Here is a 57,366-nt window from a genome sequence, read left to right as displayed (position 1 = left end):
CCTCGATCAACAGACCGTCGTGACCATTGACGAACACCGGCAAACGGAATTGCCGGGTCAGTACGACGGTTTTCTTCTCGCGGTTGAACAGCAGAATCGCCGCACCATTGCCACGGTCGTAGACCTCGCGAGTCTGGCGTTGCCATTCGCCGTTGTTGCGCTGGTAATCGAAGGTGATTTTCTTCAGCAGATACCAGTCGTGGGACAACACCTGGGACTCGACGATGTTGACCCGCTCGGCTGTGTTCGGCATGGCAACGCATCCTTATTTCGTCAGAAAACGCCCATCTTAGACGAAGGCCCTCACGAAAGTTGAGCCTTGTATTCCTTCTCGTATTGCCTGGCGAGCGTTTCTTTCTGCTGGTCGTCAAGCAGCTTGCCGGCCATCTGGAAGAACTTCTGCTCTTCTTCCTTCAGATGGTGATGGACCTTCTCGGAGAGCTTCTTCGCGGTCGCCAGCCAGGCCGGGCTGGACATCTCGGTCTCGTCGAGTTCCTCCATCATTTCGTCCATCTCGTGATGCTCGGAAATCGCGTGGCGACTGAGGTCGACACCGTTGTCGAACTCCATCAGCGGGATATAAAAATGCCGCTCTTCTGCGGTTTCGTGTGCCTGGAGTTCGGACTTGAGCTGCTTGTAGGCTTCAACGCGCTCCGGGGTGTCGCCACTGGTCTTGACCAATGCGACGGCGTAGGTGCGTTGGCGGTCATGGCTTTCGCGCAAGGCTTCGAAAATGTTCATTGGCAATCCTCATCGGCCGCGTTCTGGAATGACGCTGTAAAGGCTAGACATCTGCGCGCTGGCGACGGTTCCTCTGAATAACGAGGGATAGAACAATCGTCGCGACCCGGATACGCTCGTGCATCACTGCCATAAGGATGTAGCCGATGACACTCAGCATCGAACAGTCGCACAACCCGACACCGGAAGATCGCGAGGCGATCCTTGCACCGTTGCGGGCCTACAACGTCGCCCAAGCGGGGGACGGCAAAGCGCAACCGCTGGCCCTGCTGGTGCGCAATGACCAGGGCGAGATTCTCGGCGGGCTGTACGGCCGGTTTTTCTATCAATGGTTGTTTATCGAATTGCTGTCGGTGCCGGAACAGGGCCGGGGACAAGGCATCGGCTCCAGACTGATGCAGATGGCCGAAGACCTGGCGCGGGAGAAGGAATGCATCGGGATCTGGCTGGACACCTTCGACTTTCAGGCGCCGGAGTTCTACAAGAAGCTTGGGTTCAGCGAGTTGGGGCAGATCGTTGACTACCCGCCGGGGCACAAGCGCTTCTTTTTCCAGAAGCGCCTGATCAATAAAGCCGAACTCTCCCTGTAGGAGCATGGCTTGCCAGCGAAGGCGTCCGTGAAATCGCCTTCGCCGGCAAGCCGTGCTCCTACAAAGGTATTGCGGTGTTCAAAAGATCAGAGGCAGGTAGCCAGCGCCGCCAAACGGCGCTTGGCGACAAAGTCGTCATGCTGCGCGTAGTAACTCAACGCCGTCCCTGACGCATCGGTGGTCACGTCCACAAAGGACTCCGCCGAACGCGTGTAAACGGTAGACCCGCCCTTCTTGCCCGGCTGCAAATAAGCGCCCGCATCGACGCCGAATACCGCCTCGTCCTGCCAGGCGAACTGCACGCACTGGGCGACGACTTTTTCCGGTTTGTCCGAAGTCAGGGTTTTGTACGGGGTGCCCGTGCGGGCATCGTTCATCACCGAACCGGCGCATCCCGCCAGCAACGTTGCGGCCAGCGCCACCATCAGAATTCGCATTGCGTGTGCTCATCAAGAAAAAGCGGACTGTATCACCGTGGGCCGGCGTATCGTTCTGCTTTACTTCATTTATACCGCGACACCGCGCAACGATTCGCGCACCCTGTCGCGCCAACCGCTGCATCGCCCCTGTTTTCGGGCTCATTTTTTCTGGAACGTCCATGACACCCAACGCCGAATTCTACAAACCGACCGCTGAATATGCCGACAAGCTGATCAGCCAGATCGGCCAGACGCCTTCCTGGATCGCCAAGCGAATCGGCGTCACCGACAAGCGGATCCGTTACATCCTCGACGGCGAACGCACCGTCAAGGGCGAAACCACGCCGATCCAGATGACCTACTGCGAGCAATTTGCCCTCGAATGCCTGGCCGCAGCGGCCAAGGCCAGCAAGAAGCAGTCCGTGTAACCCATTCTCAAGGAGCGACCATGGCGGCAAGCGAACAGCAACACGAACAGGCGCTGCAGAAGTTTCTCGATGAGCGACCTGAACTGCGCCACGAACTCGACAACCTCAACCCGCTGCTGGCTCAGGCCAAGGGCGAAACCGCAGCGCAGTTTCGCGACGAGCGCTTGCATGAAGCGTTCGAAGCCGAGGCCGAACGCCTGGGGTTGTTTGCCTGGGAGCTGACCCTGCAACTGACCGCCGCGACACCGGAGGACTACGAAGCTCAACGCCTGAACGTACACCGGGAAGTGGCCGAGATGGCGGGGATGGACTGGCTGGAGTATTGCGAGTTATATGGTCTGATCCCATAAACGTCGCCGCACAAGGATCCCGCCACCGATGCTGCCTTCGTCCTCCACGACCCGCGCCAGTCCGGGGCATCTGCACACTCAGAAATGGCGCGGCCGCATCGGCCTGTCGCTGGTGGCCGCACTCTCGGTGCTTGCCGGCATGACCGATGCTATCGGCTTCATGGCCAGCGGCGATTTCGTTTCCTTCATGAGCGGCAACACCACCCGCCTCGCCGTGGCGATCAGCGACGGCGACATGGGCCTGACCCTGCGCCTGCTGTTGCTCGTGGCCACGTTCATCCTCGGCAACGCCTTGGGCATTGTCGTCAGCCGTGTCGGTGGACGCCGCGCGCTGCCCTTGCTGTTGTGCATCGCCATGTTGCTGTGTGCGGCAGCGGCCTGGCCTTATGACGAACAATTGCCGGCGCTGCTGGCGGCGATCATCGCGATGGGCATGCTCAATGCCGCCGTCGAAGAAGTGAATGGCCTGCCGGTGGGCCTGACTTACGTGACGGGCGCCCTGTCGCGCTTCGGTCGCGGCCTGGGACGCTGGATGCTCGGCGAGCGGCGCAATGGCTGGCGGGTGCAGCTGATCCCCTGGACCGGAATGTTTGCCGGCGCGGTGCTGGGGGCGGTGCTGGAGCATCATCTTGGACTCAGGGCGTTGTTTGTCAGCGGGTTGCTGGCGGGGGCGCTTGGCGTGCTGTCGTTGAAGATTCCACGGCGTTGGCAGTTGGGGTATATGCCGCGTTGAACCTGCATTGACTGTTCGGGCCTCATCGCGAGCAGGCTCGCTCCCACAAGGGATTTGCGTCGAGCACAATATTGGAGCGGACCACCGAACCCTGTGGGAGCGAGACCGGCTTGCCGGCGATGGGGTCGACTCGGTCTCAAGGAAAACGCCCTTCGCCGCCCCGCCGATAAAGCTTTATCATGGCCGCAGTTTCGCTGATCGAGTCCGACATGAAGTTCGCCATCGCGCTGTTTTCCGCCGCCCATGCGCCCTCCTCGCGCCGTGCCTTGTTGTTCGCCCAGGCTGCGCTGGCCGGCGGGCATGAGATTGTCCGGCTGTTTTTCTATCAGGATGGCGTCTACAACGCGTCCGCCAGCGTGGTCACGCCGCAGGATGAACAGGACCTGCCCAAGCAATGGCGCGCCTTTGTGGCCGAACATCAACTGGACGGCGTCGTCTGCATCGCCGCCGCCCTGCGTCGTGGCGTATTGAACGACGAAGAAGCCCAGCGTTATCAGCGCGAAGCGGTCGCCGTCGGCGCGCCGTGGGAGTTGTCCGGTCTCGGTCAGTTGCATGACGCGGTGCAGGACGCCGACCGACTGATCTGTTTCGGAGGTGCGTGACATGCCTAAATCCTTGCTGATTATCAGCCGTCAGGCGCCGTGGTCCGGGCCGAGCGCACGCGAAGCACTGGACATCGTGCTGGCCGGTGGTGCCTTCGACCTGCCGATCGGCCTGCTGTTTCTTGATGACGGTGTGTTCCAGCTCGCGCCGAAACAGGACGCCAAGGCCCTGCAACAGAAAGACTTGAGCGCCAACCTGCAAGCGTTGCCGATGTTCGGCGTCGAAGACCTGTTCGTCTGTGGCGACAGCACCGCCGAGCGCGGCCTGACCCCGAACAGCTTGTCGCTGGAGGACGCCCAGGTATTGGCCGCCCGCGAAATCACCGCCCTTATTGACCGTTACGACCAGGTGATCACTCTCTGATGTCGACTTTGCATGTGTTGTCTCATTCCCCGTTCGGCGACGACCGCCTGAGCAGTTGCCTGCGCCTGATCGGCGCGAACGATGCGCTGCTGCTGACCGGTGACGCGGTGTATGCGTTGCAACCGGGCACCGCGCCCTTCAACGCACTGATCACCGGCAACCCGACGCTGTTCGTGTTGGCCGAAGACGCCCAGGCGCGTGCGGTGGAGGTTCCGGATACGGCCAAGGCGATCGATTATCCCGCCTTCGTCGAACTGTCGATTCACTACGACAAGGTCAACAGCTGGTTATGAATGCACTGACGGTCGGCGCCCGCGCCATCGAGTTGGACAAGGACGGTTTCCTGGTTGAACTGAGCGACTGGTCCGCCGACGTGGCCAGCGCCCTCGCCGCTGCCGAAGACATCGAGTTGAGCCCCGAACACTGGGAAATCCTCGAATTGCTGCGCAGCTTCTACGCCGAATTCCAGCTGTCCCCGGCGACGCGTCCGCTGATCAAGTACACAGCGTTGAAGCTCGGCCCGGAAAAAGGCAACAGCCTGCACCTGAACCGACTGTTCAAAGGCACCCCTGCCAAACTCGCCGCGAAACTGGCGGGCCTGCCCAAACCGACGAATTGCTTATGACCGATTATCCAGTGCTGACTCTAGAAACGCCCGCCGAACACCCCTTCGCCCAATTCGTGCGGATCCTCGGCAAAGGCAAGCGCGGCGCCCGCGACCTGACCCGCGAGGAAGCCCGCGAAGCCATGGGCATGGTGCTCGACGACAAGGTCGAAGACACTCAGCTCGGTGCGTTTCTGATGCTGCTGCGGCACAAGGAAGAAAGCGCCGAGGAAATGGCCGGCTTCACCGAAGCCCTGCGTGAGCGCTTGCAACCACCGGCCTTGAATGTCGATCTGGATTGGCCAACCTACGCCGGCAAGAAACGCCATCTGCCGTGGTATCTGCTGGCAGCCAAGTGCCTGGCGCAAAACGGCGTGCGGATTTTCATGCACGGCGGCGGCGCACACACGGCCGGGCGGCTGTACAGCGAGCAACTGCTGGATGAGCTGAAGATCCCGTTGTGCCGCAACTGGCAACAGGTCGGCTTGGCGCTCGATAACGGCGGCCTGGCATTCATGCCGCTGGTGGATTGGGCACCGCAACTGCAACGCATGATCGACCTGCGCAACACCCTGGGCCTGCGCTCGCCGATCCACTCCCTGACGCGCATTCTCAACCCGTTGAACGCTCGCTGCGGCCTGCAAAGCATTTTCCACCCCGGCTACCAGGCGGTGCATCGCGATGCCAGCGGCTTGCTCGGCGACACCGCGATTGTGGTCAAGGGCGATGGCGGCGAGATCGAGATCAACCCCGACACCGACAGCCACCTGTACGGCACCACCGGTGGCGAGAGCTGGGATGAGGAATGGCCGCAGCTGTCGGCGCAACGCCATGTCAAACCCGCCTCTCTCGATCCCGAACATTTGAAAGCCGTATGGCGTGGCGACGTGGTCGACAGTTATCCGCAAATGGCGCTGATTGCGACAATGGCCCTCGCACTACGCGGCCTCGGCCAACCTCGCGAAATCGCCTTCGAAACAGCCCAGAAATATTGGGACGCACGGGACAGATCGATTTAACCGATCATAAGCGCCCAACCTTTGCGCTTTTTTATCGAACCTATCGGAATAGACTCCTCTCCAACGCTTATCGGTTGAGGAGTCTTGAACATGGGTTTGTTAGTCGAAGGTCGCTGGCATGACCAGTGGTACGAAAGCAGCAAGGACGGCGCGTTCCAGCGCGAACAGGCGCAGCGTCGAAACTGGCTGACGGCCGACGGCACGCCCGGCCCGACCGGTGTGGGTGGCTTTGCCGCCGAAGCGGGTCGTTATCACCTCTACGTATCGCTCGCCTGTCCGTGGGCGCATCGCACACTGATCCTGCGCAAACTCAAAGGCCTTGAAAGCCTGATCGACGTGTCGGTGGTCAGTTGGCTGATGCTGGAAAACGGCTGGACCTTCGACAAGCACTTCGGCTCGACCGGCGACAAGCTCGATCACTTCAACTTCATGCACCAGCGCTATACCGCCGACACTGCCGACTACACTGGCCGCGTCACCGTGCCGGTGCTCTGGGACAAGCAGCAGAATCGCATCGTCAACAATGAATCGGCGGAGATCATCCGCATGTTCAACGGCACATTCGATGACTTGACCGGCAATGACCTGGATTTCTATCCGGCGCCGTTGCGCGGCGAGATCGATGCGTTGAATGAGCGGATTTATCCGGCGGTGAACAACGGTGTGTACCGCGCCGGGTTCGCGACATCGCAGACGGCTTATGAAGAGGCGTTTGACGGGTTGTTTGCGGAACTGGATCGACTGGAACAGCTGTTAGACGCCAATCGTTATCTGGTGGGCGAATACCTGACTGAAGCGGACATTCGCCTGTTTACCACGCTGATCCGCTTTGACGCGGTGTATCACGGGCACTTCAAATGCAACCTGCGGCGGATTGCCGATTATCCGAACCTGTCGAACTGGCTGCGCGAGATTTATCAGTGGCCGGGTATTGCCGAGACGGTGGATTTTCAGCACATCAAGAACCACTACTATGGCAGCCACAAGACCATTAACCCGACCGGGGTTGTGCCGAAGGGGCCGGAGCAGGACTTTACCGTGGCGCATGATCGGGCGCGGTTGAGTGGGAAAGGGGTTTGGCGCAAGAACAGCGCCTGATCCGGGTTCTATTTCGATTTTGAGGCCCCCTTCGCGGGCAAGCCTCGCTCCTACAGGTTTTGTGTCCACCCGCAATCGTGCGAACAACATAAAATCTGTAGGAGCGAGGCTTGCCCGCGAAGGAAGCGACGCGGTCTTCAGACTTGCGCCTGAGCCCCCTCAAACCACGCCAGTTTCTCGCGCAACTGCACCACTTCCCCAACAATCACCAGCGTCGGTGCATGCACTTCATGCTCCGCCACCAATCGTGGAAGATCGGCCAAGGTGCCGGTAAACACCCGCTGATTCACCGTGGTGCCCTGCTGAATCAACGCCGCCGGCGTATCCGCTGCGCGACCATGCTTGATCAACTGCTCGCAGATGATCGGCAAGCCCACCAGCCCCATGTAGAACACCAGGGTTTGCGCCGGGGCGACCAGGTCACCCCACGGCAAATCGGTGGAACCGTCCTTCAGGTGCCCGGTGACAAATCGCACCGACTGCGCGTAATCGCGGTGGGTCAGCGGAATCCCGGCGTACGCCGCGCAACCGCTGGCCGCCGTGATGCCCGGCACCACCTGGAACGGGATGCCATGGGCCGCCAGTTCTTCGATCTCTTCACCGCCACGGCCGAAGATGAACGGATCACCGCCCTTCAACCGCACCACGCGCTTGCCCTGTTTGGCCAGGTCCACCAGTTGCTGGTTGATCTGATCCTGCGGCACGGCGTGATCGGCACGACGCTTGCCGACGTAGACCCGCTCGGCATCGCGACGGCACAAATCGAGAATCGCCGGCGCCACCAACCGGTCATACAGCACCACATCGGCTTGCTGCATCAGGCGCAAGGCGCGGAAGGTCAACAGGTCGGGATCACCCGGCCCGGCACCGACCAGGTACACCTCACCCGTGGCAACCGGCGCTTCACCGCTGATTTTCGCCTGCATCATGCGCTCGGCTTCAGCGCCCTGCCCGGCCAGTTGCCGGTCGGCAATCGGGCCCTGGAACACATCTTCCCAGAACGCCCGACGCTGCTGTACATCCGGAAACAGGCCTTTGACCTGACTGCGAAAACGCGCAGCCAAACCGGCCAGTTGACCGTAGGTGGAAGGAATCCAGGTTTCGATCTTGGCGCGGATCAACCGCGCCAGCACCGGCGCATCGCCGCCACTGGAAACCGCGATGATCAATGGCGAACGGTCGACGATCGCCGGGAAGATCACGCTACACAAGGCTGGCGCATCCACCACGTTGACCGGCACGCAACGCCGATGAGCATCGGCGGAGACTTGTGCATTCAGCGGTTCATCATCGGTGGCGGCAATGATCAGCCCGCAGCCGTCCAGATCCGCTTCGACGTAGCCACGCAACAGGCACTCGCCACCGCTGCCGGCAACGAGTTCGCGCAGTTGCGGTTCGATTTCAGGCGCAACCACCCGCAGCAGCGCACCGGCTTCGGCCAGCAGGCGGGATTTGCGCAAGGCAATTTCCCCCCCACCGACGACCAACACACGACTGCCGCGAAGGTTGTGAAACAGCGGCAGATAGTCCATTTAGCCGATGACCTCGAGGCCACCCATGTACGGTTTCAGCACGTCCGGCACACGGATCGAACCGTCGGCCTGCTGGTAGTTTTCCAGCACGGCAACGAGGGTACGACCGACCGCCAGACCGGAACCGTTCAGGGTGTGAACCAGTTCAGGCTTGCCGGTTTCCGGGTTGCGGAAACGCGCTTGCATGCGACGGGCCTGGAAATCGCCGCAGTTGGAGCACGACGAAATCTCGCGGTATTTGTCCTGGCTCGGGATCCACACTTCCAGGTCGTAGGTCTTGACGGCGCTGAAGCCCATGTCGCCGGTGCACAGCGCAAGGGTGCGATAAGGCAGTTCCAGCAATTGCAGGACTTTCTCGGCGTTGGCGGTCAGGCCTTCCAGCGCTTCCATCGAGGTCGATGGCTCAACGATCTGGACCATCTCGACCTTGTCGAACTGGTGCTGGCGAATCATGCCGCGGGTATCGCGACCCGACGCACCGGCTTCACTGCGGAAGCACGGCGTATGGGCGACGAACTTGATCGGCAGCAGTTTCGAATCGACGATTTCGCCGGCGACGATGTTGGTCAGCGACACTTCAGCGGTCGGGATCAGGTACAGATCGGCCTCGCCTTCGCGCGCGATCTTGAACAGGTCCTCTTCGAATTTCGGCAATTGACCGGTGCCTTGCAGCGCCGGCGCCTGGACCAGATAAGGCGTGTAGGCCTCTTCGTAACCGTGTTCGCTGGTGTGCAGGTTGATCATGAACTGCGCCAGGGCGCGGTGCAGACGGGCGATCGGGCCGCGCAACAGGGCGAAACGCGCGCCGGACAGCTTGGCGGCGGTTTCGAAGTCCAGCCAGCCGAATTTCTCGCCCAGGGCGACATGGTCCTGGACCGGGAAATCGAACGCGGTCGGGGTGCCCCAGCGGCGCACTTCAACGTTGCCGTCTTCGTCATCGCCGATTGGCACGGATTCGTGCGGCAGGTTCGGGATGCCGAGCAGGATCGAATCCAGATCGGTCTGGATCGCGTCCAGTTCCACTTTGCCGGCGCTCAATTCGTTGGCCATGCGCTCGACGTCCGCCATCAACGGCGCGATGTCTTCGCCGCGCTGCTTGGCCTGACCGATGGATTTGGAGCGCGCATTACGTTCAGCCTGCAGTGCTTCGGTGCGGGTCTGGACGGTCTTGCGCTGTTCTTCCAGCGCTTCGATGCGCGCAACATCCAGCGTGTAGCCACGGGATGCCAGGCGGTCCGCTACGTCCTGAAGGTTGCTACGTAACAGTTTGGAATCGAGCATGTCGGTCTCTCGTTATCAAAGTTTGGTCAAGGACAGGCCGGCCCAGGTGGCGAGCAGCCCGCCGAATACGCTGATGGCAGCATAGCCCAGGGCTAGTGGCACCTGCCCGCTTTCCAGCAGGCGCACCGTATCCAGTGAAAAGGATGAAAAAGTCGTCAGCCCCCCGAGGAAGCCGACAATCAGCCCGGCGCGCACTTCGAAAGGCACCTCCGGGCGAATCAAAAACAGACCGTATAGAACGCCGATCAGCAAACAGCCGACGATATTAACGGCCAGCGTCGCGGTATAGAAGTGCCGTGGCCAATTAGCGTTGACCCAGTTGCCAGTGGCGAAACGCAACAGCGTGCCAGCGACCCCGCCGACGGAAACCGCAACAATCAATGGAAGCACTATTTTCTCCGCTGCCGGGGGCTTAAACGGTCAAGTTGCGCGAGGTGATTGAGCTTCTCGCCGATCTTCAGCTCCAGGCCTCGCGGCACTGGCTGATAGAACGGTTGCGGCTCAAGCTCTTCGGGGAAGTAGTCTTCGCCGGCGGCGTAGGCATCCGGTTCATCGTGGGCATAACGGTACTCGTCGCCGTAACCGAGTTGCTTCATCAGCTTGGTCGGGGCGTTGCGCAGGTGCAACGGCACCTCCAGCGAACCGTGTTCGGTGGCGCTGCGCATCGCGGCTTTGAAACCCATGTACACCGCGTTGCTTTTCGGCGCGCAGGCCAGATAGGTGATGGCCTGGGCCACCGCCAACTCGCCTTCCGGGCTGCCGAGGCGTTCCTGCACTTCCCACGCGGCCAGGCACAGGCTCAAGGCGCGGGGGTCGGCGTTGCCGATGTCTTCGCTGGCCATGCGCACCACGCGCCGGGCGAGGTACAGCGGATCGCAACCGCCATCGATCATCCGTGCAAACCAGTACAACGCGCCGTCCGGATTGGAGCCGCGCACCGATTTATGCAGCGCGGAAATCTGGTCGTAAAACGCTTCGCCGCCCTTGTCGAATCGGCGACGGGTATCGCCCAAAAGACTTTGCAGCAGATCGACGCCGATTTCGCTGTTGTCTTCGGCAAGGTCCGAGGCGTTTTCCAGCAGGTTGAGCAGGCGTCGACCATCGCCATCGGCGGCGGACAGCAGCATCTGAAAGCCTTCATCGCTGAGGGTCAGTTGCCGTTTGCCCAGGCCACGCTCTTCGGTGAGCGCACGATGCACCAGTTTGCGCAGCGCCGCTTCGTCGAGGCTTTTGAGCACGTAGACGCGCGCCCGGGAGAGCAAGGCGTTATTGAGTTCGAACGAGGGGTTTTCCGTGGTCGCGCCGATGAAAATCAGCGTGCCATCTTCGACGTAGGGCAGGAAGGCGTCCTGCTGCGACTTGTTGAAGCGGTGCACTTCGTCGACGAACAGGATGGTGCGTTTGCCGTATTGACCGGCCTGTTGCTTGGCGATTTCCACCGCCTGGCGGATTTCCTTCACGCCGGCCAATACAGCCGAAACCGTTTCGAAGTGCGCATCCGAGACTTCCGCCAGCAACCGCGCCAGGGTGGTTTTGCCCACGCCCGGCGGGCCCCAGAAAATCATCGAATGCAGCGCACCCTGCTCCAGCGCTTCGCGCAAAGGCTTGCCGCGAGCGAGCACGTGTTCCTGACCGACGTACTCGTCCAGATTGGCCGCACGCAAACGGGCGGCCAAGGGCTGAGCTATCGGGGCGCTGCGAAACAGGTCCATCACTGCCTATAAAACCTCACTATGAACACCGCAATACCTGTAGGAGCCAGCTTGCTGGCGATGGCTGTTTATCATTCAACATTGATGTTGACTGACCCACCATCGCCAGCAAGCTGGCTCCTACAAGGGACTGCGGTTTATTCCTGGATGATGTCCGCGCCTTTAGGGATGTCGAACTTGAACTTCGACGCCGGGATCGGCTCGTTGGCCTTCACGCCGGTAAACAGGATGTTGGTGCGTTGACCGACGCTGTCGATCAGTTGCATGTCATTGACCAGGCCATTGCGGAACGACAGGCGCAGGCTGTCGAACAGGGTGTCCTTGGTCTTTGGCTTCAGCGTGAAATCGATTACACCGCCGGCTTCCTTGGCGCTGATGGCGAAGCTCTGGCTGATCTTGGACACGTCACCGGACAACAGCAACGCCGGCGTCTGGCTCAGACGCAGATCGAGGGTCTTGATGGTGGCCTGTTCCAGGTCCGGGTCCCACAGGGTCACTTTCTTGCCGTCGGAAACCACGACTTGCTCGGCCGGCGCATCGGTGTGCCAGTAGAACAGGCCCGGGCGCTGCAGCGACATTTCACCGGCCGTTTCCTGCAACTGGGTGCCGCTGCCATCGAGGGTCAGCTGCGAGAAGCGTGCAGTCAGGGTCTGGGATTTTTCCAGGAGTTGGGTCAGACGTGCCACGTCCTTGTCATCGGCGTGGGCCGAGAGCGTGGTCAAAGCCAGAACCGGCAGCAACAGCATGCGGATAAGACGCATGGGAGTCCTCATAACATTCGTGGGAGTTCGGACGGTGCGTCACCGCACCATCCTTGCAAATCAAATCAGTCGCGCACCGGGCCAGGCGCCAGGACTTCACGCGAACCGTTGGTGTTCATGGACGTCACGACCCCGGCCATTTCCATGGCTTCGATCATGCGTGCGGCGCGGTTGTAGCCGATTTTCAGCTTGCGCTGAACCGCAGAGATGGACGCGCGACGGCTTTCCAGTACGAACTGCACCGCTTCGTCGTACAGCGCATCGGTTTCAGCATCGTCATCACCGCCGCCACCGCCATTCTCAAAGCCGCTACCGGCCTCTTCAACACCGGCGAGGATGTCATCGTTGTATTCAGGCGCACCGCGCAGTTTCCAGGCTTCCACCACCCGATGAACCTCGTCATCGGACACGAACGCGCCATGCACACGAATCGGCAGGCTGGTGCCCGGAGGCATGTAGAGCATGTCACCGTGGCCCAGTAGCTGCTCGGCGCCACCCTGGTCGATGATGGTCCGCGAGTCGATCTTGCTCGACACCTGGAACGCCATGCGTGTCGGGATGTTCGCCTTGATCAGACCGGTGATCACGTCAACCGACGGACGCTGGGTCGCAAGGATCAAGTGGATACCGGCGGCACGGGCCTTCTGGGCGATACGGGCGATCAGCTCTTCAACCTTCTTGCCGACGATCATCATCATGTCGGCGAATTCGTCGACCACCACGACAATGGTCGGCAGCTTGGTCAGCAGCGGCGCTTCGTCGTGAATGCTTTCGCGCTTGTACAGTGGATCGCTCAGCGGCGTGCCGGCGTCCTGGGCTTCCTTGACCTTGGCGTTGAAGCCGGACAGGTTTCGCACGCCCATCTTCGCCATCAGTTTGTAGCGACGCTCCATCTCCGCCACGCTCCAGCGCAGGGCGTTGGCCGCGTCTTTCATGTCGGTCACAACCGGGCACAGCAGGTGCGGAATGCCTTCGTAGATCGACAACTCAAGCATTTTCGGGTCGATCATGATCAGCTTGGCGTCTTCCGGGCCGGACTTGAACAGGATCGACAGAATCATCGCGTTCACACCCACCGACTTACCGGAACCGGTAGTACCGGCCACCAGCAAGTGCGGCATTTTCGCGAGGTCGGTGATGACCGGCTTGCCGCCGATGTCATGACCGAGGGCCAGGGTGACCGGGGATTTGAAGTTGTCGTACTCAGGCGTCGACAGCACTTCGGAGAAGCGCACGATCTGCCGGTCTTCGTTGGGAATCTCGATACCGACGGTGGTCTTGCCCGGAATCACTTCCACCACCCGCACGCTGGTCACGGCCAGGGAACGCGCCAGGTCTTTCGCCAGGTTGGCGATGCGGCTGACCTTGACCCCGGCGGCGGGCTGGATTTCGTAACGGGTAATCACCGGGCCCGGGTGGATCGAATCCACCGAGACTTCGACGCCGAATTCCTTGAGCTTGATTTCCAGCAGGTGGCCGACAGCCGCCAGAGATTCAGGCGAATAGTTGAGTTGTTTCTTTTCCGCAGGATCGAGAATCGAGATCGGCGGCAAGGTGCCTTCGACGGCGCTGTCGACGAACAGCGGCGCCTGTTTCTCTTTTTCCACGCGCTGGCTTGGCGCGGCGGGTTTCGGCGGCGCGGGGGCAATCACCGGCGGGACCTGCTTCTCGCGGTCCGACATGTGTTTGCTCAGGGCTTGCTCACGCTCGATCAGGCGTTCCTTGACCTTGGCTTGCTCGCGCTTGTCGGTAACGGTCGGCGCGACCACGTCATGCACGCGATCATCGACTTCACGCAACTGCGCAACCAGCTGCTTGCGCTCGACACGGGCGGCCCACCAGCGGTTGGCCGCGCCCTGGAACACTTCGAACAGGTCGAGGGTGATCTTGCCGGTAACGTCCATCACCTTGAACCACGACAGGTCGGTGAACACCGTCAGGCCGAACAGGAACAACGCGATGAACAGCAAGGTGCTGCCCTGGATATTCAGCGCATTGCGGGCCAGATCGCCAAGGCTTTCGCCCAACGCGCCGCCCGCGCCGGCCGGCAGACCGGTCGGTGCATGGAAATGGATGTGGGCCAGGGCCGCGCCCGACAGCACCAGGAACACCAGGCCGATCAGGCGCCAGGAAAACAGCCAGCCGCTCCACTGCCACGGCTCGTGGCGTTGACGGAAGATCTGGTAGGTCTTGACCGCCAGCAACAGCGGGAAAATGTAGGCGAAGTAACCCAGCACCATGAACAGGATGTCGGCACTGTAGGAGCCGACCGGTCCGCCAAAGTTCTGAACATCGTCGATCTTGCTGTTATGGCTCCAGCCCGGATCGTCCTTGCCGTAAGTCAACAAGGCCATCATCAGGAACAGGCACAGGCCGCCGATGGCGATCAATGCACCTTCCTTGAGCCGGTAGTGCAAATGCTGGCGCCAGAGCGGAACAACGGCTGGTTTAGGTGCTGCGGTGGATTTCTTCAAAACGCTTCTTTTCCTGCGCCTATGGCGCGTCCATCTGTTGAATGACTATAAAAAACTGCCCAATCCAGGCAGGTAAAAAAGTTAACCGGCGCAACTGGGACTACTTTTAACACTGCACTCCGGTTTTTATAAACACGGGGCGCACTGAATATTCAAGTGACCGGCACGCATTGTACGGGTTTGTTCGTACGATGCCATGCTGGCAGGCCATGGATCAGCATAGCTAACGGCGCACCGATTGCGATTCAATTTGAGCACGCATTCTCTTTCGTGACAAAGGCTTATGAGGTGTTTTATGAGCGAATCCAAGCATTGCCGCCTGATCATTCTGGGTTCCGGCCCTGCCGGTTACAGCGCAGCGGTTTATGCCGCCCGCGCCAACCTCAAACCTGTGGTCATTACCGGCATACAGGCAGGTGGCCAGCTCACCACCACCGTCGAAGTCGACAACTGGCCCGGTGACGTCGAAGGCCTGACCGGCCCGGTACTGATGGAACGCATGCAAAAACACGCCGAGCGCTTTGACACAGAGATCGTTTACGACCACATCCACACAGCCAAGTTGCAACAGCGCCCGTTCGAACTTATCGGCGACGGCGGCACTTATACGTGCGACGCACTGATTATCGCCACCGGCGCTTCGGCGCAGTACTTGGGCCTGCCCTCGGAAGAGACCTTCGCCGGCAGAGGGGTTTCGGCCTGCGCAACGTGCGACGGCTTCTTCTACCGCAATCAGGTGGTCGCCGTAGTCGGTGGCGGCAATACCGCTGTTGAAGAAGCGTTGTATTTGTCCAACATCGCCAAGGAAGTCCACTTGATCCACCGACGCGACAAGTTGCGCTCGGAGAAAATCCTTCAGGACAAACTCTTCGAAAAGGCCGCCAACGGTAATATCCGTTTGCACTGGAACCAGAATCTCGATGAAGTGCTGGGCGATGCCAGCGGCGTAACCGGCGCCCGCCTGCGCGAAAGCCACAGCGGCGAAACCAGCGAGCTGTCGGTGGCCGGCGTGTTCATCGCCATTGGCCACAAGCCCAATACCGGGCTGTTCGAAGGCCAGCTGAAAATGCGTGACGGTTATCTGCTGATCAGAGGCGGCAGCGAAGGCGATGCCACCGCCACCGAGATCCCCGGCGTGTTCGCCGCCGGTGATGTAGCCGACCACGTTTATCGCCAGGCCGTCACCTCCGCCGGCGCCGGCTGCATGGCCGCACTCGACGCCGAGAAATACCTCGACGACATTCCGGCCGTTTGACGGCAAACTTCACGGTGGGCCCAACCGCCCACCACTGCCCTCCCCTTCTGTAAGCCCGGATGCCATGCTGACTTGGTTACAACGCAACACTCTGACCTTCCCGCCGCTGGAAAAAGCCATGCGCGATCCCAACGGATTGCTGGCTGCGGGCGGCGATCTGTCCGCCGATCGTCTGATTCAGGCCTATCGCCATGGCTGCTTTCCGTGGTTTTCGGAAGGCCAGCCGATTCTCTGGTGGTCGCCGGATCCGCGTACCGTGCTGTTTCCCGACGAACTGCACGTCTCGCGCAGCCTCAGCAAGCTGCTGCGTCAGCAACGCTATCAAGTGACCTTTGATCAGGATTTTGCCGCGGTCATTCACGCGTGCGCTGCACCGCGCGATTATGCCGACGGGACCTGGATCACCGAAGCGATGCAGAACGCCTACCTCGCGCTGCACCAGCGGGGCTACGCGCATTCGGTGGAGGTCTGGGATCAGGGGGAACTGGTCGGCGGGCTCTATGGCCTGGCGATGGGGCAGTTGTTTTTCGGCGAATCCATGTTCAGCCGCGCCGACAACGCCTCCAAATTCGGCTTTGCCACCCTGGTCAAACATCTGAAAGACTCGGGTTTCGTGCTGATCGACTGCCAGATGCCCACCGATCATTTGCACAGCCTGGGCGCCCGCGCCATTCCTCGTCGCGAGTTTGCCCGCTATCTTGCGCAGCATCTGGACCAACCCAGCCGTGCCACCTGGGTTTGCTGAGCGACTTTCGCGCGCGTGGCTTACACTTAATTCAAAGCTTATACCGAGGGTTGATCATGACCGAGTTGGCGCGTTTGAAGTTTTATGCCACTCAGCCCCACTCTTGCAGTTATCTGCCCGAGGAGCAGGCCACAACGCTGTTCCTCGACCCTAGCCAGCCCATGGATGTGCATGTCTATGCAGACCTGTCTGAAATGGGTTTTCGTCGCAGCGGCGATCATCTTTATCGGCCACATTGCCAGAATTGCAATGCGTGCGTGCCTGCGCGCATTCCGGTAGCGCAATTTTCGCCGAATCGTCAGCAGAAACGCATTTTCAAGCGCAATGCCGACGTGCAGGTGCGCCCGACCAAGCCGAAGTTCAGCGAAGAGTACTTCGACCTGTATCAGCGCTACATCGAACAGCGCCATGCCGATGGCGACATGTACCCGCCGAGTCGTGACCAGTTCTCGACCTTCCTGGTGCGTGACCTGCCATTTTCGCGTTTCTACGAATTTCGCCTGGAGGGCCAGCTGTTGGCGGTGGCGGTCACTGACTTGCTGCCGAACGGTCTGTCGGCGGTCTACACCTTCTACGAACCCTCTGAAGAACGCCGCAGCCTGGGGCGCTATGCGATTCTCTGGCAAATCGCCGAGGCCCAGCGCCTGGGGCTTGAAGCGGTCTACCTCGGATACTGGATCAAGAACTGCAAAAAAATGAGCTACAAGACCCAATATCGCCCAATCGAACTGTTGATTAATCAGCGCTGGGTCATCCTGAACTAGAACCCCTTGGCTTAAACCCCATTTTTCGGGCACAATGCACGCCGCTTTTGCCTGGCGCAGTTGCACCGGGCCATTCATTGGACACCGAGGGCTTTACTGCATGTCGAAAGAAGACAGCTTCGAAATGGAAGGCACTGTCGTCGACACCCTGCCCAACACCATGTTTCGCGTGGAGTTGGAAAATGGGCACGTCGTAACCGCGCATATCTCCGGCAAGATGCGCAAGAACTACATTCGTATTCTTACCGGTGACAAAGTGCGCGTCGAGCTGACGCCCTATGACTTGAGCAAAGGGCGCATCACTTACCGCGCTCGCTAATCAAGTCAATACAAGACGCCCGGCTTTTGCCGGGCGTTTTTGTTTGTCTGCGATTTGGTGTGGTGTGGTGTGGTGTGTATATCCATTTTTTTGGTGATGGCTGATATTGGTTCCGCTTTTACAGCGGGTCACTTGGAGAAGCGCCAAGTAACCAAGCGCTCTTGCCCCTTTCGTTCGGTGGCTCGCTAAGGCTCGCCATACCCTCGCTCCGGTCCTGCTCCGTGGGCACGCCGCCATCGGCCATCCATGGCCGGGGGCGGCTAACCCGGCATCCATGCCGGGTTGCCCACTGCGCAGAACCTCCACTCGGCCTCTCGAGGGGGCGACTACCGCCACAGCCGCCGAGGCGGCCTGAAAGCCGACCTGGCTCTGCAGTTGTCCGCGTTGTCCTTCACTGCTGCGCTCACTCATTCCGAACATGTACACCAATCCCCTGTAGGAGCCGGCTTGCTGGCGATGGCGTCCTTTCAGGCGATAAATGCGCGACTGACCCACCGCTATCGCCAGCAAGCCGGCTCCTACAAGGGATTGGGTTCACACGACTCAAAATTGTAGGAGCCAGCTTGCTGGCGATGGACGCCAACGATAACGCGGGCTGTCTGAATGAACGCGTCGCCCAAACGCTTTTCGCCGGCAAGCCGGCTCCTACAAGGGATTGGGTTCACACGATTCAAAATTGTAGGAGCCAGCTTGCTGGCGATGGACGCCAACGATAACGCAGGCTGTCTGAATGAACGCGTTGTCCAAACGCTTTTCGCCGGCAAGCCGGCTCCTACAGGGAATCGAGTTTGCTTTTGATTTTCACCACTCATCAGGCCGAGCGTTAGCTCGCCTTCCGCTTTTGATCTGAGCGCCCCCTCGAGAGGCCGAGCGCAGGTTCTGCGCAGTGGGCAACCCGGCATGGAGGCCGGGTTAGCCGCCCCCGGCCATGGATGGCCGATGGCGGCGGGCCCACGGAGCAGGACCGGAGCGAGGGCATGCCGAGCCACAGCGAGGCACCGAACGAAAGGGGCAAGAGCCCTTGGTTACTTGGGGCTCTTCCAAGTGACTCGCCGTAAGGGCGAAACCAATAGCCGCCGTTACCGAAAAAACGGATCTGCACCCAAACCAAGCAGACAACAAAAAAGGCGCCCGAAGGCGCCTTTCGCTTTACAACAGATCAACAACCGTCAGGCCATTTCAGCCGTGGTTTCAAACTCGAAGGTTAGCTCGCCGTCCTTCAGATCGATATGCACCACGCCACCATGGTCAGCCAGCTCGCCAAAGAGAATCTCTTCCGCCAGCGGACGCTTGATCTTGTCCTGGATCAAACGCGCCATCGGCCGAGCGCCCATTGCCGAGTCGTAGCCACCTGCCGCCAGCCAGCTGCGCGCCGCGTCGGTCACTTCCAGCTGCACGCGCTTGTCTTCCAGCTGCGCCTGAAGCTCGGTAAGGAACTTGTCCACCACGCTTTTGATGACCTCATGACTGAGGCGACCAAACTGGATAATGGTGTCCAGACGGTTGCGGAACTCCGGCGTGAAGCTCTTCTTGATCACTTCCATCGCATCGGACGAGTGGTCCTGATGGGTGAAACCGATCGAAGCACGCGCGGCGGTTTCGGCACCGGCGTTGGTCGTCATGATGACGATCACGTTACGGAAGTCCGCCTTGCGCCCGTTGTTATCGGTCAGCGTACCGTGGTCCATGACTTGCAACAGCAAGTTGAAGACTTCCGGATGCGCCTTCTCGATTTCATCGAGCAACAGCACGCAGTGAGGCTGCTTGGTGATGGCTTCGGTCAGCAGACCGCCCTGATCAAACCCGACGTAGCCAGGAGGTGCACCGATCAGACGCGATACGGTGTGGCGCTCCATGTACTCGGACATGTCGAAACGAACCAGCTCGATACCCAACGCCTTGGCCAACTGACGCGCCGCTTCGGTTTTACCGACACCGGTCGGGCCTGCGAACAGGAACGAACCGACAGGCTTGTCAGGCGACTTGAGGCCGGCACGGGACAGTTTGATCGCAGTCGACAGCGAGTCGATTGCGGCATCCTGACCAAACACCGTCAGCTTCAGGTCACGCTCAAGGTTACGCAGCAGCTCTTTGTCGGAGCTGGTGACGTGTTTTGGCGGAATCCGCGCGATTTTCGCGACGATGTCCTCGACCTGAGGCACTTCGATGCGTTTCACGCGTTTCTCGATCGGCTGCAGACGCTGGTAGGCGCCCGCCTCGTCGATCACGTCGATGGCCTTGTCCGGCATGTGCCGGTCATTGATGTAACGCGAGGCCAGTTCGGCAGCGGCGCGCAGGGCTTCATCACTGTATTCGATATTGTGATGGAGCTCGAAACGCCCTTTCAGGCCACGCAGGATGCCGATGGTGTCTTCCACCGACGGTTCCGATACATCGACTTTCTGGAAGCGTCGCGCCAGGGCACGGTCCTTCTCGAAGATGCCGCGAAATTCCTGGAAGGTGGTCGAACCGATGCAACGGATGTCACCGGACGACAGCAGCGGCTTGAGCAGGTTCGAGGCATCCATGACGCCACCGGACGCGGCACCCGCACCGATGATGGTGTGAATTTCGTCGATGAACAGGATCGCCTGCGGACGTTTTTTCAGCTCATTGAGCAACGCCTTGAAGCGTTTCTCGAAATCGCCGCGGTATTTGGTCCCGGCCAGCAAGGCGCCCAAGTCGAGGGAATACACCACGCTGTTGGCCAGCAGGTCCGGCACCTGATTGTCGACAATACGCTTGGCCAGGCCTTCTGCAATCGCGGTTTTACCCACGCCCGCCTCGCCCACCAGCAGCGGGTTGTTTTTGCGTCGACGCGCGAGGATCTGCGCGACACGCTCGACTTCGAGCTCACGACCTACCAACGGATCGATTCGACCCTGGCGCGCGAGTTCGTTGAGGTTACTGGCATAAGCATCCAGAGGATTGCCTGAAGAAGAAGACTCACCGCCCTCGTCGTCCTGCATATCTTGCTCACCTTCAGAGTGATCGCCATGCCCCGGCACTTTGGAAATGCCGTGTGCGATGTAGTTGACGACATCAATGCGTGCAACGCTCTGCTGTTTCAGCAGGAACACTGCCTGACTTTCTTGCTCACTGAAGATCGCAACCAGCACGTTGGCGCCAGTCACTTCGCGTTTGCCCGAGCTCTGTACGTGGAAAACAGCACGCTGCAGAACACGCTGGAAGCCCAGGGTAGGTTGGGTCTCGCGATCCTCATCATGAATAGGGATCAACGGCGTGGTGGAGTCGATGAACTCCTGCAGATCATGCTTGAGTTTGTCGAGGTTGGCGCCGCAGGCACGCAAAACGGTGGCGGCAGCCTCATTGTCCAATAAGGCCAGCAGAAGATGTTCGACGGTCATGAACTCATGACGCTTCGAACGGGCCTCCTTGAAGGCAAGATTGAGGGTGACTTCGAGCTCGCGGTTTAACATAGCTTCACCTCATACCCAAGTGGTCGGCGATTAACCGTCCTTCTCGATTTCACAGAGTAGCGGATGCTGGCTTTCCCTGGCGTACTGGTTGACCTGCATGGCCTTGGTCTCGGCAATGTCGCGGGTAAACACTCCACATACTGCCCGTCCTTCTGTGTGGACGGCCAGCATGACCTTGGTCGCCAGCTCGCGATTCAGGTTAAAAAACACCTCGAGCACTTCGACGACGAAATCCATCGGTGTGTAGTCATCATTAAACAAAACCACCTTGTACATCGGCGGCGCCTGTAAAGCAGGCTTGGCCTCCTGAACAGCAATGCCTGCGGAATCGTCGTCGTGTAAATCAGGGCGATCCTGATTGAATGTTAGTCGAATCTGGCTGATTGCATGCATGGAAAGAAAGGTTCGTCAGTTGTGCGAATACAGTAGTGGGGACGGTTATGAACGATTTCAATACCGACTGCCGGGTCACCTTGACTATCGGCAAAACGGTGTTACAACCAATAGAGCCCACAGTGGGTAAAAAAGGTCCGCGGAGTCAATCTTATTTACAGGATTCGACTGCGGATGTACTGGATGATACTCCAGTGATGGAGTCTGTTGCAGAGGGATATGAGCATGGCTGTCGGTAAGGTGAAATGGTTCAACAATGCCAAAGGGTTCGGTTTCATCAATACCGACACCAGTGAAGGTCGCCACGAGGATGGTTGCTTTATTGATTTCTTCGCCCACTATTCATCCATTGAAATGGACGGGTACAAAACTCTCAAGGCCGGGCAGCTCGTGAAATTCGAGATCGTCCAAGGCCCTAAAGGCCTGCACGCCGTGAAGATTACGGCGGCGCCAGCCTCTAACGAACTGCCCACACCCGCCCCCCACAAAGAAACAGTGTCGAACTGACGCAAGCCATCCCCCAGTCATAAAAAAACCGCCCGAAGGCGGTTTTTTTGTTCCGATTCGCTTACATGTGCGAAATCAGTGCATCGCCAAACCCGGAAGACGACACCAGCTTCGCGCCGTCCATCAGACGTTCGAAGTCATAGGTCACGGTCTTCGCGGAAATCGCGCCGTTAGTGCCCTTGATGATCAGGTCGGCCGCTTCGGTCCAGCCCAGGTGACGCAGCATCATCTCGGCGGAAAGAATCAGCGAACCCGGGTTGACCTGGTCCTTGCCGGCGTACTTCGGCGCAGTACCGTGGGTCGCTTCGAACATGGCGATGGTGTCGGACAGGTTGGCACCCGGTGCGATACCGATACCGCCCACTTCCGCCGCCAGGGCGTCGGAGAGGTAGTCGCCGTTCAGGTTCAGGGTCGCGATCACATCGTATTCGGCCGGGCGCAGCAGGATCTGCTGGAGCATGGCGTCGGCGATGGCATCCTTGACGATGACGTTCTTGCCGGTTTTCGGGTTCTTGAACTGCATCCACGGACCGCCATCGAGCAGGGTCGCGCCGAACTCTTCAGCCGCCACTTCGTAGGCCCATTCCTTGAAGGCACCTTCGGTGAACTTCATGATGTTGCCTTTGTGCACGATGGTCAGCGAGTCGCGGTCGTTGTCGACCACGTACTGCAGGGCCTTGCGCGCCAGACGCTTGGTGCCTTGCAGGGACACCGGCTTGACGCCGATACCGCAGTTTTCGTCGAAACGGATCTTGGTGACGCCCATTTCTTCTTTGAGGAACTTGATGACCTTGGTCGCTTCCGGCGAACCGGCCTTCCACTCGATACCGGCATAAATGTCTTCCGAGTTTTCACGGAAGATGGTCATGTCGACGTCGCCTGGCTTCTTGACCGGGCTAGGCACGCCTTCGAACCAGCGCACCGGGCGCAGGCAAACGTACAGGTCGAGTTGCTGACGCAGGGCCACGTTCAGGGAACGAATGCCGCCGCCGACCGGCGTGGTCAGAGGGCCCTTGATGGAAACCACGTAATCCTTGACTGCGTCCAGGGTTTCCTGAGGCAGCCAGGTGTCCTGATCGTAAACCTGAGTCGCTTTCTCCCCGGCGTAGACTTCCATCCAGGAAATTTTGCGCTCGCCGCCGTAAGCCTTCTTAACAGCAGCATCGACAACCTTGATCATGACCGGGCTGATATCAACGCCAATACCATCGCCTTCGATGAAGGGGATGATCGGGTTGTTAGGAACATTGAGAGAATGGTCCGCGTTGACGGTGATTTTGTCGCCGACTGCTGGAACCTGAATCTTCTTGTATCCCATGCTGAACTCCATTGTTTGGATTGAACATCTGGCTTCGTCCGAGCGTACCCCAGTTAAATCGGCGCGCAAACCCTATGTTCTGCCCATCGACTGCAAAGCTGCGCAGTTCGTGTTCTACAAGCCTGAAAGCAAAGGGAAAAGCGCCAAACTCAAGCACGGCCAACGACTCTACGCCCTGCACTCCCCTGCGACCTTTAGACCAATGGACGACAATCGTTACGTATGAACCATCGGCAGATTGCCAGCTACCTATGTATAATGCCGCCCGCTGACCACAGAGTCACGACGGCCGACCTCTCTAGCACGAGACTTTGGACCCGAAAAAGCAGGACTGTTACCGCAGTCCACCCGCTTGACGCTCGACTGATGCACCCAACATCACCGCGCACAAATCTCGACATTCGGCTCATGGATGACTTTGAACGAACGCGCTTACCCGGCGCCCCTCGAGTTTCTGCGCACGCTTTAGCAAAGAAGAGAGAGTTAATCCGAATATGCCCACCCGCTCGAAGATCATCTATACCTTCACCGACGAAGCCCCAGCCCTCGCCACCTATTCACTGTTGCCTATCGTAGAAGCGTTCACCGCTTCGGCTGATATCGCCGTTGAAACCCGCGATATCTCTCTTGCAGGGCGCATCCTGGCCAGCTTCCCCGAGCAATTGGGTGACAAAGCCGTAGCCGACCACCTCGCCGAACTGGGCGACCTGGCCGTTACGCCAGAAGCCAACATCATCAAGCTGCCGAACATCAGTGCTTCGGTTCCGCAACTGCAGGCCGCGATCAAAGAGCTGCAAGCCCAGGGCTTCGCACTGCCGGACTACCCGGAAACCGTGACCAGCGACGCCGACAAAGAAGCCAAGTCGCGTTACGACAAGATCAAGGGCAGCGCCGTGAACCCGGTTCTGCGCGAAGGCAACTCCGATCGTCGTGCCCCGCTGTCGGTCAAGAACTACGCTCGCAAGCACCCGCACAAAATGGGCGCCTGGGCTGCGGACTCCAAGTCCCACGTCGCGCACATGAGCACCGGCGATTTCTACGGCAGCGAAAAAGCTGCCCTGATCGACGCCGCTGACGCCGTCAAAATCGAACTGATCGCTCAAGACGGCACCACCACCGTCCTGAAAGAAAAGACCACCGTGCAAGCCGGTGAGATCCTCGATTGCGCGGTCATGAGCAAAAACGCTCTGCGCAGCTTCATCGCTGCCGAGATCGAAGACGCCAAAGCCAAGGGCGTGCTGCTGTCGGTTCACCTGAAAGCCACCATGATGAAGGTCTCCGACCCGATCATGTTCGGCCAGATCGTTGCCGAGTTCTATAAAGACGCACTGGCCAAGCACGCTGACGTGCTGGCACAGATCGGCTTCAACCTGAACAACGGCATCGGCGACCTGTACGCTCGCATCAAGGCTTTGCCTGCCGAGCAACAAGCGCAGATCGAAGCGGACATCCAGGCGGTCTACGCCGTTCGTCCTTCGCTGGCCATGGTCAACTCCGACAAAGGCATCACCAACCTGCACGTGCCGAGCGACGTCATCGTCGACGCCTCGATGCCGGCGATGATCCGTGACTCCGGCAAAATGTGGGGCACTGACGGTCAGCTGCACGACACCAAGGCTGTGATCCCGGATCGCTGCTACGCCACCATCTACCAGGCCGTTATCGAAGACTGCAAGCTGCATGGCGCTTTCGATCCGACCACCATGGGCAGCGTGCCAAACGTTGGCCTGATGGCGAAAAAAGCCGAAGAGTACGGCTCGCACGACAAGACTTTCCAGATCAAGACCAACGGCGTTGTCCGCGTGACGGACAGCAAAGGCGCCTTGCTGCTGGAGCAGTCGGTTGAAGCCGGCGACATCTTCCGCATGTGCCAGACCAAAGACGCGCCGATCCAGGACTGGGTCAAACTGGCCGTCAACCGTGCTCGCGCAAGCAGCACCCCGGCGATCTTCTGGCTGGACCCAATGCGCGCTCACGATGGCGTAGTGATCGAGAAAGTTCAGGCTTACCTGAAGGATCACGACACCTCCGGCCTGGACATCCGCATCATGTCGCCAGTCGACGCGATGGCCTTCACCCTGGGCCGCACCCGCGAAGGCAAGGACACCATCTCGGTGACCGGCAACGTACTGCGCGACTACCTGACCGACCTGTTCCCGATCATGGAACTGGGCACCAGCGCCAAGATGCTGTCGATCGTTCCGCTGATGAACGGCGGCGGTCTGTTCGAAACCGGCGCCGGCGGTTCGGCACCGAAGCACGTTCAGCAGCTGCTGGAAGAGAACTTCCTGCGCTGGGATTCCCTGGGCGAGTTCCTCGCACTGGCCGCTTCCCTTGAGCACCTGGGCGTTACTTACAACAACCCTAAGGCGCTGGTTCTGGCCAAGACCCTGGACCAGGCCACCGGCCAGTTCCTGGACAACAACAAGTCGCCATCGCGTAAAGTCGGCAACATCGACAACCGCGGCAGCCACTTCTACCTGGCGCTGTACTGGGCTCAGGCCCTGGCCGCCCAGACTGAAGACGCTGCTCTGCAAGCGCAGTTCGGCGAACTGGCAAAAACCCTGACCGAGAACGAGGCGACCATCGTTGCCGAGCTCAACGCCGTTCAGGGCAAGCCAGTGGACATCGGCGGTTACTACCACGCCAATGCCGAGCTGATCAGCAAGGCCATGCGCCCGAGCGCAACCTTCAACGCGGCTATCGCTGCACTGGTTTAAGGTTGTAAGGGAACATCACAAACCCCGGCCATGTGCCGGGGTTTGTGCTTTCGGCACCTGCACAATTCTACCTGCCGAATCTAAAACCCTGTGGGAGCGAGCCTGCTCGCGATAGCGGTATATCATCAACATTGATGCCGACTGACCCACCGTAATCGCGAGCAGGCTCGCTCCCACACTGTTCTTTATTCCAATATTAGAAACCGAGGAAGCTTCATGGACTGGAAACCCCACATCACCGTCGCCACCATCGTCGAAGACAATGGTCGCTTCCTGATGGTCGAAGAAACCAAGCACGGACGGACGGTGCTCAACCAGCCCGCCGGCCACCTCGACCCGAACGAAACCCTGACCGAAGCCGCCGTACGCGAAACCCTTGAAGAAACCGGCTGGGACGTCGAGGCGACCGGCGTGGTGGGCATTTACCTCTACACCGCGCCCAGCAACGGCGTGACGTATCAGCGAGTCTGCTTCATTGCAAAAGCGCTCAAGCATCACCCCGACTATCAACTGGATGACGGCATCGTCGGCGCAAAATGGCTGACGCGTGACGAACTGCTGGCACAACGCGCAAACTGGCGCAGTGAGCTGATCATCCGTTGTATCGATGATTATCTGGACGGTAAACACTTCGGCCTCGAACTGATCCGCCCTTCTCTTTAGCCTTGTGGGCTGCGGCCTGCTAGAATCGCGTCCTTTTTCAAGACACTCATTGAATCCCTATGCGTGATCCAGCCCCTTCTGACACACAAAAGAAGCGCGTCATTGTCGGCATGTCCGGCGGCGTGGACTCTTCCGTTTCCGCCCTCCTGCTGATCGAGCAGGGTTATGAGGTGGAAGGCCTGTTCATGAAGAACTGGGAAGAAGACGATGGAACGGAATACTGCACCGCCATGGACGACCTGGCGGACGCCCAGGCCGTGTGCGACAAAATTGGCATCAAGCTGCACACCGCCAACTTCGCCGCCGAGTACTGGGACAACGTCTTCGAGCACTTCCTGGCCGAATACAAGGCCGGTCGCACGCCGAACCCGGACATCCTGTGCAACCGCGAAATCAAGTTCAAGGCGTTCCTCGACTACGCCATGGTGCTCGGCGCCGACCTGATCGCAACCGGCCACTACGTGCGCCGCCGCGACATCGACGGCCGCACCGAACTGCTCAAGGGCCTGGACCCGAACAAGGACCAGAGCTACTTCCTGCACGCCGTCGGCGGCGAACAGATCGCCAAGACCCTGTTCCCGGTCGGCGAGCTGGAAAAACCGCAGGTGCGGGCGATTGCCGAGAAATACGAACTCGCCACCGCTAAGAAAAAGGATTCCACCGGGATCTGCTTTATCGGCGAACGCCGCTTCAGCGACTTCCTCAAGCAGTACCTGCCGGCGCAGCCAGGCGAAATCAAAACCACCGAAGGTGAAGTCATTGGCCGCCACCACGGCTTGATGTACCACACCATCGGCCAGCGCCAGGGCCTGGGCATCGGCGGCTTGAAAGACGCCAGCGACGAACCGTGGTACGTGCTGATCAAAGACCTGGAGCACAACGAACTGATCGTGGGCCAGGGCAATGACCACCCTTACCTGTTCTCCCGCGCCCTGCTCGCCTCCGACATCTATTGGGTCAACCCGATCGACCTGAGCGAGCCGCGCAAGCTGACCGCCAAAGTGCGTTATCGCCAGAGCGACCAGTCGTGCACGCTGGAGAAAACCGCCACCGGCTACCGCGCGACCTTCGATGAGCCGCAACGCGCGGTCACTCCAGGTCAGTCCGTGGTGTTCTACGACGGCGAAATCTGCCTCGGCGGCGGCGTGATTGAAGTGGCGGAACCGTGGACCAGCAAAGGCACCCTTCAAGGCGAGCAGCAATGAGCCCCACTCAGGAGCAACTGACGGCGCTGGGCGGCGTGTTTCTCGCCGCCGTCCTTGTCGACAAGATCGCCAAGACCGGCCAGACCAGCGAAGCCGGCCTGACGTGCATGCTTGGCAGCCTGCTGATTCGCGACCCCAAGGACACGCTGGAAGTCTACGGCGGCGACGACATCAATCTGCGCGAAGGTTATCGCGCACTGATCGGCGCCCTTGAACGTGACCCGAGCACCCTGCAGCGCGAACCGCTGCGCTACGCCCTGGCAATGCTCGGGCTGGAGCGGCAACTGGCCAAGCGCGGCGACATGCTCGAGGTGATCGGCAAACGCCTGCCGCAGATTCAATCCCAGGTCGAACACTTCGGCCCGGCGCACGAAAATGTGATCGCCGCTTGCGGCGCGCTGTACCAGGACACCCTGAGCACCTTGCGCCAACGGATTCAGGTTCACGGCGACATGCGCAACCTGCAGCAGCCGAGCAACGCTTCGAAGATCCGCGCGCTGTTGCTGGCCGGGATTCGTTCGGCACGCCTGTGGCGGCAGTTGGGCGGTCATCGCTGGCAGTTGGTCGTCAGCCGCCGCAAATTGCTGAAAGAGCTTTACCCGCTGATGCGCAGCAGCTGAACCGCGCCCGCAACACCGTTTTGTAGTCAGTAACGCGTAATACGCTGGTCAGTTGGCAACGGACCGGCGGATTTTTTCATGTATGATACGCGCCCCATTTCGTTGCCCGACTGTCCGAGAACACCCCATGCAGCTTTCTTCGCTCACTGCGGTTTCCCCTGTTGACGGCCGCTACGCCGGCAAAACCCAGGCCCTGCGCCCAATTTTCAGCGAATACGGCCTGATCCGTGCTCGCGTGCTGGTTGAAGTGCGTTGGCTCCAGCGCCTCGCCGCTCACCCTGCCATCAGCGAAGTGCCGGCGTTCTCCGCCGAAGCCAACGCTGTGCTGAACACCCTGGCGGAAAACTTCTCTCTGGAGCACGCCGAGCGTGTCAAAGAGATCGAGCGCACCACCAACCACGACGTCAAAGCCATCGAATACCTGCTCAAAGAGCAAGCGGCCAAGCTGCCGGAGCTGGCAGCTGTCAGCGAATTCATCCACTTTGCCTGCACCAGCGAGGACATCAACAACCTGTCCCACGCCCTGATGCTGCGCGAAGGCCGTGATGACGTCATGCTGCCGCTGATGCGTCAGACTGCCGAAGCCATCCGCGAACTGGCCATCCGTTTCGCTGACGTGCCGATGCTGTCGCGCACCCACGGTCAACCGGCCTCGCCGACCACCCTGGGCAAAGAACTGGCAAACGTGGTTTACCGTCTGGAGCGTCAGATCGCTCAAGTCGCTGCCGTTCCGCTGCTGGGCAAGATCAACGGCGCTGTCGGCAACTACAACGCTCACCTGTCGGCCTACCCTGAGATCGACTGGGAAGCCAACGCCCGCGCCTTCATCGAAGACGAGCTGGGCCTGGGCTTCAACCCGTACACCACGCAGATCGAACCGCACGACTACATCGCCGAGCTGTTCGACGCGATCGCACGCTTCAACACCATCCTGATCGACTTCGACCGCGACATCTGGGGCTACATCTCCCTGGGTTATTTCAAACAGCGCACCATCGCTGGCGAAATCGGTTCGTCGACCATGCCGCACAAGGTCAACCCGATCGACTTCGAAAACTCCGAAGGCAACCTGGGCATCGCCAACGCACTGTTCCAGCACCTGGCGAGCAAACTGCCGATCTCCCGCTGGCAGCGCGACCTGACCGACTCCACCGTACTGCGCAACCTCGGTGTCGGCTTCGCCCACAGCGTGATCGCGTACGAAGCCAGCCTCAAAGGCATCAGCAAACTGGAGCTCAACGCTCAGAAAATCGCTGCTGACCTCGATGCTTGCTGGGAAGTCCTGGCCGAGCCGATCCAGACCGTGATGCGCCGCTACAACATCGAAAACCCGTACGAGAAGCTGAAAGAGTTGACCCGTGGCAAGGGCATCAGCCCTGAAGCGCTGCAAACTTTCATCGACGGGCTGGACATGCCTGCCGCCGCCAAGGCCGAGCTGAAACTGCTCACCCCGGCGAACTACATCGGCAACGCTGTAAAGCAAGCCAAGCGCATCTGATCGACCGCTTTACCCGTTTGAGACGCCCGGCAGCGCCGGGCGTTTTTATTCCCGTCTGAAAAGTGCTTTTTTTCAATAGGTTACACATGAATCCTGACATTCCTCTTCAACTTCTGGGCGGCATCACGGCGCGCGAATTCCTGCGTGACTACTGGCAGAAAAAACCCCTGCTGATCCGTCAGGCGATCCCTGATTTCGAAAGCCCGATCGACGCCGACGAACTGGCTGGCCTGGCGCTGGAAGAAGAAGTTGAATCGCGCCTGATCATCGAGCACGGCGAGCGCCCTTGGGAATTGCGCCGCGGCCCGTTCGCCGAAGACGAATTCAGCAAGCTGCCGGAAACCGAATGGACCCTGCTGGTACAAGCAGTTGACCAGTTCGTGCCGGAAGTCAGCGAACTGCTGGAACAGTTCCGCTTCCTGCCGAGCTGGCGCATCGACGACGTGATGATCAGCTTCGCTGCGCCGGGTGGCAGCGTCGGTCCGCACTTCGACAACTACGACGTGTTCCTGCTGCAAGGCCACGGCAAGCGCAACTGGAAAATCGGCCAGATGTGCAACTCCGAAAGCCCGATGCTGCAACACGCAGACCTGCGCATCCTGGCTGATTTCGAAGCCACCGATGAGTGGGTCCTGGAACCGGGCGACATGCTCTACCTGCCGCCACGCCTGGCCCACTGCGGTGTGGCCGTCGATGACTGCCTGACCTACTCCGTAGGCTTCCGCGCACCGAGCGCCGCTGAAGTGCTGACCCACTTCACCGACTTCCTCAGCCAGTTCCTGACTGACGAAGAGCGTTACACCGACGCCGACGCCCTGCCTGCGGTTGATCCACATCAGATCCAGCACGACGCCCTCGATCGCCTGAAAGCCCTGCTGGCCGAGCACATGAGCGACGAACGCCTGCTGCTGACCTGGTTCGGCCAGTTCATGACCGAACCGCGCTACCCGGAACTGGTGGTCGGCCCTGAAGAAATCGAAGAAGACGACCTGCTTGCCAGCCTGGAGCAAGGTGCCGTGCTGATCCGCAACCCGAGCGCCCGTATGGCCTGGTCCGAAGTCGATGACGACCTGCTGCTGTTCGCCAGCGGTCAGAGCCGTTATCTGCCGGGCAAACTGCGCGATCTGCTGAAGTTGATCTGTGCCGCCGATGCGCTGCACATCGACAACCTCGGCGAATGGCTGAGCGACGAAGACGGTCGCGGCTTGATTTGCGAACTGATCAAGCAAGGAAGCCTGGGGTTTGCCGATGAATAAAATTCACGTACGTGTCGCAGACTGGCAAAAGGATAACGCCGAGATCCGGCGCATTCGTGAGACGGTGTTCATCGCCGAGCAATCCGTTCCGCCCGAGCTGGAATGGGATGCAGATGACGCGACAGCGGTGCATTTCCTGGCCTTCGAAGGTGACTTTCCGATTGGCACCGCACGCCTGCTGCCCGATGGGCATGTTGGCCGGGTTTCGGTGCTGAAAGACTGGCGCGGCTTGAAGGTTGGCGATGCGCTGATGCAAGCGGTGATCGGTGAAGCCGAGAAGCGCGGGCTGAAGCAGCAGATGCTGAGCGCGCAGGTACAGGCGACGGCGTTCTATGAGCGCCTGGGCTTCAGCCTGGTCAGTGAGGAATTCCTGGAAGCCGGGATTCCGCATGTGGACATGGTGCGGCACTCGGCTTAAAACCGTGGCGCGGCCTTCGCGAGCAAGCTTCGCTCCTACAGAATCACACCGAACCTGTAGGAGCGAGGCTTGCCCGCGAAGAGGCCCGAAAGCACACCACAAAACGCCCCGCCATTTTCGGATGCCGGGGCGTTTTGCTGTCTACGATTCAACTTGCCCCACGCCGGGCCGACAAACTGGCAAACTCAAGACCTGTAGGAGCGAGCCTGCTCGCGATGGTCGTGAGAGCGCCGCGGGGTATCAGGCTTCCAGCGTCATCGTTGACGACCATCGCCAGCAAGCTGGCTCCTACAAACAAACTTCAAGGCCGGAGATAACGGATATGTCCCTACGCACCCTGCTCACCACGCTGCTGCTGACCTGCAGTTTTTCGGTCATGGCAGCCACCGAGATCGTGCCGTTGAACTACCACACCAGCGCCGACATGCTGCCAATGGCGCAGGATTTTATCGGCAAGGACGGCCAGGTCAGCGCCTACGGCAACCAACTGATCGTCAATGCCGATCAGCGCAAGATCGACGAACTTAAAGCGCTTATCGCCCAACTCGACACTCAGCCCAAGCGCCTGCTGATCACCGTCGACACCAACGAAAACAACTTCCAGGGCGATCAGGGTTATTCGGTGAACGGCGCCAAACCCAGCCAGACCCGAATCATCAATCGCAGCACCGAAAGCCGTGACGGCGGCATTCAGCAAGTCCAGGCCAGCGAAGGCACACCGGCGCTGATCCAGGTCGGCCAGAGCGTGCCGCTGACCAGCACGCAGATCGATTCGTATGGCGATCCCCGCAGCCAGACCGAATACCGCAACGTCACCCAGGGTTTCTATGTCACCGCCAGCGTCACCGGCGACATCGTTCACCTGTCGATCAGTACCAACCGTGACCGCATGAGCCAGGAACGTCCCGATGTAGTGAACGTGCAAAGCACCGACACAACCGTCACCGGCCGCCTCGGCGAATGGATCACCCTCGCCGGTGTGAATCACCAGACTCAGGCCGACAAACAGGGCATGACCCGCAGCTACTCGACTCAGGGCCGGGATGACATGACCCTGCGGGTGAAAGTCGATACTTTGGACTAAACCACCAAAAACTGACTGATTAGTCGTATTAGACCAAAGATGTAGTGCCATAAAAAAAGCACTACAAAACGTTTGACGAGCCAAAAAAGCGAAGGCATGATGGCCTCGCTCCCGCTAATCAGGGGCCCTGGCAAGGGCCTTCGAGGCGATGCTCGCACCTACCCCGCGAGCCGTTTCGTGTCTGTACCGCCCACAAGGTGTGTTTGACGAGGTTGCCGACTGGAACGAAGTTGTCCCGAGGGACGGAAGCGTATTTAGGTAACCCGGCATCACACTGAAGTTCGTATAAAGGCCCACGACGCCCGAATGCGCTCGCCAGTCCGCCCTTACCTGCTCACTTCCCCTCGAGCCCATCGTTCATCCCGTCGCCAACCCCGCCGAATTCGACTTGACCGCCTAAGCTTCTGGTCTGCGAGCGCATGAATTTTCCACCGCAGAACAACTTTCCGTAAAAGACGCGACGAGGTTTATCTCCATGGCACTGACACGCGAACAGCAAATTGCAGCCCTCGAAAAAGACTGGGCTGAAAACCCACGCTGGAAAGGCGTGACACGCGCTTACTCCGCTGCTGACGTCGTCCGCCTGCGTGGCTCGGTTCAACCTGAGCACACCTTTGCAAAACTCGGCGCCGAGAAGCTCTGGAACCTGGTCACCCAGGGCGCCAAGCCGTCCTTCCGTCCTGAGAAAGATTTCGTCAACTGCATGGGCGCCCTGACCGGCGGCCAGGCTGTACAACAAGTCAAAGCCGGCATCCAGGCGATCTACCTGTCGGGCTGGCAGGTTGCTGCGGACAACAACTCCGCCGAATCGATGTACCCGGACCAGTCGCTGTACCCGGTGGACTCGGTTCCAACCGTGGTCAAGCGCATCAACAACTCGTTCCGTCGTGCTGACCAGATCCAATGGAAAGCCGGCAAGGGCCCGGGCGACGAAGGTTACATCGACTACTTCGCACCAATCGTGGCTGACGCCGAAGCCGGTTTCGGCGGCGTACTGAACGCTTACGAGCTGATGAAGAGCATGATCGAAGCAGGCGCCGCCGGCGTTCACTTCGAAGACCAACTGGCTTCCGTGAAAAAATGCGGCCACATGGGCGGCAAGGTACTGGTTCCTACCCAGGAAGCCGTACAGAAGCTGACCGCTGCCCGTCTGGCGGCTGACGTTGCCGGTACTCCGACCATCATCCTGGCACGTACCGACGCTAACGCGGCCGACCTGCTGACTTCCGACTGCGACCCGTACGACCAGCCATTCGTGACTGGCGAACGTACCCAGGAAGGCTTCTACAAAGTGCGCGCCGGCCTGGACCAGGCAATCGCTCGCGGCCTGGCTTACGCTCCGTACGCCGACCTGATCTGGTGCGAAACCGCCAAGCCGGACCTGGACGAAGCCCGTCGCTTCGCTGAAGCGATCAAGAAGGAATACCCGGACCAACTGCTGTCGTACAACTGCTCGCCTTCCTTCAACTGGAAGAAAAACCTGGACGACGCGACCATCGCCAAGTTCCAGCGCGAACTGTCCGCCATGGGTTACAAGCACCAGTTCATCACCCTGGCCGGCATTCACAACATGTGGCACAGCATGTTCAACCTGGCGCACGACTACGCCCGCAACGACATGACTGCCTACGTGAAGCTGCAAGAGCAGGAATTCGCCGACGCCGCCAAGGGTTACACCTTCGTGGCTCACCAGCAGGAAGTGGGCACCGGCTACTTCGACGACATGACCACCGTGATCCAGGGCGGTTCGTCGTCGGTTACCGCACTGACCGGTTCGACTGAAGAAGAACAGTTCCACTGATCTGCTTCGCCTGAACGAACGGCCGTTGCGGACCGAATAAAAAGCTAACCGCAATGCCGCACATCTGACGCCCCGACTGGTTCGGGGCGTTTTTTTTGCGTTCATTTTTTACACGATACGGCCCCTGTAGGAGCGAGCGGTGCGGCGATCCGACTTGCCCGCGAAGAATGCGCCGCCGTGCTTCTGGCATACCGCGTCATCGTTCTTCGCGGGCAAGCCTCGCTCCTACAGAGGGTGGGGACGGGGGGTGATTCAGGAAAAATCCTTGATCCAGCGCAGTTTCACGATCAGAAAAACAGGGTAAAACGGTGCCGCCCGCTACTTGCAGTAACGCGCATATAAGACAACTTTCCACCCACCTACCCGTTAAACAGTTTGAAAACCGCTTCAAACAATATTGATTATCATTTAGCTAAAACTATGTTCGTTACATTCCCTACAAAACATAATTGATGAAAAGCCTGCTAATGCCCGCAACGCATGGGCTGCGGGACTTTGGAGGTGCGCTATGTCCTTATTCCTATAAATAATTTCGCTATAGGAATTTTACTTGCACGGTGTTGTGCCATAAAATCAGCGGGATTGATTGCTGCGACATATCGTCACTGCTTTGTTTCTTTTTCAAGCTCAGAGACCTTTGCTCTCTGTTAAGGATTACCAGCATGCCCGAAGCGACAGGACTCATGGCCCACAACTGGGGCTTTGCCATTTTCCTTCTGGGCGTCGTCGGCCTTTGCGCCTTCATGCTCGGCGTCTCCAGCCTCCTCGGGTCAAAAGCCTGGGGCCGCAGCAAAAACGAACCGTTCGAGTCCGGCATGCTACCTACAGGTGGCGCCCGCTTGCGGCTCTCAGCCAAATTCTATCTGGTCGCGATGCTCTTCGTGATCTTCGATATCGAAGCCCTTTTTCTCTTTGCCTGGTCTGTGTCCGTCCGCGAAAGCGGCTGGACCGGATTCGTCGAAGCTCTCGTTTTCATAGCAATTCTGTTGGCAGGCCTTGTCTACCTATTCCGAGTGGGCGCCCTTGACTGGGCTCCGGAAGCTCGTCGTAAGCGGCAAGCGAAGCTGAAACAATGAGGCTTTGGCAATGCAATACAATCTCACCAGGATCGACCCCGATGCTCCTAACGAGCAGTATCCGATTGGCGAACGGGAAACCGTTTCCGATCCGTTAGAAGATCAAGTCCACAAAAACATCTTCATGGGCAAGCTCGAAGACGTGCTTAACGGCACGATCAACTGGGGGCGCAAGAACTCCCTGTGGCCGTATAACTTCGGCCTTTCGTGCTGCTACGTGGAAATGACCACCGCCTTCACGGCGCCCCACGACATCGCGCGCTTTGGCGCCGAGGTTATCCGGGCATCGCCGCGTCAGGCGGATTTCATGGTTATCGCCGGTACCTGCTTCATCAAGATGGCGCCGATCATTCAGCGTCTCTACGAGCAAATGCTCGAACCTAAATGGGTCATCTCCATGGGTTCGTGCGCCAACTCCGGTGGCATGTACGACATCTACTCAGTCGTTCAAGGGGTGGACAAGTTCCTGCCCGTGGACGTCTACGTGCCTGGCTGCCCGCCTCGTCCTGAAGCTTTTCTGCAAGGCTTGATGCTCTTGCAGGAGTCGATTGGACAGGAGCGTCGTCCGCTTTCCTGGGTCGTTGGCGATCAAGGCGTGTATCGCGCCGAGATGCCTTCCGAGAAGGACAAGCGCCGCGAACAGCGAATCGCAGTCACCAACCTGCGCAGCCCCGACGAAGTCTGATCCAGATCTGCTTCTTATATAGAACGAGACACTGGCTTCATTCTTTACGTTGACCGAAAGCGATAAATAACCATGACTACAGGCAGTGCTCTGTACATCCCGCCTTACAAGGCAGACGACCAGGATGTGGTCGTCGAACTGAATAACCGTTTTGGCCCCGAGGCGTTCACCGCCCAGCCTACCCGCACCGGCATGCCGGTGCTTTGGGTTGCCCGCGCCAAACTCGTCGAAGTGATGACCTTCCTGCGCAACCTGCCCAAGCCGTACGTCATGCTCTATGACCTGCACGGCGTGGACGAGCGTCTGCGCACCAAGCGTCAAGGGCTGCCAAGCGGCGCCGACTTCACCGTGTTCTATCACCTGATGTCGATCGAACGTAATAGTGACGTGATGATCAAGGTCGCCTTGTCCGAGAGCGACCTCAGCGTGCCGACCGTCACCGGGATCTGGCCGAACGCCAACTGGTACGAGCGTGAAGTGTGGGACATGTACGGCATCGACTTTGCCGGCCACCCACACCTGACCCGCATCATGATGCCGCCGACCTGGGAAGGTCACCCGCTGCGCAAGGACTTCCCGGCCCGTGCCACCGAGTTCGACCCGTTCACCCTGAACCTGGCCAAGCAACAGCTTGAGGAAGAAGCCGCGCGCTTCAAGCCTGAAGACTGGGGCATGAAGCGTTCCGGTGCGAACGAGGACTACATGTTCCTCAACCTCGGTCCCAACCACCCTTCCGCGCACGGTGCGTTCCGCATCATCCTGCAGCTGGACGGTGAAGAGATCGTCGACTGCGTGCCTGACGTCGGCTACCACCACCGTGGTGCCGAGAAGATGGCCGAGCGTCAGTCCTGGCACAGCTTCATCCCGTACACCGACCGTATCGACTACCTCGGCGGCGTGATGAACAACCTGCCGTACGTGCTCTCGGTCGAGAAGCTGGCCGGCATCAAGGTGCCCGAGAAGGTCGACGTCATCCGCATCATGATGGCCGAGTTCTTCCGGATCACCAGCCACCTGCTGTTCCTGGGTACCTACATCCAGGACGTCGGCGCCATGACCCCGGTGTTCTTCACCTTCACCGACCGCCAGAAGGCGTACACGGTGATCGAAGCCATTACCGGTTTCCGTCTGCACCCGGCCTGGTACCGCATCGGTGGCGTCGCCCACGACCTGCCGCGCGGCTGGGAAAAGCTGGTGAAAGACTTCGTCGAGTGGATGCCAAAGCGTCTGGACGAATACCAGAAAGCCGCCCTGGACAACAGCATCCTGCGTGGCCGGACCATCGGCGTCGCTGCCTACAACACCAAAGAGGCCCTCGAATGGGGCGTCACCGGTGCAGGCCTGCGTTCGACCGGTTGCGACTTCGACCTGCGTAAAGCGCGTCCATACTCGGGCTACGAGAACTTCGAATTCGAAGTGCCGCTGGCCGCCAATGGCGATGCCTACGACCGTTGCATCGTGCGCGTCGAAGAAATGCGCCAGAGCATCAAGATCATCGACCAGTGCATGCGCAACATGCCGGAAGGCCCGTACAAGGCGGATCACCCGCTGACCACGCCGCCGCCGAAAGAGCGCACGCTGCAGCACATCGAGACCCTGATCACGCACTTCCTGCAAGTTTCGTGGGGCCCGGTCATGCCGGCCAACGAATCCTTCCAGATGATCGAAGCGACCAAGGGCATCAACAGTTATTACCTGACGAGCGATGGCGGCACCATGAGCTACCGCACCCGGATTCGCACCCCAAGCTTCCCGCACCTGCAGCAGATCCCTTCGGTGATCAAAGGCAGCATGGTCGCGGACTTGATTGCGTACCTGGGTAGTATCGATTTCGTTATGGCCGACGTGGACCGCTAAGCATGAACAGCACGCTTATCCAGACAGACCGTTTCACCTTGAGTGAAACCGAGCGCTCGGCCATCGAGCACGAGCTGCATCACTACGAAGACCCGCGCGCGGCGTCGATCGAAGCCCTGAAGATCGTCCAGAAGGAACGTGGCTGGGTGCCTGACGGCGCCCTGTACGCGATCGGCGAGATCCTCGGCATCCCGGCGAGCGACGTTGAAGGCGTGGCGACTTTCTATAGCCAGATCTTCCGTCAACCAGTCGGTCGCCACATCATTCGCGTCTGCGACAGCATGGTCTGCTACATCGGCGGCCATGAATCGGTAGTCAGCGAGATCCAGAGCAAACTCGGCATCGGCCTGGGCCAGACCACCGCCGACGGTCGTTTCACCCTGCTGCCGGTCTGCTGCCTCGGCAACTGCGACAAGGCGCCGGCGTTGATGATCGACGACGACACTTTCGGTGATGTGCAGCCTGCCGGCGTTGCCAAATTGCTCGAGGGCTACGTATGACCCTGACTTCCTTCGGTCCTGCCAACCGCATCAAGCGTTCGGCCGAGACTCACCCGCTGACCTGGCGTCTGCGTGACGACGGCGAAGCTGTCTGGCTCGACGAGTACCAGGCCAAGAACGGTTACGCGGCTGCGCGCAAAGCCTTCGCCGACATGGCTCAGGACGACATCGTCCAGACCGTGAAAGACGCCGGCCTGAAAGGTCGCGGCGGTGCAGGCTTCCCCACGGGCGTGAAGTGGGGCCTGATGCCGAAAGACGAATCCATCAACATCCGCTACCTGCTGTGCAACGCGGATGAAATGGAGCCGAACACCTGGAAAGACCGCATGCTGATGGAGCAACTGCCCCATCTGCTGATCGAAGGCATGCTGATCAGTGCCCGCGCGCTGAAAACCTACCGTGGCTACATCTTCCTGCGTGGCGAATACACCACCGCCGCCAAGCACCTCAACCGTGCCGTGGAAGAAGCCAAGGCAGCTGGCCTTTTGGGCAAGAACATCCTGGGCAGCGGCTTCGATTTCGAGCTGTTCGTCCACACCGGCGCCGGGCGTTACATCTGCGGTGAAGAAACCGCACTGATCAACTCCCTCGAAGGCCGCCGCGCCAACCCACGCTCCAAGCCGCCCTTCCCTGCCGCCGTTGGCGTGTGGGGCAAGCCGACTTGCGTGAACAACGTTGAAACCCTGTGCAACGTCCCGGCGATCATTGCCGATGGCGTGGACTGGTACAAATCGTTGGCGCGCGAAGGCAGTGAAGACATGGGCACCAAGCTCATGGGCTTCTCCGGCAAGGTCAAGAACCCGGGCCTGTGGGAATTGCCATTCGGCGTCACCGGTCGCGAGTTGTTCGAAGACTACGCCGGCGGCATGCGCGACGGTTACAAGCTCAAGGCCTGGCAGCCAGGCGGCGCCGGTACCGGTTTCCTGTTGCCTGAACACCTGGACGCACAAATGTACGCCGGCGGCATCGCCAAAGTGGGCACCCGTATGGGTACCGGCCTGGCCATGGCGGTGGACGACAGCGTCAACATGGTTTCGCTGCTGCGCAACATGGAGCAGTTCTTCGCCCGCGAATCCTGTGGTTTCTGCACCCCTTGCCGCGATGGCTTGCCATGGAGCGTCAAGCTGCTGATGGCCATCGAGAATGGCGAAGGCCAGCCAGGCGACATCGAGACCCTGCTGGGTCTGGTCGGTTTCCTCGGCCCAGGCAAGACCTTCTGTGCTCACGCACCGGGTGCCGTGGAGCCGTTGGGCAGCGCAATCAAATACTTCCGCCATGAGTTCGAAGCCGGCATCGCGCCTGTCAGCGCCGTCGTCCCGCCTCTGGCAAGGCCGATCGTAGTCGGCGCTTAACGCTTAAAAAAGGCGAACGGTCCGTGCCGTTCGCCTTCTCGTGTGATGACGCCTTAAACGGCTGTGTTGATTCACGCGAATAACAAGATTCCATTAGCCACGCCCGCTGACACCGGGCCAACGAAGAACTTTGAACCATGGCCACTATCCACGTAGACGGCAAAGAGCTCGAAGTCGATGGGGCAGACAACCTGTTACAGGCATGTCTGTCGCTAGGCCTCGATATCCCTTATTTCTGCTGGCACCCTGCCCTTGGCAGCGTTGGCGCTTGCCGCCAGTGCGCGGTCAAGCAGTACACCGACGAGAACGACACCCGCGGTCGCATCGTCATGTCCTGCATGACCCCTGCCACCGACGGCACCTGGATCTCCATCGAAGATGAAGAGTCCAAGGCCTTCCGCGCCAGTGTTGTTGAATGGCTGATGACCAACCACCCGCACGACTGCCCGGTCTGCGAGGAAGGCGGTCACTGCCACCTGCAAGACATGACCGTGATGACCGGCCACAACGAGCGCCGCTATCGCTTCACCAAGCGTACCCACCAGAACCAGCAACTGGGCCCGTTCATTTCCCACGAAATGAACCGCTGCATCGCTTGCTACCGCTGCGTGCGCTTCTATAAGGATTACGCTGGCGGCACCGACCTTGGTGTGTTCGGCGCCCACGACAACGTGTACTTCGGTCGCGTTGAAGACGGCGTACTGGAAAGCGAATTCTCCGGCAACCTCACCGAGGTCTGCCCGACCGGTGTGTTCACCGACAAGACTCACTCCGAGCGCTACAACCGCAAGTGGGACATGCAGTTCTCGCCGAGCATCTGCCATGGCTGCTCCAGCGGTTGCAACATCTCCCCGGGCGAGCGTTACGGCGAACTGCGTCGGATCGAAAACCGCTTCAACGGTTCGGTCAACCAGTACTTCCTGTGCGACCGTGGCCGTTTCGGCTATGGCTACGTCAACCGCGAAGACCGCCCGCGTCAGCCATTGCTGGCCAACGGCGCCAAGCTGAGCCTCGACGAAGCGCTGGATAAAGCGGCTGACCTGCTGCGCGGTCGCAACATCGTCGGTATCGGTTCGCCGCGTGCCAGCCTCGAAAGCAACTTCGCGTTGCGCGAACTGGTCGGCGCCGAGCACTTCTACTCCGGTATCGAAGCCGCCGAGCTGGAACGCATTCGTCTGGTCATGCAGGTGCTCAAAGACAGCCCGCTGCCGATCCCGAACATGCGCGACATCGAAGACCACGACGCCATCTTCGTCCTCGGCGAAGACCTGACCCAGACCGCTGCCCGTATGGCGCTGTCCCTGCGTCAATCGGTCAAGGGCAAGGCCGAAGACATGGCCGACGGCATGCGCGTTCAGCCTTGGCTCGACGCTGCGGTGAAGAACATCGGTCAGCACGAACTGAACCCGCTGTTCATCGCCAGCCTGGCTGAAACCAAGCTCGACGACATCGCCGAAGAGTGCGTTCACGCCGCTCCCGACGATCTGGCCCGCATCGGTTTCGCCGTGGCTCACGCCCTCGACGCCAGCGCCCCAGCGGTTGAAGGCCTCGACGCCGAAGCCCTCGAACTGGCCAAGCGCATTGCCGACGCCCTGCTCGCCGCCAAGCGTCCGTTGATCATTGCCGGTACCTCGCTGGGTTCCAAAGCATTGATCGAAGCCGCCGCGAACATCGCCAAAGCCCTGAAGCTGCGCGAGAAGAACGGTTCCATCAGCCTGATCGTGCCAGAGGCCAACAGCCTCGGCCTGGCCATGCTCGGTGGTGAATCGGTCGACGCCGCGCTGCAAGCGGTGATCGATGGCAAGGCCGACGCCATCGTCGTGCTGGAAAACGATCTGTACACCCGTACCGACAAAGCCCGTGTCGATGCCGCCCTGACCGCCGCGAAAGTGGTGATCGTTGCCGACCACCAGAAAACCGCCACCAGCGATCGCGCGCACCTGGTTCTGCCAGCCGCCAGCTTCGCTGAAGGCGACGGTACGCTGGTCAGCCAGGAAGGCCGCGCCCAGCGCTTCTTCCAGGTCTTCGATCCGAAGTACATGGACGCGAGCATCCTGGTTCACGAAGGCTGGCGCTGGCTGCATGCCCTGCGCGCGACCTTGCTGAACCAGCCGATCGACTGGACCCAACTGGACCACGTCACCGCTGCCGTCGCTGCAAGCACGCCGCAACTGAACCGCATCGTCGATGCCGCACCGTCCGCCTCGTTCCGCATCAAGGGCATGAAGCTTGCCCGCGAACCGCTGCGTTACTCGGGTCGTACCGCCATGCGCGCTGACATCAACGTGCACGAACCGCGTACCCCGCAAGACAAGGACACCGCGTTCGCCTTCTCCATGGAAGGTTACTCGGGCTCGGCCGAACCGCGTCAGCAAGTGCCTTTCGCCTGGTCTCCGGGCTGGAACTCGCCGCAAGCCTGGAACAAGTTCCAGGACGAAGTCGGTGGTCACATCCGCGCTGGCGACCCGGGCACCCGCCTGATCGAAAGCACCGGTGACTCGCTGAACTGGTTCTCGGCTGTTCCGCGCGCCTTCAACCCGGCGCCGGGCACCTGGCAGGTCGTGCCGTTCTTCCACCTGCTCGGCAGCGAAGAGAACTCTTCGAAAGCCGCACCGGTTCAGGAACGCATCCCGGCCGCCTACGTCGCTTTGGCCAAGTCCGAAGCCGACCGTCTGGGTGTCAATGACGGTGCCCTGCTGAGCTTGAACGTTGCTGGCCAGACCCTGCGTCTGCCGCTGCGCATCAACGAAGAGCTGGGTGCTGGCCTGGTCGCATTGCCGGCCGGTATCGCGGGCATTCCGCCAGCGATCTTTGGCAAATCCGTTGACGGTCTGCAGGAGGCAGCTCAATGACCTGGTTCACGCCTGAAGTGATTGACGTGATCATCGCGGTCCTCAAGGCCATCGTGATCCTGCTCGCCGTGGTGGTGTGCGGCGCGCTGCTGAGCTGGGTCGAGCGTCGTCTGCTCGCCCTCTGGCAGGACCGTTACGGTCCGAACCGCGTCGGCCCGTTCGGCGCGTTCCAGATCGCGGCCGACATGATCAAGATGTTCTTCAAGGAAGACTGGACCCCGCCGTTCGCCGACAAGATGATCTTCACCCTGGCACCGGTCGTGGCCATGAGCGCCCTGCTGATTGCCTTCGCGATCATCCCGATCACCCCGACCTGGGGCGTGGCGGACATCAACATCGGCATCCTGTTCTTCTTCGCCATGGCCGGTCTGTCGGTCTACGCGGTGCTGTTCGCCGGCTGGTCGAGTAACAACAAGTTCGCCCTGCTGGGCAGCTTGCGGGCCTCGGCACAGACCGTGTCGTACGAAGTGTTCATGGGCCTGTCGCTGATGGGCATCGTGATCCAGGTCGGCTCGTTCAACATGCGCGACATCGTTGAATATCAAGCGCAGAACCTGTGGTTCATCATTCCGCAGATCTTCGGTTTCCTGACCTTCTTCATCGCCGGCGTCGCCGTGACTCACCGTCACCCGTTCGACCAGCCGGAAGCGGAGCAGGAACTGGCTGACGGTTACCACATTGAATACGCCGGCATGAAATGGGGCATGTTCTTCGTCGGCGAGTACATCGGCATCGTGTTGATTTCGGCGCTGCTGGTGACCTTGTTCTTCGGTGGCTGGCACGGTCCGTTCAACATTCTGCCGCAGATCCCGTTCATCTGGTTTGCGCTGAAAACCGCGTTCTTCATCATGATCTTCATCCTGTTGCGCGCCTCGATTCCGCGCCCACGGTATGACCAAGTGATGGACTTCAGCTGGAAGTTCTGCCTGCCGCTGACCCTCGTCAACATGCTGGTGACCGCTGCGATCGTGTTGCTCAACACGCCCGCCGTCGCGGCTCAGTGAGGATAGAGAATCATGAAGTACATATTTGACATCGTGCATGGCTTCTTCACCCAGCTTCGCAGCCTGGTGATGATTTTCGGCCACGCCTTCCGCAAGCGCGACACGCTGCAGTACCCGGAAGAACCGGTCTACCTGCCGCCGCGCTACCGTGGCCGTATCGTCCTGACCCGCGACCCTGATGGCGAAGAGCGTTGTGTAGCCTGCAACCTGTGCGCCGTGGCGTGCCCGGTCGGGTGCATCTCGCTGCAGAAAGCTGAAACCGAAGACGGTCGCTGGTACCCGGACTTCTTCCGCATAAACTTCTCGCGCTGCATTTTCTGCGGCCTCTGCGAGGAAGCCTGCCCGACCACCGCGATCCAGCTGACACCGGATTTCGAGATGGCCGAGTTCAAACGTCAGGACCTGGTTTACGAGAAAGAAGATCTGCTGATCTCCGGCCCCGGCAAAAACCCTGATTACAACTTCTATCGTGTTGCAGGTATGGCGATTGCCGGGAAGCCGAAAGGCTCCGCGCAGAATGAAGCCGAACCGATCAACGTGAAGAGCTTGCTGCCTTAAGGAAGAAAGATGGAATTCGCTTTCTATTTCGCATCGGGTATCGCTGTGGTGTCCACGCTTCGCGTGATCACCCACACCAACCCTGTGCACGCCCTGCTCTACCTGATCATTTCGCTGATCGCCGTGGCCATGACGTTCTTCGCCCTCGGCGCACCGTTTGCCGGTGTTCTGGAAGTGATCGCCTACGCTGGCGCCATCATGGTGCTGTTCGTGTTCGTGGTGATGATGCTGAACCTGGGCCCGGCCTCGGTTCAGCAAGAGCGCGTCTGGCTCAAGCCCGGCATCTGGCTCGGCCCGGTGATTCTCGGCGCCCTGCTGCTGGCTGAACTGCTGTACGTGCTGTTCTCCCACCAGAGCGGCCAGGCCGTCGGCCACACCACCGTAGACGCCAAGGCCGTGGGCATCAGCCTTTTCGGTCCGTACCTGCTGGTGGTCGAACTCGCCTCGATGCTGCTGCTCGCCGCAGCCGTGACGGCGTTCCACTTGGGCCGTAACGAAGCCAAGGAGCAATGACGATGCCTGCTATCCCTTTGGAGCATGGTCTGGCGGTCGCCGGCATCCTGTTCTGCCTCGGTCTGGTCGGCCTGATGGTCCGCCGCAACATTCTCTTCGTGCTGATGAGCCTGGAGGTCATGATGAATGCCTCCGCTTTGGCGTTCATCGTTGCCGGTAGCCGCTGGGCGCAGCCGGATGGACAGATCATGTTCATCCTGGTGATCAGCCTGGCAGCCGCCGAGGCCAGTATTGGCCTGGCGATCCTGCTGCAACTGTATCGCCGCTTCCACACGCTCGATATCGACGCTGCCAGTGAGATGCGCGGATGAATCTTCTCTATCTGACTTTCGTGTTCCCTCTCATAGGTTTCCTGCTGCTGTCGTTCTCCCGTGGACGCCTCTCGGAAAACCTGTCGGCGCTGATCGGCGTCGGTTCCATCGGCCTGTCTGCCATCGTCACCGCTTACGTGATCTGGCAGTTCAACGTCGCGCCACCTGAAGGCGGTCACTACACCCAGGTGTTGTGGCAGTGGATGGCGGTGGAAGGCTTCACGCCGAACTTCGCGCTGTACCTGGATGGTCTGTCCCTGACCATGCTCGGTGTCGTGGTCGGTGTCGGCTTCCTGATCCACCTGTTCGCGTCCTGGTACATGCGCGGTGAAGCCGGTTACTCGCGCTTCTTCGCCTACACCAACCTGTTTATCGCCAGCATGCTGTTCCTGGTCCTGGGCGATAACCTGTTGTTCCTGTACTTCGGCTGGGAAGGCGTGGGCCTGTGCTCGTACCTGTTGATCGGTTTCTACTACAGCAACCGCAACAACGGTAACGCGGCACTCAAAGCCTTTATCGTGACCCGCATCGGCGACGTGTTCATGGCCATCGGCCTGTTCATCCTGTTCGCCCAACTGGGCACGCTGAACGTCCAGGAACTGCTGGTGCTGGCACCACAGAAATTCCAGGCCGGCGACTTCTGGATGGTCATGGCCACCCTGATGCTGCTGGGTGGCGCTGTCGGTAAATCCGCGCAACTGCCACTGCAAACCTGGCTGGCGGATGCGATGGCCGGTCCTACCCCGGTTTCGGCACTGATCCACGCCGCGACCATGGTGACCGCCGGTGTCTACCTGATCGCCCGTACCCACGGCCTGTTCACCCTGGCGCCGGAAATTCTGCATCTGGTAGGCATCGTCGGCGGCGTGACCCTGGTACTCGCCGGTTTCGCGGCACTGGTTCAGACCGACATCAAACGTATCCTCGCCTATTCGACCATGAGCCAGATCGGCTACATGTTCCTGGCGCTGGGCGTTGGCGCCTGGGATGGCGCGATCTTCCACCTGATGACCCACGCCTTCTTCAAGGCGCTGCTGTTCCTTGCGTCCGGTGCGGTGATCGTTGCCTGCCACCACGAGCAGAACATCTTCAAAATGGGCGGCCTGTGGAAGAAACTGCCACTGGCCTACGCCAGCTTCATCGTCGGCGGCGCGGCCCTGGCGGCCCTGCCACTGGTGACCGCAGGCTTCTACTCCAAGGACGAAATCCTGTGGGAAGCGTTTGCCAGCGGCAACCAGGGTCTGCTGTACGCAGGTCTGGTCGGCGCATTCATGACCTCGCTGTACACCTTCCGCCTGATCTTCATCGCGTTCCACGGTGAAGTGAAGACCGAAGCGCACGCCGGTCACGGCATCGCTCACTGGCTGCCACTGTCGGTGCTGATCGTATTGTCCACCGCCATTGGCGCGATGATCGTTCCGCCGCTGCACGGTGTGCTGCCGGAAAGCGTCGGCCACGCCGGCGGCGAAGCCAAGCACAGTCTGGAAATCGCCTCGGGCGCCATCGCCCTGGCCGGTATCCTGCTGGCCGCGTTGCTGTTCCTCGGCAAGCGTCGTTTCGTTACTGCAATCGCCAACAGCGGCATCGGCCGCTTCCTTTCGGCCTGGTGGTTCGCTGCCTGGGGCTTCGACTGGATCTACGACAAACTGTTCGTCAAGCCATACCTGGCGATCAGCCATGTACTGCGCAAAGACCCGCTCGACCAGACCATCGGTCTGATCCCGCGTATGGCCAAAGGCGGTCACACCGCCCTGAGCCGTACCGAAACCGGTCAACTGCGTTGGTACGCGGCATCGATGGCAGCCGGCTCCGTGCTGGTCATCGGCGCCATCGTGCTGGTAGCGGTCTGAATATGAACCTTGCGAACTTGCGAAAGGAATTGAGCCCGTCATGATTCTGCCTTGGCTAATCCTGATCCCCTTCATCGGCGGCCTGCTGTGCTGGATGGGTGAGCGCTTCGGCGCCACCCTCCCCCGCTGGATTGCGCTGATCACCATGTCCCTGTTGCTTTCCCTCGGCCTCTGGCTGTGGGCCACCGGTGACTATTCTTTTGCCCCGGCGCCTGGCGCCGACCCGACCTGGGCGCTTGAGTTCAAGCACATCTGGATCGAACGCTTCGGCATCAGCGTGCACCTGGCCCTCGACGGCCTGTCGCTGCTGATGATCATGCTGACCGGTCTGCTGGGTGTGCTTTCGGTACTCTGCTCGTGGAAAGAGATTCAACGTCACGTTGGCTTCTTCCACTTGAACCTGATGTGGATCCTGGGCGGTGTCGTCGGCGTGTTCCTCGCCCTCGACCTGTTCATGTTCTTCTTCTTCTGGGAAATGATGCTGGTGCCGATGTACTTCCTCATCGCGCTCTGGGGTCACAGTTCTTCGGACGGCAAGAAAACCCGGATCTACGCGGCGACCAAGTTCTTCATCTTCACTCAGGCTTCCGGCCTGATCATGTTGGTGGCGATCCTGGGTCTGGTACTGGTCAACTTCAACGACACCGGCGTGATTACTTTCAACTACGCCGATCTGTTGAAAACCAAGATGTCGCTGACCACCGAGTACATCCTGATGCTCGGCTTCTTCATCGCCTTCGCGGTCAAGCTGCCAGTCGTACCGTTCCACTCCTGGTTGCCTGATGCTCACGCCCAGGCGCCGACCGCAGGTTCCGTCGACCTGGCCGGTATCTTGCTGAAAACCGCTGCGTACGGTCTGCTGCGTTTCGCCCTGCCGCTGTTCCCGAATGCGTCGGCCGAGTTTGCGCCGATCGCCATGACCCTCGGTCTGATCGGTATTTTCTACGGCGCGTTCCTGGCTTTCGCACAAACCGACATCAAGCGTCTGATTGCCTTCTCGTCCGTTTCCCACATGGGTTTCGTACTGATCGGCATCTACTCCGGCAGCCAACTGGCGCTGCAGGGCGCGGTGATGCAGATGCTGGCGCACGGTCTGTCGGCCGCGGCACTCTTTATTTTGAGTGGTCAGTTGTACGAGCGCACCCACACCCGCGACATGCGTGAAATGGGTGGCCTGTGGTCGAAGATCGCTTACCTGCCGGCCCTCAGCCTGTTCTTCGCGGCCGCGTCGCTGGGCTTGCCGGGCACCGGTAACTTTGTCGGTGAGTTCCTGATCCTGATCGGTACCTTCCCTGCTGCACCGTTGGTTACCATCATCGCGACGTCTGGCCTGGTGTTCGGTTCGGTCTACTCGCTGATCATGATCCACCGCGCGTACTTCGGTCCGGCCAAATCGGACGCGGTACTGCATGGCATGGACGGTCGCGAACTGATCATGGTGGTCGGTCTGGCGGCATTGCTGATCTACATCGGCGTGTACCCGCAACCGTTCCTCGATACCTCTGCTGCGACGATGCATGGCGTGCAGCAATGGCTCGGCACCGCCTTCACTCAACTCGCTTCGGCCCGGTAAGAGCGCTATGGAATTCACGACTCAACACTTTATCGCGCTAGCGCCGTTGTTGATCACCAGCGCCACGATCATCGTGGTGATGCTGGCGATTGCCTGGCGCCGCAACCACTCGCAGACCTTCCTGATTTCCGTGGCGGGCCTGAACCTGGCGTTGCTGTCGATCCTGCCAGCCTTGAAAGTCGCGCCATTGGCCGTGACCCCACTGCTGCAGATCGATAGCTTTGCCTGCTTGTACATGGCGCTGATCCTGGTCGCCACCCTCGCTTGTGTGACCCTCGCCCACGCCTATCTCGGCGATGGCGGTTCGGGTTACCCGGGCAACCGCGAAGAACTGTACCTGCTGATCCTGATGGCCGCCGCCGGTGGCCTGGTTCTGGTCAGCGCGCAGCACCTGGCCGGGTTGTTCATCGGTCTGGAACTGCTCTCGGTGCCGGTCTACGGTCTGGTGGCCTACGCCTTCTTCAACAAGCGTTCGCTGGAAGCCGGTATCAAGTACATGGTGCTGTCGGCCGCCGGTTCCGCGTTCCTGTTGTTCGGTATGGCCCTGCTCTACGCCGATTCCGGCAGCCTGAGCTTTGTCGGTATCGGCCAGGCCCTCGCGGCCACCGGTCTGCCAAGCTCCCTGGCGCAGATGGGCCTGGGCATGATGCTGATCGGCCTGGCGTTCAAACTGTCGCTGGTACCGTTCCACCTCTGGACCCCGGACGTTTACGAAGGTGCTCCGGCACCGGTGGCGGCGTTCCTGGCAACCGCTTCCAAAGTCGCTGTGTTCGCGGTGATGGTGCGTCTGTTCCAGATCTCGCCAGCGGCGAGCAGCGGTGTACTCAGCGACGTGCTGACCATCATCGCCATCGCCTCGATCCTGTTCGGTAACCTGCTGGCCCTGACCCAAAGCAACCTCAAGCGTCTGCTGGGTTACTCGTCCATCGCGCACTTCGGCTACCTGCTGATCGCCCTGGTGGCGAGCAAGGGTCTGGCCGTGGAAGCCATCGGCGTGTACCTGGTCACCTACGTGATCACGAGCCTCGGCGCCTTCGGCGTGATCACCCTGATGTCCTCGCCGTACAACGGCCGTGACGCGGATGCCCTGTACGAATACCGCGGCCTGTTCTGGCGCCGTCCGTACCTGACCGCCGTACTGACCGTGATGATGCTGTCCCTGGCCGGTATCCCGCTGACCGCGGGCTTCATCGGCAAGTTCTACATCATCGCCACCGGTGTCGAGTCGCACCAATGGTGGCTGGTTGGTTCCCTGGTACTGGGCAGCGCCATCGGCGTCTTCTACTACCTGCGCGTCATGGTCACTCTGTACCTGATGGAGCCAAACCTGCGTCGCCACGATGCGCAACTGCATTGGGAGCAACGTGCAGGCGGCGTGATGCTGCTGGCCATCGCCGTACTGGCGTTCTTCCTCGGGCTGTATCCGCAGCCGTTGCTGGCTCTGGTTCAGCAGGCTGGTCTGGCGGGTTGATCGCTTAGCGGTAGATCGTAGAAAACAGAAACGGCACCTTCGGGTGCCGTTTTTGCGTTTGTGGGGTTTGGTACTGATGTTTTCCCCCTCCTCTGGCGTACATATCCATTTTTGCGGTCACGGCGGCTATGGGTTTCGCCCTTACGGCGAGTCACTTGGAAGAGCCCCAAGTAACCAAGGGCTCTTGCCCCTTTCGTTCGGTGCCTCGCCATGGCTCGGCATTCCCTCGCTCCGGTCCTGCTCCGTGGGCCCGCCGCCATCGGCCATCCATGGCCGGGGGCGGCTAACCCGGCATCCATGCCGGGTTGCCCACTGCGCAGAACCTGCGCTCGGCCTCTCGAGGGGGCGCTCAGATCAAAAGCTGAAGGCGAGCTAACGCTCGGCCTGATGAGTGGTGGAAAGCAAAAGCGTACGCGATCCCCTGTAGGAGCCGGCTTGCCGGCGAAAAGCGTCTAGGCGACGCGTTCACTCAGACAGCACGCGTTATCGTTGACGTCCATCGCTGGCAAGCCAGCTCCTACAATTTCGAACCGTGTGAACCCAATCCCTTGTAGGAGCCGGCTTGCCGGCGAAAAGCGTCCGGACGACGCGTTCATTCAGACAGCACGCGTTATCGTTGACGTCTATCGCCAGCAAGCCGGCTCCTACAGGGGAACGTGTGCAACTGGGTAATCAGGTTGGCTGATACTGGATCTGACACAAACAAAAACGGCACCTTCCGGTGCCGTTCGCCTTTCTCAGTGCCGCCGTTTACTTACGCGCATCTGCCCACGATTTCAGCAGTTCGTTGTAGCTCACGGTTTCACCCTTAGGCTTTTCGTTCGCCAGTTTCGGTTTTGGTGCACCCGGTTGATCGAACCAGTATTGCGCATCGCGCTCGGGGTTCATTTTCGGGGCGCAGGTGGCTTGGGCCTTTGAGCGTTCCAGGCGGGACATGATCGCGTCCTGATCCTTGGCCAGGCCGTCGAGCGCCTGTTGCGGGGTTTTGTCGCCGCTGGCGGCTTCGGCGATGTGGCTCCACCACAGTTGCGCCAGACGCGGATAGTCCGGCACGTTGGTCCCGGTAGGGGTCCATTGCACGCGGGCCGGGCTGCGGTAGAACTCGACCAGCCCACCGAGTTTCGGTGCCAGGTCGGTCATCGCTTGCGAGTTGATGTCCGACTCGCGGATCGGTGTCAGGCCGACGATGGTTTTCTTCAGCGATACGGTTTTCGACGTCACGAATTGCGCATAGAGCCAGGCAGCCAGTTTCTGTTTCTCAGGCGTGGACTTCATGAACGTCCAGGAACCCACATCCTGATAACCCAGCTTCATGCCCTCTTCCCAATACGGACCGCGCGGCGAAGGCGCCATGCGCCATTTCGGTGTGCCATCGGCGTTCACCACGGGCAGACCCGGTTTGGTCATGTCGGCGGTGAAAGCGGTGTACCAGAAGATCTGTTGGGCGATGTTGCCCTGGGATGGCACCGGGCCAGACTCGGAGAAGGTCATGCCCGCCGCTTCCGGTGGTGCGTAGGCCTTGAGCCAGTCGACGTATTTGGTGGTGGCGAATACCGCCGCCGGGCCGTTGGTGTCGCCACCGCGAGTCACGCTGGAACCGACCGGGTGGCAGTCCTCGACGCGGATGCCCCACTCGTCCACCGGCAAACCGTTAGGCAAGCCCTTGTCGCCACCACCCGCCATGGAGAACCAGGCATCGGTGAAGCGCCAGCCCAGGGACGGGTCTTTCTTGCCGTAGTCCATGTGACCGTAGACCCGCTTGCCGTCGATTTCCTTGACGTCTTCGCTGAAGAATTTGGCGATGTCTTCATAGGCCGACCAGTTCACCGGAACGCCCAACTCGTAACCGTACTTTTCCTTGAACTTGGCTTTTAGGTCCGCACGCTCGAACCAGTCGGCGCGGAACCAATAAAGGTTGGCGAACTGTTGGTCGGGCAGTTGATAGAGCTTGCCGTCGGGCGCGGTGGTGAAGGAAAGGCCGATGAAATCCTTGAGATCCAGGGTCGGCGAAGTGAAGTTTTTACCTTCATTGGCCATCAGGTCGGTAATGGATTCGGTCTTGCCGTAACGGAAGTGCGTACCGATCAGGTCCGAGTCGTTGACCCAGCCGTCATAGATGCTCTTGTCCGACTGCATCACGGTCTGCAGCTTTTCCACCACGTCGCCTTCCTGCAGCAAATCGTGGGTCACCTTGATCCCGGTGATCTCGGTAAAAGCCTTGGCCAACACCTTGGACTCATATTCGTGAGTGGTCAGGGTTTCCGAGACGACCTTGATGTCCATCCCGCGAAACGGCTCGGCGGCCTTGATGAACCACTTCAGTTCCGCGAGCTGCTGATCCGCCGTCAGGGTGGACGGCTTGAACTCGCTGCCGACCCATTTTTTCGCAGCTTCTTCGTAGGCATCGGCCCAGGCCGAAGCGCTCAAACCGCTGAGTGCCAGCATGGCTGCCAATGAAATGCTATGTCGCAGCTTATTGTTTTTGTCGAACATAGAGACCTCCTTTTAGGGTTTCGGAGCAACATTGCCGAGCGATTCGACTAGCCCCAACGCATCACAGCCAACAGCCACACCAGGGACAACGCGAACGCTACCCAGATGCTCCAGTCGGTGACGCCGATTACCAGCAAATGCAGGTAGGCGCTGCCGAGAAGACCGATAAACAGCCGATCGCCACGGGTGGTGGCAATCGGCAAAAAACCACGCCGAAGAACGCTCGGCGAGCGTAGTTCCCACGTCGTCATGCCCACCAGAATCAGGCCAATGACGGTGAAGAACGCCGCTGTGGGGACAGTCCAACTCATCCATTCCATCATCAGTTCCTCATACTCGACCGAGGGCAAAGCCCTTGGCCACGTGGTTACGGACAAACCAGATCACCAGCATGCCCGGCAGGATGGTCAACACCCCCGCCGCCGCCAGCACGCCCCAGTCGATGCCGGACGCCGAAACGGTTCGGGTCATCACCGCCGCGATCGGCTTGGCGTTGACCGAGGTCAGCGTCCGCGCCAGCAACAATTCGACCCAGGAAAACATGAAGCAGAAGAACGCCGTCACGCCGATCCCCGAGCCAATCAGCGGTACGAAAATCTTCACGAAGAACTTGGGAAAACTGTAGCCATCAATGTAGGCGGTTTCGTCGATTTCCTTCGGAACGCCGGACATGAAGCCCTCGAGAATCCACACCGCCAACGGCACGTTGAACAGGCAATGCGCCAACGCCACGGCGATGTGGGTGTCGAACAGGCCGATCGACGAATACAGCTGGAAGAACGGCAACAGGAATACCGCCGGTGGTGCCATGCGGTTGGTCAGCAGCCAGAAGAACAGGTGCTTGTCGCCGAGGAAGCGATACCGCGAGAACGCGTACGCCGCCGGCAACGCCACGCTAAGGGAAATCAGCGTGTTCAGGCTCACGTAATACAGCGAGTTGAGGTAACCGGTGTACCAGGCCGGATCGGTGAAGATCACCTTGTAGTTGGCAAAGGTGAAATCCTGCGGAAACAGCGTCAGGCCGCTGAGGATTTCGGTGTTGCTCTTGAAGGACATGTTCAGCAGCCAGTAGATCGGCACCAGCAGGAACAGGATGTAGATCAGCAGTGGAATCAGCTTTCTCTTGCTCATGGTGGGCCTCAGCGGTTGGCGTCAGAGTGAGTCATGGCGGTGTAGAACAGCCAGGACACCAACAGGATGATCAGGAAGTACACCAGCGAGAACGCCGCCGCCGGGCCAAGGTCGAATTGGCCGATGGCCATTTGCGTCAGGGTCTGGCTGAGGAAGGTCGTGGCATTGCCCGGCCCGCCGCCCGTGAGCACGAACGGCTCGGTGTAGATCATGAAACTGTCCATGAACCGCAGCATCACTGCGATCAACAGCACGCTCTTTAGCTTGGGCAACTGGATGTGTCGGAACACCGCCCAGGCCGATGCCCGATCGATCCGCGCCGCCTGGTAGTACACGTCCGGAATCGCCCGCAACCCGGAGAAACACAACAGCGCCACCAGCGACGTCCAGTGCCAGACGTCCATCACCAGCACCGTGACCCAGGCGTCCATGGTGTTGGCCGCATAGTTATAGTTGATGCCCATCGCATTGAGGCTCGAACCGAGCAAGCCGATGTCGGCCCGGCCGAAGATCTGCCAGATGGTGCCGACCACGTTCCATGGAATCAGCAGCGGAATCGCCAGGATGATCAGCACCAGGGAAGACCAGCGGCCCTTGGTCGGCATGGTCAGGGCGATGGCGATGCCCAGCGGGATTTCGATCAGCAATACGCAGCCGGAGTAGATGAACTGACGCAGCAACGAGTCGTGCAGCCGTGGGTCGAGCAGCACCTGTTTGTACCAGTCGGCGCCGACGAAGTAGCGGCTGGACTGGTCGAAGATGTCCTGCACCGAATAGTTGACCACGGTCATCATCGGGATCACCGCACTGAACGCCACCAGCAAAAACACCGGCAGCACCAGCCACCAGGCCTTGTTGTTCTGCACCTTGTTCATGGCAGCACCTCCAGCAGGTAATCATCGGCATAGACCATCAACCATTGCGCCGGAAAGCTGATGTACGCCGTGCCCTCCGGCACCGGTTTGTCTTCGGCCAACCGCACTTTCAACGTCACGCCGTCGAGGTTCAGGGTCATGATCTTGTAGGTGCCGAGGTCTTCGACGTGTACGACCTTTGCCTGCATCGCGTCGTCAAACGGTTCCTCCCACACGTGTACGAACTCAGGTCGGATGCCAACCTTCAGGGTTTTCCATTCGGACCCGGCGATGCGTTGCAGTTGCGCCTCGGACAACGGCAAATGCGTCGAGGCAAAACCGACACCGCCGGGTTGCGGCTGCACGTCGATCAGGTTCATCCCCGGACTGCCGATGAAATAACCGACAAAGGTATGGCTCGGCCGTTCGAACAATTCCCGTGGCGTACCGAATTGCACGATCTGCCCGCCGTACATCACCGCAATCTTGTCGGCGAAGGTCGAGGCTTCGAGTTGATCGTGGGTGACGTAGACCATGGTGATGTTGAACTGCTCATGGATCTGTTTGAGCTTGCGCCGCAGCTTCCACTTCAAGTGCGGGTCGATCACCGTCAGCGGTTCATCGAAGAGGATGGCGGAGACGTCATCGCGCACCAGCCCGCGACCCATCGAGACTTTCTGTTTTTCGTCAGCGGTGAGGTTGCGCGCCTTCTTGCTCAGCAACGCCTGGAGGTCTAGGACCTCGGCAATTTCCTGCACCTTGCTGTGAATTTTCGCTTCGGCCATGCCCTGATTGCGCAGCGGAAAGGCCAGGTTATCGAACACCGTCATGGTGTCGTAGACCACCGGAAACTGGAAAACCTGAGCGATGTTGCGCTTCTCCGGGGTCAGGTCGTTGACCGCTTTGCCATCGAACAGGACATGGCCCTGGGACGGGCTGAGCAACCCGGAAATGATGTTGAGCAAGGTCGACTTGCCGCAGCCCGACGGGCCGAGCAAGGCATAGGCGCCGCCCTGCTCCCAGATGTGATCCATCTCGCGGATCGCGTAATCCTCGGGGCCGCTCGGTGTGCGCGTGTAACTGTGGGCGAGGTTCTGCAAACGGATTTCGGCCATCAGGCAACCCTCGATATACGGCGACCGGGCGCCTGGACTAGCCGCCCCTGCGCATCGAACACAAACAGTTTATGGGTCGGGATGTAGATGCGGATCGGCGCATCGACGTCGTATTCGTGAACACCGGGCAAATGCAGCACCAGCAGGAAATGCTCGTTGCGCACGTGGAGGAAGGTTTCCGAGCCGCTGATCTCGGCGACCTCGACGGTCACTGCCAGTTCGAGGTCATCGTCGTTGCTCGGCACCAGCGAGATGTGGCTCGGACGCACACCGAAGCGGAACTCGCCCTCGCCCACCGGGCGCAAATCGACGTTCAACGGGAAGTGCACGAAATTGGCGAAGCTGACTTCGTTGCCGGCGATGCGCCCGGGCATCAGGTTGATCGGCGGTTCGGAGAACAGCTCGGCGGCCAGCACCGATTGCGGCTGGTGATAGACCTCGGAGGACTTGCCGCTCTGAATCACCCGGCCTTCGTGAAGAATGGTCGTGGTGCCACCGAGCGCCAGCGCTTCGTTGGGCTCGGTGGTGGCGTAGATGGCGATGGTGTGCCGCGCCTTGAACAGCTCGCGCATTTCCTGGCGCAGTTCTTCGCGCAACTTGTAGTCGAGGTTGACCAGCGGCTCGTCGAACAGGATCAGTTCGGCGTCCTTGACCAGCGCCCGGGCCATCGCGGTGCGCTGCTGCTGACCGCCGGAGAGCTCGAGCGGATAGCGCTGGAGAAACTTCTCGATGCGCAGCATCTTCGCGGTTTCCAGCACCTTGCTCTGGATCAGCTCGTTGGACACGCCGGCCTGACGCAGCGGCGAGGCGATGTTCTCGAACACCGTCATGGTCGGGTAGTTGATGAACTGCTGATAGACCATCGACACGTTGCGCAAGCGCACCGGGCGTTGGGTGACGTCGACGCCGTTCATCAGGATGCGGCCGCTGTCGGGCTTGTCCAGGCCCGCCATCAGGCGCATGAGACTGGTTTTGCCGGACAGCGTGCGGCCAAGCAAAACGTTGAAGGATCCAGGTTCGAAACTCAGGCACGCATCGTCGATCCAGGTCTGGCCCTCGACGGTGCGGCTGACGTGCTCCAGAGTGAGTGACATGGCTCGGCCTTTTTATTATTGGAGTCAAGCGACCGGAGCAGTAGAGCGAGTTTCATGCCAGAAATTGCAACGTGTTGATCTGGCTTGGAAATCCTTGAAACAGCGGTGAAACCGCTTTCGTTGCTGAACAGAAATGAACAACGACGGCTGAACAATTGAACAATCGAACCGTTGACAATGAACAATAGTGAACAACACTCTACGGACTGTTCACGGTCCCTGTAGGAGCCAGGCTTGCCGGCGAAGGCGATTTCAAAGACGCCTTCGCCGGCAAGCCTGGCTCCTACAGGGCGCAGGCACAGAATTGCAGTACCTGTGGGAGCGAGCCTGCTCGCGATTACGGTGGGTCAGTCAATTTGATTT

The 57,366-nt window shown here is 59.9% G+C and carries 56 protein-coding genes (1 of these 56 only partly in view); 38 read left to right on the top strand and 18 right to left on the bottom strand.

Annotation, left to right across the window (positions count from 1 at the left end; genetic code table 11):
* Together KGA97_RS13020 and KGA97_RS13015 are read right to left on the bottom strand one after the other, a co-directional pair.
* Positions 1–253 carry the start of an NUDIX domain-containing protein gene (locus tag KGA97_RS13020; RefSeq protein WP_223449299.1) on the bottom strand. It extends 335 nt beyond the left edge of the window, so only the first 253 of its 588 coding nucleotides appear in the window; it begins with the start codon at positions 251–253; its stop codon lies beyond the left edge, outside the window.
* Positions 254–303: 50 nt separating this feature from the next.
* Positions 304–741, bottom strand: a complete 438-nt coding sequence (locus tag KGA97_RS13015) for a hemerythrin domain-containing protein (protein WP_008029475.1) — start codon at positions 739–741, stop codon at positions 304–306.
* A gap of 146 nt (positions 742–887) precedes the next feature.
* Here KGA97_RS13015 and KGA97_RS13010 point away from each other — a divergent pair, with 146 nt between their 5' ends.
* On the top strand, positions 888–1,331 hold the full coding sequence (locus tag KGA97_RS13010; protein ID WP_223416595.1) for a GNAT family N-acetyltransferase: 444 nt from the start codon (positions 888–890) through the stop codon (positions 1,329–1,331).
* 86 nt (positions 1,332–1,417) lie between these two features.
* Here the strand turns inward: KGA97_RS13010 and KGA97_RS13005 are convergent, their stop codons facing one another.
* The gene (locus tag KGA97_RS13005; protein ID WP_008029480.1) at positions 1,418–1,768 is read right to left on the bottom strand and encodes a hypothetical protein; all 351 of its coding nucleotides are present in this window, start codon (positions 1,766–1,768) and stop codon (positions 1,418–1,420) included.
* Positions 1,769–1,929: 161 nt separating this feature from the next.
* Here KGA97_RS13005 and KGA97_RS13000 point away from each other — a divergent pair, with 161 nt between their 5' ends.
* The 9 genes from KGA97_RS13000 to KGA97_RS12960 all read left to right on the top strand — a co-directional run bounded on the left by KGA97_RS13000 (position 1,930) and on the right by KGA97_RS12960 (position 6,948).
* Entirely contained in the window at positions 1,930–2,178 is a 249-nt protein-coding gene (locus tag KGA97_RS13000; RefSeq protein ID WP_008045271.1) for a hypothetical protein, read from the top strand.
* Between the two features lie 20 nt (positions 2,179–2,198).
* On the top strand, positions 2,199–2,528 hold the full coding sequence (locus tag KGA97_RS12995) for a DUF6388 family protein (RefSeq protein ID WP_223480889.1): 330 nt from the start codon (positions 2,199–2,201) through the stop codon (positions 2,526–2,528).
* Positions 2,529–2,556: 28 nt separating this feature from the next.
* Positions 2,557–3,261 (top strand): YoaK family protein, encoded by a 705-nt coding sequence (locus KGA97_RS12990; protein WP_223480888.1) that lies wholly within the window; start codon positions 2,557–2,559, stop codon positions 3,259–3,261.
* A gap of 209 nt (positions 3,262–3,470) precedes the next feature.
* Positions 3,471–3,863, top strand: a complete 393-nt coding sequence (gene tusD / locus KGA97_RS12985; protein WP_008029488.1) for a sulfurtransferase complex subunit TusD — start codon at positions 3,471–3,473, stop codon at positions 3,861–3,863.
* Between the two features lies 1 nt (position 3,864).
* Positions 3,865–4,227 carry a sulfurtransferase complex subunit TusC gene (gene tusC / locus KGA97_RS12980; RefSeq protein WP_223480887.1) on the top strand — a complete coding sequence of 121 codons (363 nt, stop codon included), beginning with the start codon at positions 3,865–3,867 and terminating at the stop codon, positions 4,225–4,227.
* Entirely contained in the window at positions 4,227–4,520 is a 294-nt protein-coding gene (gene tusB, locus KGA97_RS12975) for a sulfurtransferase complex subunit TusB (RefSeq protein ID WP_008043791.1), read from the top strand. The genes tusC and tusB overlap by 1 nt, the downstream gene beginning before the upstream one ends.
* Complete coding sequence (locus KGA97_RS12970; protein WP_008043792.1) at positions 4,517–4,852, top strand: TusE/DsrC/DsvC family sulfur relay protein; 336 nt, start codon at positions 4,517–4,519, stop codon at positions 4,850–4,852. Before tusB ends, KGA97_RS12970 begins: the two co-directional genes overlap by 4 nt.
* On the top strand, positions 4,849–5,850 hold the full coding sequence (locus KGA97_RS12965) for a glycosyl transferase family protein (RefSeq protein WP_223480886.1): 1,002 nt from the start codon (positions 4,849–4,851) through the stop codon (positions 5,848–5,850). The genes KGA97_RS12970 and KGA97_RS12965 overlap by 4 nt, the downstream gene beginning before the upstream one ends.
* A gap of 90 nt (positions 5,851–5,940) precedes the next feature.
* Positions 5,941–6,948: a glutathione S-transferase family protein gene (locus tag KGA97_RS12960; RefSeq protein ID WP_223480885.1), complete on the top strand. Its 1,008-nt coding sequence runs from the start codon at positions 5,941–5,943 to the stop codon at positions 6,946–6,948.
* Positions 6,949–7,085: 137 nt separating this feature from the next.
* Here KGA97_RS12960 and cysG read toward each other — a convergent pair whose 3' ends face one another.
* The 6 genes from cysG to KGA97_RS12930 form a co-directional block, all read right to left on the bottom strand.
* Positions 7,086–8,480, bottom strand: a complete 1,395-nt coding sequence (cysG, locus tag KGA97_RS12955) for a siroheme synthase CysG (protein ID WP_008029501.1) — start codon at positions 8,478–8,480, stop codon at positions 7,086–7,088.
* Positions 8,481–9,761, bottom strand: coding sequence for a serine--tRNA ligase (serS, locus tag KGA97_RS12950; protein WP_008029502.1), 1,281 nt, complete (start codon positions 9,759–9,761; stop codon positions 8,481–8,483).
* A 15-nt stretch (positions 9,762–9,776) separates the two neighbouring features.
* Complete coding sequence (gene crcB / locus KGA97_RS12945; protein ID WP_008029503.1) at positions 9,777–10,151, bottom strand: fluoride efflux transporter CrcB; 375 nt, start codon at positions 10,149–10,151, stop codon at positions 9,777–9,779.
* Complete coding sequence (locus KGA97_RS12940) at positions 10,151–11,473, bottom strand: replication-associated recombination protein A (RefSeq protein WP_008029505.1); 1,323 nt, start codon at positions 11,471–11,473, stop codon at positions 10,151–10,153. Before KGA97_RS12940 ends, crcB begins: the two co-directional genes overlap by 1 nt.
* 137 nt (positions 11,474–11,610) lie before the next feature.
* Entirely contained in the window at positions 11,611–12,234 is a 624-nt protein-coding gene (gene lolA / locus KGA97_RS12935; RefSeq protein ID WP_008029508.1) for an outer membrane lipoprotein chaperone LolA, read from the bottom strand.
* 65 nt (positions 12,235–12,299) lie between these two features.
* Positions 12,300–14,708 carry a DNA translocase FtsK gene (locus KGA97_RS12930; protein ID WP_032832837.1) on the bottom strand — a complete coding sequence of 803 codons (2,409 nt, stop codon included), beginning with the start codon at positions 14,706–14,708 and terminating at the stop codon, positions 12,300–12,302.
* Between the two features lie 295 nt (positions 14,709–15,003).
* Between KGA97_RS12930 and trxB the strand changes: the two genes are divergently transcribed.
* From trxB to infA, 4 genes are all read left to right on the top strand, one after another.
* A complete protein-coding gene (trxB, locus tag KGA97_RS12925; protein ID WP_223480884.1) occupies positions 15,004–15,963 on the top strand; it encodes a thioredoxin-disulfide reductase in 960 nt (319 codons plus the stop codon).
* A 64-nt stretch (positions 15,964–16,027) separates the two neighbouring features.
* On the top strand, positions 16,028–16,708 hold the full coding sequence (gene aat, locus KGA97_RS12920; RefSeq protein ID WP_223480883.1) for a leucyl/phenylalanyl-tRNA--protein transferase: 681 nt from the start codon (positions 16,028–16,030) through the stop codon (positions 16,706–16,708).
* 56 nt (positions 16,709–16,764) lie between these two features.
* Complete coding sequence (locus KGA97_RS12915; RefSeq protein ID WP_008029519.1) at positions 16,765–17,472, top strand: arginyltransferase; 708 nt, start codon at positions 16,765–16,767, stop codon at positions 17,470–17,472.
* A gap of 100 nt (positions 17,473–17,572) precedes the next feature.
* The gene (infA, locus tag KGA97_RS12910; RefSeq protein ID WP_002553999.1) at positions 17,573–17,791 is read left to right on the top strand and encodes a translation initiation factor IF-1; all 219 of its coding nucleotides are present in this window, start codon (positions 17,573–17,575) and stop codon (positions 17,789–17,791) included.
* Positions 17,792–18,960: 1,169 nt separating this feature from the next.
* On the opposite strand, the gene clpA is transcribed toward infA, so the two are convergent.
* Positions 18,961–21,231, bottom strand: coding sequence for an ATP-dependent Clp protease ATP-binding subunit ClpA (clpA, locus tag KGA97_RS12905; protein ID WP_008033994.1), 2,271 nt, complete (start codon positions 21,229–21,231; stop codon positions 18,961–18,963).
* A 30-nt stretch (positions 21,232–21,261) separates the two neighbouring features.
* Complete coding sequence (clpS, locus tag KGA97_RS12900) at positions 21,262–21,624, bottom strand: ATP-dependent Clp protease adapter ClpS (protein WP_015094394.1); 363 nt, start codon at positions 21,622–21,624, stop codon at positions 21,262–21,264.
* Between the two features lie 225 nt (positions 21,625–21,849).
* On the opposite strand from clpS, the gene KGA97_RS12895 reads away from it, so the two are divergent.
* Positions 21,850–22,131 carry a cold shock domain-containing protein gene (locus tag KGA97_RS12895; RefSeq protein ID WP_223480882.1) on the top strand — a complete coding sequence of 94 codons (282 nt, stop codon included), beginning with the start codon at positions 21,850–21,852 and terminating at the stop codon, positions 22,129–22,131.
* Between the two features lie 61 nt (positions 22,132–22,192).
* Here the strand turns inward: KGA97_RS12895 and icd are convergent, their stop codons facing one another.
* Positions 22,193–23,449, bottom strand: coding sequence for an NADP-dependent isocitrate dehydrogenase (gene icd, locus KGA97_RS12890; protein WP_008033986.1), 1,257 nt, complete (start codon positions 23,447–23,449; stop codon positions 22,193–22,195).
* Between icd and KGA97_RS12885 the strand changes: the two genes are divergently transcribed.
* From KGA97_RS12885 to nuoN, 23 genes are all read left to right on the top strand, one after another.
* On the top strand, positions 23,448–23,675 hold the full coding sequence (locus tag KGA97_RS12885; RefSeq protein WP_032829130.1) for a hypothetical protein: 228 nt from the start codon (positions 23,448–23,450) through the stop codon (positions 23,673–23,675). The two genes, icd and KGA97_RS12885, sit on opposite strands and share 2 nt — an antisense overlap.
* Before the next feature lie 268 nt (positions 23,676–23,943).
* Entirely contained in the window at positions 23,944–26,169 is a 2,226-nt protein-coding gene (locus KGA97_RS12880) for an NADP-dependent isocitrate dehydrogenase (protein ID WP_192419121.1), read from the top strand.
* A gap of 216 nt (positions 26,170–26,385) precedes the next feature.
* Positions 26,386–26,832, top strand: a complete 447-nt coding sequence (locus tag KGA97_RS12875; protein ID WP_008032714.1) for an NUDIX hydrolase — start codon at positions 26,386–26,388, stop codon at positions 26,830–26,832.
* Between the two features lie 59 nt (positions 26,833–26,891).
* The gene (gene mnmA, locus KGA97_RS12870) at positions 26,892–28,037 is read left to right on the top strand and encodes a tRNA 2-thiouridine(34) synthase MnmA (RefSeq protein WP_008041236.1); all 1,146 of its coding nucleotides are present in this window, start codon (positions 26,892–26,894) and stop codon (positions 28,035–28,037) included.
* A complete protein-coding gene (gene hflD, locus KGA97_RS12865; RefSeq protein ID WP_008032717.1) occupies positions 28,034–28,657 on the top strand; it encodes a high frequency lysogenization protein HflD in 624 nt (207 codons plus the stop codon). Before mnmA ends, hflD begins: the two co-directional genes overlap by 4 nt.
* Positions 28,658–28,784: 127 nt before the next feature.
* Positions 28,785–30,155 carry an adenylosuccinate lyase gene (gene purB / locus KGA97_RS12860; RefSeq protein ID WP_223480881.1) on the top strand — a complete coding sequence of 457 codons (1,371 nt, stop codon included), beginning with the start codon at positions 28,785–28,787 and terminating at the stop codon, positions 30,153–30,155.
* Between the two features lie 86 nt (positions 30,156–30,241).
* Positions 30,242–31,411 carry a cupin domain-containing protein gene (locus KGA97_RS12855; protein ID WP_192227332.1) on the top strand — a complete coding sequence of 390 codons (1,170 nt, stop codon included), beginning with the start codon at positions 30,242–30,244 and terminating at the stop codon, positions 31,409–31,411.
* Positions 31,404–31,829, top strand: a complete 426-nt coding sequence (locus KGA97_RS12850; RefSeq protein WP_017339601.1) for a GNAT family N-acetyltransferase — start codon at positions 31,404–31,406, stop codon at positions 31,827–31,829. Before KGA97_RS12855 ends, KGA97_RS12850 begins: the two co-directional genes overlap by 8 nt.
* Before the next feature lie 322 nt (positions 31,830–32,151).
* The gene (locus KGA97_RS12845) at positions 32,152–32,913 is read left to right on the top strand and encodes a secretin N-terminal domain-containing protein (RefSeq protein WP_008041242.1); all 762 of its coding nucleotides are present in this window, start codon (positions 32,152–32,154) and stop codon (positions 32,911–32,913) included.
* A gap of 475 nt (positions 32,914–33,388) precedes the next feature.
* On the top strand, positions 33,389–34,714 hold the full coding sequence (aceA, locus tag KGA97_RS12840) for an isocitrate lyase (RefSeq protein WP_008032724.1): 1,326 nt from the start codon (positions 33,389–33,391) through the stop codon (positions 34,712–34,714).
* A gap of 662 nt (positions 34,715–35,376) precedes the next feature.
* Positions 35,377–35,790, top strand: a complete 414-nt coding sequence (locus KGA97_RS12835) for an NADH-quinone oxidoreductase subunit A (protein ID WP_003223812.1) — start codon at positions 35,377–35,379, stop codon at positions 35,788–35,790.
* Between the two features lie 10 nt (positions 35,791–35,800).
* Positions 35,801–36,475 (top strand): NuoB/complex I 20 kDa subunit family protein, encoded by a 675-nt coding sequence (locus KGA97_RS12830; protein WP_008032725.1) that lies wholly within the window; start codon positions 35,801–35,803, stop codon positions 36,473–36,475.
* A 72-nt stretch (positions 36,476–36,547) separates the two neighbouring features.
* The gene (nuoC, locus tag KGA97_RS12825) at positions 36,548–38,332 is read left to right on the top strand and encodes an NADH-quinone oxidoreductase subunit C/D (RefSeq protein WP_008032726.1); all 1,785 of its coding nucleotides are present in this window, start codon (positions 36,548–36,550) and stop codon (positions 38,330–38,332) included.
* A 2-nt stretch (positions 38,333–38,334) separates the two neighbouring features.
* Positions 38,335–38,832, top strand: coding sequence for an NADH-quinone oxidoreductase subunit NuoE (nuoE, locus tag KGA97_RS12820; RefSeq protein ID WP_008020715.1), 498 nt, complete (start codon positions 38,335–38,337; stop codon positions 38,830–38,832).
* Positions 38,829–40,184 (top strand): NADH-quinone oxidoreductase subunit NuoF, encoded by a 1,356-nt coding sequence (gene nuoF, locus KGA97_RS12815; protein WP_008032727.1) that lies wholly within the window; start codon positions 38,829–38,831, stop codon positions 40,182–40,184. Before nuoE ends, nuoF begins: the two co-directional genes overlap by 4 nt.
* 137 nt (positions 40,185–40,321) lie before the next feature.
* Positions 40,322–43,036 (top strand): NADH-quinone oxidoreductase subunit NuoG, encoded by a 2,715-nt coding sequence (gene nuoG, locus KGA97_RS12810; protein ID WP_223415103.1) that lies wholly within the window; start codon positions 40,322–40,324, stop codon positions 43,034–43,036.
* The gene (gene nuoH / locus KGA97_RS12805) at positions 43,033–44,040 is read left to right on the top strand and encodes an NADH-quinone oxidoreductase subunit NuoH (RefSeq protein WP_008032732.1); all 1,008 of its coding nucleotides are present in this window, start codon (positions 43,033–43,035) and stop codon (positions 44,038–44,040) included. The genes nuoG and nuoH overlap by 4 nt, the downstream gene beginning before the upstream one ends.
* Positions 44,041–44,052: 12 nt before the next feature.
* Entirely contained in the window at positions 44,053–44,598 is a 546-nt protein-coding gene (nuoI, locus tag KGA97_RS12800; protein ID WP_008032736.1) for an NADH-quinone oxidoreductase subunit NuoI, read from the top strand.
* 9 nt (positions 44,599–44,607) lie between these two features.
* Positions 44,608–45,111: an NADH-quinone oxidoreductase subunit J gene (gene nuoJ, locus KGA97_RS12795; protein WP_008032738.1), complete on the top strand. Its 504-nt coding sequence runs from the start codon at positions 44,608–44,610 to the stop codon at positions 45,109–45,111.
* 2 nt (positions 45,112–45,113) lie between these two features.
* Entirely contained in the window at positions 45,114–45,422 is a 309-nt protein-coding gene (gene nuoK / locus KGA97_RS12790; protein ID WP_007940879.1) for an NADH-quinone oxidoreductase subunit NuoK, read from the top strand.
* Positions 45,419–47,272: an NADH-quinone oxidoreductase subunit L gene (gene nuoL, locus KGA97_RS12785; RefSeq protein ID WP_008032743.1), complete on the top strand. Its 1,854-nt coding sequence runs from the start codon at positions 45,419–45,421 to the stop codon at positions 47,270–47,272. Before nuoK ends, nuoL begins: the two co-directional genes overlap by 4 nt.
* 40 nt (positions 47,273–47,312) lie before the next feature.
* Positions 47,313–48,845 carry an NADH-quinone oxidoreductase subunit M gene (gene nuoM / locus KGA97_RS12780; RefSeq protein WP_008032746.1) on the top strand — a complete coding sequence of 511 codons (1,533 nt, stop codon included), beginning with the start codon at positions 47,313–47,315 and terminating at the stop codon, positions 48,843–48,845.
* Positions 48,846–48,852: 7 nt separating this feature from the next.
* Positions 48,853–50,316: an NADH-quinone oxidoreductase subunit NuoN gene (gene nuoN / locus KGA97_RS12775; protein ID WP_008032749.1), complete on the top strand. Its 1,464-nt coding sequence runs from the start codon at positions 48,853–48,855 to the stop codon at positions 50,314–50,316.
* Between the two features lie 750 nt (positions 50,317–51,066).
* Here nuoN and KGA97_RS12770 read toward each other — a convergent pair.
* From KGA97_RS12770 to KGA97_RS12745, 6 genes are read right to left on the bottom strand one after another with little or no spacing between them, the layout of a single operon-like run.
* Positions 51,067–52,809 (bottom strand): extracellular solute-binding protein, encoded by a 1,743-nt coding sequence (locus KGA97_RS12770; RefSeq protein WP_192227326.1) that lies wholly within the window; start codon positions 52,807–52,809, stop codon positions 51,067–51,069.
* 47 nt (positions 52,810–52,856) lie between these two features.
* On the bottom strand, positions 52,857–53,129 hold the full coding sequence (locus tag KGA97_RS12765) for a DUF2160 domain-containing protein (protein WP_032829048.1): 273 nt from the start codon (positions 53,127–53,129) through the stop codon (positions 52,857–52,859).
* Positions 53,130–53,139: 10 nt separating this feature from the next.
* Positions 53,140–53,940 (bottom strand): carbohydrate ABC transporter permease, encoded by an 801-nt coding sequence (locus KGA97_RS12760; RefSeq protein ID WP_008032760.1) that lies wholly within the window; start codon positions 53,938–53,940, stop codon positions 53,140–53,142.
* A gap of 8 nt (positions 53,941–53,948) precedes the next feature.
* Positions 53,949–54,815, bottom strand: a complete 867-nt coding sequence (locus KGA97_RS12755; RefSeq protein ID WP_008032762.1) for a carbohydrate ABC transporter permease — start codon at positions 54,813–54,815, stop codon at positions 53,949–53,951.
* A complete protein-coding gene (locus KGA97_RS12750; protein WP_223436248.1) occupies positions 54,812–55,909 on the bottom strand; it encodes an ABC transporter ATP-binding protein in 1,098 nt (365 codons plus the stop codon). Before KGA97_RS12750 ends, KGA97_RS12755 begins: the two co-directional genes overlap by 4 nt.
* Entirely contained in the window at positions 55,909–57,003 is a 1,095-nt protein-coding gene (locus KGA97_RS12745; RefSeq protein WP_008032765.1) for an ABC transporter ATP-binding protein, read from the bottom strand. Before KGA97_RS12745 ends, KGA97_RS12750 begins: the two co-directional genes overlap by 1 nt.
* Between the last annotated feature and the right edge of the window lie 363 nt (positions 57,004–57,366).

The organism is Pseudomonas sp. BF-B-15 (assembly GCF_019946675.1).
GTDB classification, from domain to species: domain Bacteria; phylum Pseudomonadota; class Gammaproteobacteria; order Pseudomonadales; family Pseudomonadaceae; genus Aquipseudomonas; species Aquipseudomonas migulae.
This window is presented reverse-complemented; position numbering and strand designations above follow the sequence as displayed.

Coding starts and splice junctions, on each gene's coding strand:
- KGA97_RS13015 (WP_008029475.1), bottom strand. CDS start 741: ATGAACATTTTCGAAGCCTTGCGCGAAAGCCATGACCGCCAACGCACC.
- KGA97_RS13010 (WP_223416595.1), top strand. CDS start 888: ATGACACTCAGCATCGAACAGTCGCACAACCCGACACCGGAAGATCGC.
- KGA97_RS13005 (WP_008029480.1), bottom strand. CDS start 1,768: ATGCGAATTCTGATGGTGGCGCTGGCCGCAACGTTGCTGGCGGGATGC.
- KGA97_RS13000 (WP_008045271.1), top strand. CDS start 1,930: ATGACACCCAACGCCGAATTCTACAAACCGACCGCTGAATATGCCGAC.
- KGA97_RS12995 (WP_223480889.1), top strand. CDS start 2,199: ATGGCGGCAAGCGAACAGCAACACGAACAGGCGCTGCAGAAGTTTCTC.
- KGA97_RS12990 (WP_223480888.1), top strand. CDS start 2,557: ATGCTGCCTTCGTCCTCCACGACCCGCGCCAGTCCGGGGCATCTGCAC.
- tusD (WP_008029488.1), top strand. CDS start 3,471: ATGAAGTTCGCCATCGCGCTGTTTTCCGCCGCCCATGCGCCCTCCTCG.
- tusC (WP_223480887.1), top strand. CDS start 3,865: ATGCCTAAATCCTTGCTGATTATCAGCCGTCAGGCGCCGTGGTCCGGG.
- tusB (WP_008043791.1), top strand. CDS start 4,227: ATGTCGACTTTGCATGTGTTGTCTCATTCCCCGTTCGGCGACGACCGC.
- KGA97_RS12970 (WP_008043792.1), top strand. CDS start 4,517: ATGAATGCACTGACGGTCGGCGCCCGCGCCATCGAGTTGGACAAGGAC.
- KGA97_RS12965 (WP_223480886.1), top strand. CDS start 4,849: ATGACCGATTATCCAGTGCTGACTCTAGAAACGCCCGCCGAACACCCC.
- KGA97_RS12960 (WP_223480885.1), top strand. CDS start 5,941: ATGGGTTTGTTAGTCGAAGGTCGCTGGCATGACCAGTGGTACGAAAGC.
- cysG (WP_008029501.1), bottom strand. CDS start 8,480: ATGGACTATCTGCCGCTGTTTCACAACCTTCGCGGCAGTCGTGTGTTG.
- serS (WP_008029502.1), bottom strand. CDS start 9,761: ATGCTCGATTCCAAACTGTTACGTAGCAACCTTCAGGACGTAGCGGAC.
- KGA97_RS12940 (WP_008029505.1), bottom strand. CDS start 11,473: ATGGACCTGTTTCGCAGCGCCCCGATAGCTCAGCCCTTGGCCGCCCGT.
- lolA (WP_008029508.1), bottom strand. CDS start 12,234: ATGCGTCTTATCCGCATGCTGTTGCTGCCGGTTCTGGCTTTGACCACG.
- trxB (WP_223480884.1), top strand. CDS start 15,004: ATGAGCGAATCCAAGCATTGCCGCCTGATCATTCTGGGTTCCGGCCCT.
- aat (WP_223480883.1), top strand. CDS start 16,028: ATGCTGACTTGGTTACAACGCAACACTCTGACCTTCCCGCCGCTGGAA.
- KGA97_RS12915 (WP_008029519.1), top strand. CDS start 16,765: ATGACCGAGTTGGCGCGTTTGAAGTTTTATGCCACTCAGCCCCACTCT.
- infA (WP_002553999.1), top strand. CDS start 17,573: ATGTCGAAAGAAGACAGCTTCGAAATGGAAGGCACTGTCGTCGACACC.
- clpA (WP_008033994.1), bottom strand. CDS start 21,231: ATGTTAAACCGCGAGCTCGAAGTCACCCTCAATCTTGCCTTCAAGGAG.
- clpS (WP_015094394.1), bottom strand. CDS start 21,624: ATGCATGCAATCAGCCAGATTCGACTAACATTCAATCAGGATCGCCCT.
- KGA97_RS12895 (WP_223480882.1), top strand. CDS start 21,850: ATGGCTGTCGGTAAGGTGAAATGGTTCAACAATGCCAAAGGGTTCGGT.
- KGA97_RS12885 (WP_032829130.1), top strand. CDS start 23,448: ATGCTGAACTCCATTGTTTGGATTGAACATCTGGCTTCGTCCGAGCGT.
- icd (WP_008033986.1), bottom strand. CDS start 23,449: ATGGGATACAAGAAGATTCAGGTTCCAGCAGTCGGCGACAAAATCACC.
- KGA97_RS12880 (WP_192419121.1), top strand. CDS start 23,944: ATGCCCACCCGCTCGAAGATCATCTATACCTTCACCGACGAAGCCCCA.
- KGA97_RS12875 (WP_008032714.1), top strand. CDS start 26,386: ATGGACTGGAAACCCCACATCACCGTCGCCACCATCGTCGAAGACAAT.
- mnmA (WP_008041236.1), top strand. CDS start 26,892: ATGCGTGATCCAGCCCCTTCTGACACACAAAAGAAGCGCGTCATTGTC.
- hflD (WP_008032717.1), top strand. CDS start 28,034: ATGAGCCCCACTCAGGAGCAACTGACGGCGCTGGGCGGCGTGTTTCTC.
- purB (WP_223480881.1), top strand. CDS start 28,785: ATGCAGCTTTCTTCGCTCACTGCGGTTTCCCCTGTTGACGGCCGCTAC.
- KGA97_RS12855 (WP_192227332.1), top strand. CDS start 30,242: ATGAATCCTGACATTCCTCTTCAACTTCTGGGCGGCATCACGGCGCGC.
- KGA97_RS12850 (WP_017339601.1), top strand. CDS start 31,404: ATGAATAAAATTCACGTACGTGTCGCAGACTGGCAAAAGGATAACGCC.
- KGA97_RS12845 (WP_008041242.1), top strand. CDS start 32,152: ATGTCCCTACGCACCCTGCTCACCACGCTGCTGCTGACCTGCAGTTTT.
- aceA (WP_008032724.1), top strand. CDS start 33,389: ATGGCACTGACACGCGAACAGCAAATTGCAGCCCTCGAAAAAGACTGG.
- KGA97_RS12835 (WP_003223812.1), top strand. CDS start 35,377: ATGCCCGAAGCGACAGGACTCATGGCCCACAACTGGGGCTTTGCCATT.
- KGA97_RS12830 (WP_008032725.1), top strand. CDS start 35,801: ATGCAATACAATCTCACCAGGATCGACCCCGATGCTCCTAACGAGCAG.
- nuoC (WP_008032726.1), top strand. CDS start 36,548: ATGACTACAGGCAGTGCTCTGTACATCCCGCCTTACAAGGCAGACGAC.
- nuoE (WP_008020715.1), top strand. CDS start 38,335: ATGAACAGCACGCTTATCCAGACAGACCGTTTCACCTTGAGTGAAACC.
- nuoF (WP_008032727.1), top strand. CDS start 38,829: ATGACCCTGACTTCCTTCGGTCCTGCCAACCGCATCAAGCGTTCGGCC.
- nuoG (WP_223415103.1), top strand. CDS start 40,322: ATGGCCACTATCCACGTAGACGGCAAAGAGCTCGAAGTCGATGGGGCA.
- nuoH (WP_008032732.1), top strand. CDS start 43,033: ATGACCTGGTTCACGCCTGAAGTGATTGACGTGATCATCGCGGTCCTC.
- nuoI (WP_008032736.1), top strand. CDS start 44,053: ATGAAGTACATATTTGACATCGTGCATGGCTTCTTCACCCAGCTTCGC.
- nuoJ (WP_008032738.1), top strand. CDS start 44,608: ATGGAATTCGCTTTCTATTTCGCATCGGGTATCGCTGTGGTGTCCACG.
- nuoK (WP_007940879.1), top strand. CDS start 45,114: ATGCCTGCTATCCCTTTGGAGCATGGTCTGGCGGTCGCCGGCATCCTG.
- nuoL (WP_008032743.1), top strand. CDS start 45,419: ATGAATCTTCTCTATCTGACTTTCGTGTTCCCTCTCATAGGTTTCCTG.
- nuoM (WP_008032746.1), top strand. CDS start 47,313: ATGATTCTGCCTTGGCTAATCCTGATCCCCTTCATCGGCGGCCTGCTG.
- nuoN (WP_008032749.1), top strand. CDS start 48,853: ATGGAATTCACGACTCAACACTTTATCGCGCTAGCGCCGTTGTTGATC.
- KGA97_RS12770 (WP_192227326.1), bottom strand. CDS start 52,809: ATGTTCGACAAAAACAATAAGCTGCGACATAGCATTTCATTGGCAGCC.
- KGA97_RS12765 (WP_032829048.1), bottom strand. CDS start 53,129: ATGGAATGGATGAGTTGGACTGTCCCCACAGCGGCGTTCTTCACCGTC.
- KGA97_RS12760 (WP_008032760.1), bottom strand. CDS start 53,940: ATGAGCAAGAGAAAGCTGATTCCACTGCTGATCTACATCCTGTTCCTG.
- KGA97_RS12755 (WP_008032762.1), bottom strand. CDS start 54,815: ATGAACAAGGTGCAGAACAACAAGGCCTGGTGGCTGGTGCTGCCGGTG.
- KGA97_RS12750 (WP_223436248.1), bottom strand. CDS start 55,909: ATGGCCGAAATCCGTTTGCAGAACCTCGCCCACAGTTACACGCGCACA.
- KGA97_RS12745 (WP_008032765.1), bottom strand. CDS start 57,003: ATGTCACTCACTCTGGAGCACGTCAGCCGCACCGTCGAGGGCCAGACC.